Here is a 57671-nt window from a genome sequence, read left to right on the forward strand (position 1 = left end):
GGAACGACAAGGCCATCGCCGACGCCAACCCGGGCGTGGCCCTGCCGGACACCAAGATCACCCTGGTGCACCGTTCCGATGGTTCGGGCACCACCTTCAACTTCTCCAACTACCTGTCCAAGGTCAGCGGTGAGTGGAAGGACAAGGTTGGCGAAGGCACCTCGGTGCAGTGGCCGGACGGCGTCGGCGGCAAGGGCAATGAAGGCGTTGCTTCCTACGTGCAGCAGATCAAGGGCTCGGTGGGTTATGTCGAGCTGGCCTACGCGCTGCAGAACAACATGCCGTACGCCTCGATGCAGAACGCCGCTGGCAGCTGGGTGCAGCCGACCGCTGAAACCTTTGCCGCCGCCGCAGCCAGCGCCGACTGGGCGAATGCCAAGGACTTCAACCTGGTGATCACCAACGCACCGGGCGCCAATGCCTGGCCGATCACCGCCACCAACTTCATGCTGATGCACAAGCAGCCGAAGGATGCCAAACGCAGCGCCGATACCCGCGCGTTCTTCAAGTGGGCCTTCGAGAACGGCCAGGCGCAGGCCAACGAACTGCACTACGTTCCGCTGCCGGCCGAGCTGGTCACCCAGATCGAGTCGTACTGGGCTGCTGAGTTCAAGTGATGCGATGACGCGGGTGCGCCGCTGGCGCACCCGCCTTGTCATTGCCTCATCCCCGCGCAGGTGGGGATTGCTGCCGATTCCGCTGTTGCTGTTGTTCCCCCGCTGCTGCCCTTGGCGCTACACGCAAGAGGCAAGCGCGATTCCCGCCTCGGCGGGAATGACGGGTTCCCTCGTTCGAGGGACTGATTCTTCACCGCATCCTCCTGGGCCCCTGCCGCTGCCATGAATGCCATTGCACCGTCCCTCGCTTCGTCGCCCACTTCGCGCGATCTGCGCGACGCCCGCAACGACCGGCTGTTCCGCTGGTTCCTGATCGCCACGGTGATCTTCGTGCTGGTCGCGCTGGCCAGTGCCGCCCTTTCCATGCTCTGGGGTGGCCGCCATGCGCTGCAGGAACAGGGACTGAGCTTCTTCTATTCCTCCGACTGGAATCCTGTCGAGAACAAGTTCGGCGCGCTGGCACCGATCTACGGCACCATCGTCACCGCCTTGATCGCGATGTTGATCGCGGTGCCGGTGAGTTTCGGCATCGCCTTCTTCCTGACCGAAGTGGCGCCGCGCTGGCTGCGTGGCCCGGTCGGCACCGCCATCGAATTGCTGGCCGGCATCCCCTCGATCATCTACGGCATGTGGGGCCTGTTTGTGCTGGTGCCGGTGATGACCCAGTACGTCACCCCGTTCCTCAACGATCACCTTGGCCCGCTGCCTGTGATCGGCGCACTGTTCCGCGGCCCGCCACTGGGCATCGGCATGCTTACCGCCGGCTTTGTGCTGGCGATCATGGTCATTCCCTTCATCTCCTCGGTGATGCGCGAGGTCTTCCTCACCGTCCCCACCCGCCTGAAGGAGTCGGCCTATGCGCTGGGCTCGACCAAGTGGGAAGTGAGCTGGGACATCGTGCTGCCGTATACCCGCTCGGCGGTGATCGGCGGCGTGTTCCTCGGCCTGGGCCGCGCACTGGGTGAAACCATGGCGGTGGCCTTCGTGATCGGCAACAGCGTGCGCCTGACCCCCTCGCTGCTGGAGCCGGGCACCACCATTGCCGCGTTGATCGCCAACGACTTTGGTGAAGCCACCGAAACCTACCGCTCGGCCCTGCTGCTGCTCGGCTTCGTGTTGTTCATCGTCACCTTCGTGGTGCTGGCACTGGCCCGCCTGATGCTGATGCGCCTGTCCCGCAAGGAGGGCAACTGATGTCCGCTTCCGCCTCTGACGCGCTGTACCTGCGCCGCCGCATCACCAATGTCGTGGCCTTGCTACTGGGCTGCGCCACCGCACTGTTCGGCCTTTTCTTCCTCGGCTGGATTCTGTGGACGCTGCTGTCCAAGGGCCTGCCCGGCATCAACCTCAATCTGTTTACCAAGATGACGCCGCCGCCCATGCAGGAAGGCGGTCTGCTCAACGCCTTCTTCGGCAGCGCGGTGATGTGTGCACTGGCAATCGGCATCGGCACGCCGCTGGGCGTGGCTGCCGGCACCTGGCTGGCTGAGTACGGCAATGCGCGCAAGGCCGGTACGGTGGTGCGCTTCGTCAATGACATCCTGTTGTCGGCACCATCCATCGTGCTCGGCCTGTTCGTCTACACCTTGTACGTGATGCAGACCGGCGGCCAGTTCTCCGCGTTTGCCGGTGCGCTGTCGCTGGCCTTCATCGTGTTGCCGGTGGTGATCCGTACCACCGACGAAATGCTGCGACTGGTGCCGGTGCAGATGCGTGAAGCCGCGCTGGCGCTGGGCGTGCCGCAGTGGAAGGTGATCATGCAGGTGCTGTACCGCAGTGCCATGGCCGGCATCGTCACCGGCATCCTGCTCGCCCTTGCGCGCATCTCCGGCGAAACCGCACCGCTGCTGTTCACCGCCTTCGGCAACCAGTACTGGAACAGCAACGTGATGCAGCCGATGGCGTCGGTGCCGGTGGTGATGAACCAGTTCGCCGGCAGCCCGTATGAATCCTGGCAGGTGCTGGCCTGGGCCGGCGCCCTGGTGCTGACGGTGTTCGTGCTGCTGGTCAGCCTGTCCGCGCGTGGCCTGCTGCTGCGCAACCGCATTTCGAACGACTGAACTTAAACGATTGACTGCCATGGACCTCCCCATGAACGACCTCAGCAATGCCGTACCGATGCAGCGCATCGCCGTGCCCGCCGCCAACCAGTCGCTGCACACGCCGGCGCCGGTCAAGCTGGCCGCACGCGGCCTGGACTTCTACTACGACAAGTTCCATGCGCTGAAGAACATCAACCTGGAAATCCCCGAGAAGCGCGTCACCGCGCTGATCGGCCCGTCTGGTTGCGGCAAGTCCACCCTCCTGCGCATCTTCAACCGCATCTATGCGCTGTACCCCAAGCTTGAAGCCAAGGGTGAAGTGCTGCTGGATGGCGAGAACATCCTCTCGCCGAAGTACCCGATGAACCGCCTGCGTTCCAAGGTGGGCATGGTGTTCCAGAAGCCGGTGCCGTTCCCGATGACCATCTTCGAGAACGTGGCCTACGGTATCCGCCACCACGAGAAGCTGTCCAAGGCCGAGATGACCGTGCGCGTGGAGCAGGCGTTGCGCCAGGGCGCGCTGTGGGACGAGGTGAAGGACAAGCTCAACCAGAGCGCGCTGGGCCTGTCCGGTGGCCAGCAGCAGCGCCTGTGTATCGCCCGCGCCGTGGCCCTGCGCCCGGACGTGCTGCTGCTCGACGAGCCGACCTCGGCGCTGGACCCCATCTCCACCAGCCGCATCGAGCAGCTGGTTGAAGAACTGAAGAGCAATTACACGATCGCCATCGTCACCCACAACATGCAGCAGGCAGCGCGTGTGTCCGACTACACCGCCTTCATGTACCTGGGCGACCTGATCGAACACGACCGCACCGAAACCATCTTCTCCAACCCCTCCAAGCAGCAGACCGAAGACTACATCACCGGTCGCTTTGGCTGAGGCTGGCGCGCGTGGGCCGGCAACTGGCCCGGCGCCCGCTGGATGCCTGGCCACGGATGGCCAGGCCGCACTGCGAAGCCACCGACCGGCCAGGGATGGCACCACAGTTTTCGAACGAATGCAGTCCCACTCCAACAGTTTCCAGCGAGCATTCCATGAACCTTCCCAACGACCACATCGTCAAGAGCTACGACGAAGAGCAGCAGCGGCTGGTAGCCGAGATCGTGCGCATGGGCGAAATGTCCGTTGCCCAGCTCGAGGCCGCGCTGGACGTGATCGAGCGCCGCGATGAAAAAGCGGCGCAGCGCATCGTCGCCAACGACGAGGCCATCGACCAGCTGGAGCAGCAGATCAGCCACGACGTGATGCGCCTGGCGCTGCGTGGGCCGATGGCCCGCGACCTGCGCGAAATCCTCGCCGGCCTGCGCATCCCCGCCGACATCGAGCGCATCGGCGACTACGCCGCCAACGTCGCCAAGCGTTCCATCGCCCTGGCCACGGTGCCGCCGCTGCCGCAGATCCAGGGTGTGCGGGCGTTGGGACGGCTGGCCGCGCAGCAGGTGCGTCGTGCCATGGAAGCCTACCGTGACAATGATGCAGAGGCCGCGCTGAAGCTGCGCGCCGACGACGCGCGTCTGGATGCGCAGTACACCGCGTTGTTCCGCGAGTTGCTGACCTACATGATGGAAGACCCGCGCAACATCACCCCGTGCACGCATCTGTTGTTCATGGCAAAGAACCTCGAACGCATTGGTGACCACGCCACCAACATTGCCGAGAACGTCTGGTTCCTGGTGCACGGGGATGCGCCGCTGCCGCCGCGCGAGAAGCGCGACGAAACCAGCACTGTCGATCACGCCTGACCCCCTGCGGCAAGGCCGCTGCGTAAACGCACAGCGACCGGGTCGATCAATGCGCCGGTCATCACTGGCCGCTGCCGTGAGCTGAATCAAACGGGCCCCCGCGGGCCCGTTGTCGTTCCAACGGTGGCAAGGTGGCGCCGTTGGCTGGAACGGCTTGCTAAGCTCCAGCCTCCCCCCGGCCCAACCACCACCGGAGTTAGCACAATGGCCATCGACATCCGCAAGCCCACCACCCTCGCCTTGGGCGTCGCCCTGTTCGGCAGCATGGCAAGCCCCGCTTTTGCCATCACCGACCTGGCCCAGGGTTACGCCCTCGGGGCCAGCGCCCAGACCCCACCGACAGCCCAAGCCCAGGCCGCCGCCGCTACCGACCAGGCCGCAGCCGACGCCAAGCAGAAGGCGGAAGGCAAGTGCGGTGAAGGCAAATGTGGCGAAGGTAAATGCGGCGCTGACAAGGACAAGCCGAAGACCGACGCCGCCAAGGCCGAAGGCGAAGCGGCGACCAGCGCCGATAAAACCAACGCCGAAGGCAAGTGCGGCGAGGGCAAGTGTGGCGGCAAGCACTAAGCCCGACGGCCAGGGCCAGCGCATGCCGGCCCAGGCCAGCGCCGGCTTGGGCCTGCGGCGCTCGCTGCTTGATACCCTGCAGCAAGCACCGGCCGGCTCCTTTGATTTTCTCGAGTGCGCACCGGACAACTGGATAGGCGTCGGCGGCGCGCTGGGCGAGGCGTTGTCGGCGCTGTCGCAGCAGCATCCGCTCAGCTGCCATGGCCTGTCGCTGTCATTGGGCGGGCCGGCTCCGCTGGATGTGGATTTCCTGGCACAGACCCGCCGTTTCCTGGACCAGCACCAGGTGGCGCTGTACAGCGAACACCTGAGCTGGTGCAGCGATGAGGGCCATCTGTACGAGCTGCTGCCGCTGCCTTTCACCAGCGAAGCGGTACGGCATGTGGCCGCGCGCATCCGCCAGGCACAGGACATCCTCGGCCGGCGTATCGCGGTGGAAAACGCCTCCTACTACGCCGTGCCCGCGGCCGACATGGACGAGGCGGAGTTCATCAATGCCGTCCTGGCCGAGGCCGATTGCGACCTGCTGCTGGACGTCAACAACGTTTACGTCAACGCCATCAACCACGGCTACGACGCACGCGCGTTTCTTGCGCGCCTGCCCTCGCGGCGTATTGCCAGCTACCACGTGGCCGGCCACCACGATGAAGCCGACGATCTGAAGATCGACACCCACGGCATGCCGGTCAAAGGCGATGTCTGGCAGCTGCTGGCCGATACCTATGCCATGCACGGAGTACGTCCCACGTTGCTGGAACGCGATTTCAACTTCCCGCCATTGCCCGAACTGCTGGCCGAGGTAAGCCGCATCCGCCAGCTGCAGGATGCCCAGGCCGGCCGCGATGACTGACTCCCTGGCCGCGCTGCAACGGGCGTTCGCCGCCCACCTGCGCGATCCGCAGCAGCACCCGGCACCAGCAGGCCTCGACGATGCACGCATGCAGGTGTACCGCGAGCTGTACTTCAACAACATCCTGAGCCTGCTGGCCGCCAATTTCCCGGTAATCGCCGAAACCGTGGGGCCGGCGCGCTGGCCGCAACTGGTGCGCGCGTTCTGCCGCGAGCGTCGCGCACACACGCCGCTGTTCCCGGAGATCGGGCAGGAATTCATCGCCTTCCTGGACCAACGCGGCGTCGACCCGGAAGCGCCCTGGCTGCTGGAACTGGCACATTACGAGTGGATCGAACTGGCGCTGAAGATCACCGATGCGCCGTTGCCCGCACATGATCCACACGGCGATCTGCTGCTCGGCAGCCCGGTGGTTTCGCCCTGCTGCCGTGCCCTCGCCTACCACTGGCCGGTGCATCGGATTGCTCCGCAATACCAGCCCAGCGATCCACCGCTGCAGCCGACCCTGCTGCTGGCCCGGCGCCAGGCTGATGGCAACATCGTGTTCTCCGAGCTGTCGCCCCTGCTGTACCGCCTGCTGGAACGGCTGGAACAGTTTCCCGCGCTCAGCGGGCGCGAACAGCTTCAGCAGTTGGCCGATGAGGCGGGCACGCAGGCGGATGAGGCATTCATCGCCAATGGCGCGGCGATGTTGCGGCAATTGCAGGACAAGGGCTGTCTGTTGGGTAGCACGGCTCCCTGACTTTGACGGAGGTTCGATTGTTCGCATTGCTTGGTTGAAGGCTTAAACCCCTTCTGTCTGCGGCAACGATGCGCCCCCTCCCTCGTTCTTGCCCGCGATAACGCGCCCCTCCCTTTGGCCAAAGGCCAAGGGGAGGGTTGGGGAGGGGTTGGCTTTGAGGACCTTCCACGCAAGCCCGGCTTCGCGGCTTACGCCGCTCCTACAGGCATCGTCTGGAAAGCTCCCGCCGCGCACGGCGCGGCACCACCGGCAAGTCTTTGCCGACACGGCCGCTTGACACGCTCTGCTACCCTATTGCGATGAACGAATCTGTTGAACCCTCGCTGCCCCGCCCTGCCCACACGCCCATGGCGCAACGCTTCCGTGGCTTTCTGCCGGTGGTGGTGGACGTGGAAACCGGCGGCTTCGACTGTAATCGTCATGCCCTGCTCGAGATCGCCGCCGTGCCGGTGGAGATGGATGAAAACGGCCGGCTATATCCCGGCCAGACCGCCAGCGCGCATGTGATCCCGGCCGAAGGCACCGAAATCGATCCCAAATCATTGGAGATCACCGGCATCGTGCTGGACCACCCGTTCCGCCTGGCCAAGCCCGAGCGCGAGGCGCTGGAGCATGTGTTCGCACCGATCCGCGCGGCAATGAAAAAATACAACTGCCAGCGCGCGATCCTGGTTGGCCACAACGCTCATTTCGACCTGAACTTCGTGAATGCCACCGTTGCCCGCAGCGGCCACAAACGCAATCCCTTCCATCCTTTCAGCGTGTTCGACACCGTGACCCTGGCCGGCGTTGCCTACGGCCAGACCGTGCTTGCACGCTCAGTGCAGGCTGCCGGTTTTGAATGGGATGCCAGTGAGGCGCACAGCGCGGTCTACGACACCGAACAGACCGCACGCCTGTTCTGCAAGATCGTCAACGCCTGGCCGACCACAACCGCTGGTTGAGCTGGACCGTACTCAGGCCGCGCAGGTCCTTGCGCGGCCCTCCCTCTTGGCCTGTGCCAGCGCATTCTTTGCGCGTTGGTAGAACAGCACCGGTGCCTGGTCGTCTTCGCGCAGCTGCACCACGCCGGCACTGAAACTGACCTTGATGTCATCGGCCTCATGTCCGCCCCACTCCGCGTACTGCGCGAACAAACGCTGCAATCGCTGGCAGGCGATCTCGGCTTCGGGCAATGCGGTGTCGGTCAACAACACCGCGAACTCCTTGTTGCCCAACCGCGCCGGCATGTCCGACGCACGCAGGCTGCGGCGCATCAACTCACCGACTTCGCACAACACCAGATCACCAACCGCGCGCGACCATTCGGTATTGATCTGCCGGAGGTGATCGATGCTCAGCACCACCAGGCTGAGCGCACGGCCGGCGCGACGCGCGACAGCCATGTCACGTGCCAGCACTTCATCAAATGCGCGCCGGTTGGGCAGGCCACTGAGATCATCTTCATTGGCCAGGCGCTCGAACGCTTCGGCCTGCTCGCGCAGCTGCAGTTCCAGCTGCGCTTTTTCCAGCAGCGCTGCCTGCAGCCGGCTGTTGTGTTGCTGCACCTCGTCCGAACGCGCCAATGCCTGCGCGGCCAGCTGCCGTGCCTGGTTGCGCTGCTGCTTCAAGCGGATTCCCAACCAGACCACCGCCACGATCAACAGCAGGCAGAGCCCGCCGAGCAGCGCCGGCAGCGGCAACGCGGCAGCCTTGGGCAACGGGCTGTCAACGCCAGCATGCCCCCACGCCGGTGACACCGCAGATCCGGCAATCGCCATCAGCGCGAAACCACCTCGAATTGCAAAGACCGCTCCCCTGCCTCCCCTCGCGCGCATCCCCATGCCCGAGCGGATAACCAGATTCTTCTCTGCTGCCATCGTTCATGCCCCAAGCTGGTCTGGCGATACTAGCAAACAGGTACGCCGGATCAGCGATGGAGATCACGTTGGCGCACGTCGAAACATTTTCGTAGGCCGGGGGACACGAGCCTGGACTGGGAGCTGGAAGACCTCAGCAAACCGAAAGCCACAGCAGTGCTGCTCAATCCCCTCTTCCGCTTGCGGGGTGCAAAAGGGGCGCTTACGAACCGCCGGTTCGTGCCCCTTTGAACGCCCTTGCGCCAGCGCAAGGGCTGGGGCGCGGAGCGGGGGTTGGGGTGAGCGGAAGCTTCTCGCAAGGAAAAATCAAAAGACCCTCATCCGTAGCTTCGCGCCACCTTCTCCCGTAAACGGGAGAAGGGACTGAGTCGGGCATTGCTTGAATCTGCAGCACTGCTAGCACCTCACTACCTCGGTGCTTTTACCCCATGCCGCTGCAGCACCTCACGCACCCGCTCCAGCGGAATCGCCTGCACGGTCTGGCCGTTGCCACTGACCGTGGTTGCCATGAACAAGGCGTTGTACACCGACTCTTCCACCGCATCCACGCTGGCCTGGAACACCGCGCTCATCTGCTCGTTTGCCAGCTCGGTGGTCTGCAGCTGCGCGGCATCAAAGCCGCGCCGCACCGAGTCGGCGGTCGAAAACGCCAGCACATAATCACCACTGCCATTGGATGCCGAACTGCCGGTACGCCCCAGCCCCATCATCCCGCGCGAAGCCAGCCGGCGCAGGTTGCGATCCGACAACGGCGCATCGGTTGCCACCACGATGATCACCGAACCATCGCCGCGATCATCGGCCAGCCCGCGTACATTGCCCTGCGCAGCCACCGCGTTCTGGAACGCATAGCGATCAAGCTCGCGGCCAACCGGCGCACCTTCCACCTGCAGCACGCCGCCAAAATTCGCCTGTACCAGCACACCTACCGTCCAGCCGCCCAGGCTCTCGGGCAGCTTGCGTGATGAAGTACCAATTCCGCCCTTCCAGCCGAACGCCACAGTGCCGGTGCCGGCGCCGACACTACCTTCCTGCACCGGGCCACTCTTTGCGGATTCCAACGCGTGGCGCACCGCCGCAGCGGTGATCGGCCGTGCACGGATATCGTTGAGGCCGCCGTCATTGGTCTCGCCGACAACCACGTTCAAGGAACGCACCTGCTGCATGTCCGGCTGTGCCAGCATCCAGTCGGCCATCGCATCGGCGGCTTTCCACACGCACAGGGTGCAGGTCAGCAGGATCGGGGTTTCCAGTTCGCCCAGCTCGTTGACCTGGGTGCTGCCGACGAATTTTCCGAAGCCATTACCCACGTGCAGCGCAGCCGGCACCCGCGAGCGGTAGGCATTGCCGGGGTGCGGCAGGATCGCGGTGACGCCGGTGCGTACGCTATCGCCCGTGCTCAAGGTCACCTGGCCGACACGTACGCCGGCTACATCGGTGATTGCGTTGTTGCTGCCCGGGCTGAAGATGCCGGGCGCGACGCCCAGATCACGCGCACGTACGCGCGGAGCGTCCTGTGCGGCGGCGCCCAGGACGCAAAGCCCCGCCAGCGCCACGGTCAATTGAAGGAAAAGACGGGACGGCGTGCGGGGCATGGTGTTCCTTACAGGCGTTGGCGGACGGCCTCGAACAATGCCACACCCGTCGCCACGGATACATTCAGGCTTTCAACGTCGCCCGGCATCGGAATGCGCACCAGCTGGTCGCAGGTTTCGCGGGTCAGGCGGCGCATGCCGTCGGCCTCGCCACCCATCACCAGCGCCACATTACCGCGCAGGTCGAGCTTGTGGATGGTGGTGTCCGATTCACCGGCCAGGCCATACACCCACACACCCAGCTTCTGCATGTCCTTGATGCAGCGGACCAGGTTGGTCACCGACACCACCGGAATGCTGTCGGCCGCACCGGCGCTGACCTTGCGCACGGTGGCGTTGACCGGAGCGCTCTTGTCCTTGGGAATAACCACCGCGGTGACACCGGCGGCGGCGGCGCTGCGCAGGCAGGCGCCGAGGTTGTGCGGGTCCTGCACTTCGTCCAGCACCAGCACCAGCGCCTTGCCTTCGGCCGCTTCGATCAGGCCCTTCAGCTCGTCCTCGTCCCACAGCTTGGGCGCGGCATAGCGCGCAACCACCCCCTGGTGGCGGACCTGGCCGGCCACGCCGCCCAGCGCTTGGGCATTGACCTTGCGCACGTCGATGCCCTTGCGCAGGGCTTCTTCCTCGATTTCGACCAGGCGCGGGTTCTTGGCACCGGCCTCGATCAGGACCTCGCGGACGTTTTCCGGGTCCTTTTCAATCGACGAAGCTACGGCATTGACGCCGACGATCCATTGGTTCTGCTTGCTCATGGGCGTCACATGGGGGAATTCGGGGGGGCAATGGTACTACTTGAGAGGCTAGGAACCAGGTCATAGGAGCCAGGAACCAGAGGAGCAGGCAAAAGCCGGCCAAGGCCAGCTTTCACTCGTTTCTCGTTCCTACCCGCCAGTTCCTGGCTTCAATGGTTGCTGGCTTCAATATTTCTGCTTGGTGCGCTTAGCCGGCTTGCCGCGTTCGGGCTGCGGGGTCGGCGCTTCGACCTTGCCGTCCTTGTCCTCGACCAGGCGGAAATCGATCTTGCGCTCCTCCATGCTGGCCTTGAGCACCAGGATGCGGACCCGGTCGCCGAGCCGGAACTCGCTGCCACGGCGGTCGCCGCTGAGCGTCTTGCGGATCGGGTCGAACTGGTAATAGTCGTGCGGCAGCTGGGTCACATGGACCAGCCCGTTGACCTTGGACTCGTACAGCTCGACGAACAGGCCGAAGCTGGTCACGCCGCTGATCACGCCGTCGAACTGGCTGCCCACGTGCTTTTCCATCCACGCCGCACGGAAACGCTCGTCCACCTCACGCTCGGCCTCATCGGCACGGCGCTCACGCTCGGAGCACTGCAGCGACAGCGCCGCCATCTCGCGCGGGGTATAGGTGTACTTGTCGAGCGGGCCACCGGTCAGCGCGTACTTGATGGCACGGTGCACCAGCAGGTCCGGGTAACGACGGATCGGCGAGGTGAAGTGCGCATAGGCCTGCAACGCCAGCCCGAAGTGGCCGTTGTTGTCCGGCGAATACACCGCCAGCGACTGGCTGCGCAGCAACACCGATTCCAGCAGCGCCGCGTCCGGGCGCTCGCGCACCTTCTTCAGCAGCTTGGTGTAATCGCCCGGCTGCACCTTGCTCCACGGCGGCAGACTCAGCTTGAATTCCTTGAGGAACTCGAGCAGGTCGGCGAACTTGGATTCCGGTGGCCGCTCGTGCACGCGGAACGGCGCCGGAACGTGCTTGGACAGCAGGTAACGCGCAGCCTCCACGTTGGCGGCGATCATGCATTCCTCGATCAGCTTGTGGGCGTCGTTGCGCACCATCATGCCGGCCTGGGTCACTTCGCCACGGTTGTCCAGTACGAAGCGGACTTCCGAGGATTCAAACTCGATCGCGCCACGGCGCTCGCGTGCCTTGGACAGGATGCGGTAGAGCTGGTGCAGGTTCTGGATCTGCGGCATCAACGGGCCGATGAAGGCCTTGGTGTCCGCATCGTCCTCGCCCACCGCGGCCCACACCTGGGTATAGGTCAGGCGCGCATGTGAGTTCATCACCGCTTCGTAGAACTTCGACTCGGTCACCTCGCCATCGCGCCCCACCTGCATGTCGCAGACGAAGCACATGCGGTCTTCCTTCGGCCGCAACGAGCAGATGCCGTTGGACAGCGTCTCCGGCAGCATCGGCACGACGAAACCCGGGAAATACACCGAGGTCGCCCGGCGCTGCGCTTCATCGTCCAGCGGCGTACCGGGACGCACGTAGTTGGAGACGTCGGCGATGGCCACCACCAGACGGAAACCGTCACGGTTCGGCTCGCAGTAGACCGCGTCGTCGAAGTCCTTGGCGTCCTCGCCGTCGATGGTGACCAGCGGCATGGAACGCAGGTCCACGCGATTGCCGATCATCGACGGCTCCACCGTCAACGGCACCGCAGTGGCTTCGTCCAGCACTTCCGGCGGGAACTCATACGGCAGCTCATGGCCATGGATGGCGGTTTCCACCACCAGCGACGGGGTCAGCTTGTCACCGAGCACGGCGATGATCTTGCCGATCGGCGGACGGCGCGAATCCGGCGCATGGGTCAGCTCGCAGACCACCAGCTGCCCGTCCTTGGCGCCGCCAGTAGCATCGCCCGGGATCTGGATGTTGCGCTGGATGCGCTTGTCGTCCGGCACCACGTAGCTGATACCCGCTTCCACACTGAAATGACCGATCAGGCGGTTGACGCCACGCTCCAGCACGCGGGCGATGCTGCCTTCGCGGCGGCCGCGGCGGTCGATGCCGGTGACATTGGCCAACGCACGGTCACCATGCATCACCTTGCGCATTTCATAAGGTGACAGGAACAGGTCGTCGCCGCCCTCGTCCGGGCGCAGGAAGCCGAAGCCTTCCGGGTTGGCGATCACCACACCGGGGATGAGGCTCAACTGGCTGACCGGAGCGAAGCCGCCACGGCGGTTCTGCACCAGTTGGCCATCACGCACCATCGCGCCCAGGCGCTTGCCCAAGGCATCGGCACGATCCGGTTCGGTCAGGCCCAGCGCGGCGCCGATTTCCTCGGCGTTCTGCGGGCCTTCGCAGCGGTCAAGCAGCTGCAGGATGGCCTCACGGCTGGCAATCGGCTGCGCGTAGCGCTCAGCCTCGCGCGATGCATAGGGATCATCGATGGCTGCAACCGGCGGACCGGACTTGCGGCGGCCGCGCACGAAACTCTGCGGCGCGGCGTTGTCATTGGGTTTGCGCTTGCCCGGCTTGGGCGCGCCGGAACGGGCGGGGCCCGCCTTGCCCGGTGGCTTGGCTGCGCCGGCCTTCGCAGGTGCGGAAAGGCTTTCCGGCATCCATGGCGGCAGCTTGGCCGATTTTGCTTTGGGGGCTTTGCCCGGCGCCTTGCCCGGCTTGCTGCCGGTGGCGGACTTTTGGGCCTTGTCGGCCCCAGTGGTCTTTTTGTTTTTCATCAGCCTCCATGGTACATGGCCGCAGGTGTACAGGGTGCGCACAGGATCACTGCGGATGAATGTGAAAAAGCGTTGACAAAGGTCCGCATCCTCTGCAAACTGCGCGGCCTGAAGTGCCCAGGTGGCGGAATTGGTAGACGCACTAGCTTCAGGTGCTAGCGGGGGCAACTCCGTGGAGGTTCGAGTCCTCTCCTGGGCACCACGTTTCAAGATCAAACCCGCGAAAGCGGGTTTTTTCGTTTCCGGGGTTTGGTCTTGCGGCAGGAGCAAGCGCCTTACCCCTCCCCAGCCCTCCCCTTGCCTGCGGCAAAGGGAGGGGGCAGAAGCAATGCCTTCGCCAACATGCGGCTGCACGGCCACGTAGGCCGGGCAAGTGCAGCGCACCCGGGATTCTCTCCGCCGGGCAGCTCTGCCGCGAATCCCCCCGGGTGCGCTTCGCTTACCCGGGCTACGGTTCTTCGCTTACGCGGGCTACGGTTCGCATGACCACGCCAGCCCACTCTTCACAAAACTGTTGACGACGCCAGAAACGTCCTACATAATCTCGCTCCTGAGTCGCCCAGGTGGCGGAATTGGTAGACGCACTAGCTTCAGGTGCTAGCGGGGGCAACTCCGTGGAGGTTCGAGTCCTCTCCTGGGCACCACGACTCAAACGAAACAACCCGCGAAAGCGGGTTTTTTTGTGCCCGCTTCTTTTGTAGTGCCGAGCCATGCTCGGCAGAGGCCTTACCGATAACGCCACATGCCGAGCATGGCTCGGCACTACATGAGCCCCTTCAGTCCTCGAGTACCTGAACGCACCCGATTCGCCATACATGCTTCATCTGCAACCTCGCTGGTGAAGCTTCTGCCGAGCATGGCTCGGCACTACATAAGCCCTTCTATTTTTTCGTGGCGCGATGCGCCCGCTTCGCCGCATTTGCTTCGCCTGCAAGCTTGCTGGTGAAGCCCCTGCCGAGCACGGCTCGGCACTACACAGCGATGTGAAATTTCTTCGCGTAAATCGTTGACAGTTTTCTTCACACTCGGCACAATTCGTCCCCTGAGTCGCCCAGGTGGCGGAATTGGTAGACGCACTAGCTTCAGGTGCTAGCGGGGGCAACTCCGTGGAGGTTCGAGTCCTCTCCTGGGCACCATGACTCACACGAAACAACCCGCGAAAGCGGGTTTTTTTGTGCCCGCTTCTTTGTAGTGCCGAGCCATGCTCGGCAGGGGCTTCACCGGTAAGGCCTCTGCCGAGCATGGCTCGGCACTACAAAAAGCGAAGCCCGCAATCTGTCGGATTGCGGGCTTCGCTGTAGTTTCATTGATATCGGCTTCGCGGCTTATGCCGCTCCTACAAGAAGCTTGATCAATGCCCGCCTGCCGATGCCGCGCCAGCGCCCGCACCAAACGGCGGCTTGGCCAGCCATACCAGGCCGATGATCAACAGGAACACCCAGCCCAGCAGCAGGAAGATGTCGTTGAAGCCCATCTGCGATGCCTGGTGGTTGATCATCTCGTTGAGCATCGCCGCGCCGTGCTGCAGGTCGCCCTGCCCCAGCGCGGTGACCTGGTCGTGCATCGATGGGTCGTACAGCGACACATGCTCAGTCAGGTCCGCATGATGCTGCTGGGTACGCCGCGCCCACAGCCAGGTGGTCAGCGAGGCGGCGAAGCTGCCGGCCAAGGTGCGCAGGAAGGTGGCCAAACCCGAGCCGGCGGCGATCTCGCGGCCGTCAAGGTCCGACAGCAATATCTGCAGCACCGGCATGAAGAACAAGGCCAGGCCCACGCCCATCAGCAGCTGCACGCCAGCCACGTGTTCAAAGTTGACCTGCAGGTTGAAGCCCGAACGCAGGAAGCTGGTCATCGACAACACGAAGAACGCGATCGTCGCCAGGTAACGCATGTCCACCTTGTGGCCGAACTTGCCCAGCACCGGTGCCACCATGATCGGCAGGATGCCCAATGGCGCCGTCGCCAGGCCGGCCCAGATCGCGGTATAGCCCATGTCGCGCTGCAACCACTGCGGGATCATCAGCGCTACCGAGAAGAACGCGGCGTAACCGACAATCATCGCCAGCGTGCCGGCGCGGAAGTTGCGGTGCCGGAGCAGCTTCAGGTCAACGATCGGGTCCTTGTCGGTCAGCTCCCAGATCACGAATACCGCCAGCATCACCGCTGCCACGCAGGCCAGCACCACGATCTTGGTCGAGCTGAACCAGTCTTCCTCGTTGCCCAGGTCCAGCATCAGCTGCAGGCAACCCACGCCGATCACCAGGGTGACCAGGCCGACGTAGTCCATCTTCGGCCGTTCGGTCTGTTCGACCCGGTGGCGAAGCTGGCCGCCGACGATGACCGCGGCAATCACGCCCAACGGCACGTTGATCAGGAAGATCCATTCCCAGCTGTAGTTGTCGGTGATCCAGCCACCGAGAATCGGCCCGGCAATCGGCGCCACCACGGTGATCATCGCCAGCAGCGCAAGCGCCTGCCCGCGTTTCTCGCGTGGATAGATGGACACCAGCAATGACTGGGTGATCGGATACATCGGACCGGCCACGAACCCCTGCAGCGCGCGCGACACCACCAGCATGCCCATGCTCTGGGCGATGCCGCACAGCAAGGAGGCAATCGAGAACGCAATCGTCGCCCAGATGAAGAGTTTCACTTCACCGAAGCGACGGCTCAGCCAGCCGGTCAGCGGCAAGGCAATAGCGGTGCTGACCGCGAACGAGGTGATCACCCACGTTGCCTGCTGCGAGCTGGCACCGAGGTTGCCGGCAATGGTGGGCAGCGAGACGTTGGCGATGGTGGTGTCGAGCACCTGCATGAACGAGGCCAGCGCCAGGCCGGCCGTGCACAAGGCTACATTGGCCGGCCCTGCGCCGACCGTTGTGGCCGGCGCCGTGGGAGCTTGAGCGGACATGATGACCTCAGCTGGCGCGCGCGGACGGCGGCAGATTGTCCTGGATGATGCTGTGGATCAGCGCGTCGGCATCATGCAGCTGCTTGGCGTAGACCTGCGTGCCGTACACCGTGCCCTTGGCCACGTCGGCCGGCAGCACCGTGCCCTTCTGGTCGTGCAGGTTGACCTCGGCCTTCATCGACAGGCCCAGGCGCAGCGGATGCTCGGCCAGCTGCTTGGCATCGATGGCGATGCGCACCGGCACGCGCTGCACGATCTTGATCCAGTTGCCGCTGGCGTTCTGCGCCGGCAGCAGCGAGAACGCCGAACCGGTACCCAGGCCGAGGTTGGTGATGCGGCCCTTGTAGGTCACGTCGCCGCCGTACAGATCCGAGCGCAGTTCCACTTCCTGGCCCAGGCGCATGTGGCGCAACTGGGTTTCCTTGAAGTTGGCGTCCACCCACATCTGCTCAGCCGGGACCACCGCCATCAAGGCGGCACCGGGCTGCACGCGCTGGCCAACCTGCACCGAACGACGCGCGACGTAACCGCTCACCGGCGCGACGATACCGGCGCGGGCGTTGTTGAGGTAGGCCTGGCGCAACTGCGCCGCAGCAGCCTGCACGTCCGGCTGGGTGGCGATGACGGTGTCATCGACCAGCGCGCGGCTGCGCTCGACGGTTTCGCGCGAACCGGCAACAGCGGCTTCGGCAGCGGCCAGTTCGTCGCGGGCATGGGCCAGCTCTTCATTGGAGATGGCACCGGTGGTGGCAAGGTCGCGGCGGCGGGCAAAGTCTTCGCGGGCGCGCTTGACGGTGACCTGGCGTGCGTTCAACTCCGCCTGCGCACCTTCCGCGCTGCGGTACAGGCCGCGCACCTGGCGCACTGTACTGGCCAGATTGGCGCGTGCCTGCTGCATGGCCACTTCGGTGTCTGCCGGGTCCAGTTGCACCAGCAGCTGGCCCTGCTCCACCTTCATGCCGTCATCGGCGGCGATGGACACCACGGTGCCGGCGATCATCGGGGTGATCTGCACCTGGTTGCCACCGACATAGGCGTCGTCGGTGTCCTCGGCCCAGCGGCCCAGCAGGAAGTACCACGCGGCAAATGCCACCAGCAGGATCACGACAACAATCAACAAGCCGCGCAGCAGCTTGCCGCGGCGGCTGGGAGCGGCTGCGGCCGCTTCGGGGGAGGAGGTCTGGCTCATGGAGGGAGGCGTCTCAGGAATTCGAATGGGCGGTAACGGCGGCAGGTTCGGCAGTGGCGTCGGGCTGGAAGCCCCCACCCAATGCCGCACTCAGGCGCACCGAGGACACCAGCTGTTGCGACTGAAGGTTGCTCAGCTGCTGCTGGCTGCGCAGCAACTGGTCCTGCGTGCTGAGCACGTCCAGGTAATTGCCGATGCCGGCTCGGTAGCGTTGCTGGGCCAGATCATTGGCGGCCTGCGCGGTGGCCTGCGCCTGTTGCTGGGCCTGCACCTGCTCGCCCAGCGAGCGCAGCGCAGCGACCTGATCGGCCACATCACGCAGTGACTCGACCACGATGTGGTTGTAGCTGGCCACGGCCAGGTCGTAGTCGGCATCGCTGCTGGCCAGGCCGGCACGCAGGCGGCCGCCGTCGAAGATCGGCAGGCTCAGCGCCGGTGCCAGCAGACCGAAGGTGGAGCCGCTCTGCAGCAGGCTGTCTAGGTTCTTCGACACCACCCCGCCCAGTGCAGTCAGGTTGAGGCTGGGATAGAAACGGGTCTTAGCGACCTTGATCTGCTTGTCGGCCGCTTCCACCCGCCAGCGGGCCGCGACGATGTCCGGGCGCCGGCCCAGCAGCTCGCTGGGCAGTACGCTCGGCAGCTGCAGGGCAAGCGGATTCAACTCAGCTGGAACGGTGATGTCCAGGCCGCGGTCCGGGCCCTGCCCCAACAGCGCAGCCAAGGCATTGCGGGCCGAATCGATCTGTTGCTGCGCGGCCAGCTGTTGCTGGTGGGCAAGGGGCAGGCGGGCCTGCGCCTGGGTCACCTGCAGGTTGCTGTCGATGCCGGCACGACGACGTTGCTGGGTCAGTTCCAATGTCTTTTCGGCACGTGCCAATTCGTCATTGGCCACCCGTTGCAACTGCCCGGCATGGGCCAGCTGCACGTAGGTCTGGACGATGGCAGCCGACAGATCCAGCCGTGCGGCCTGTGCATCCACTGCCGCGGCATGGCCGCTGTCCACCGCCGCCTCCCAGTTCGCGCGCTTGCCGCCCCACAGATCAATGCCGTAGCTGAAGTTGGCCACGGCCTGCACGCTGCCCATGTAATCGCCGCCCAGCTCACCGGCCATCGATTTGGGCAGGGTCAGGCCGGTATAGCCCGGCGACAACGCCAGGCTGGGCTTGCGCTCGGCATTGGCGCCGGCAGCCTGCGCCTGTGCCTGGCGCAGCCTGGCGTCGGCGGCTTCAAGCGATGGGCTGCTGCGCAGGCCCTCGGCGACCAGGGCATCCAGTTGCGGGGCGCCGAGCGCGCGCCACCAGTCCGCAGCCGGGAAACCGGCCGCACTGAGCGGCGCAGCGGCGAGCGCTCGGTTGCTGTGCAGACTGTCGGCATCAAGCAGATGGCCCTGCGGTTGCAGGCCGCGGCTGCTGGCACAGGCGGCAAGTGCCAGCACCAGCGCACCCGGCAACAACAGCCGCGTGCATTTCATAGGAGAAGTGTTCATGGGGGAGAAAGGGCGTCCCGTACCCGGGTCAACAGGGAAAACAATTGGTCACGTTCGACATCGCTCAGGTCGCCCAGGGCCAGATCCATGATCCGGTCGCCGCGCACCTTCAGTCGTGCCCACAAGGCCTGGCCCTCCTCGGTCACCACCAGCTGCAGTGCCCGCCGGTCCTGCGCGTGCGGTTCACGGCGCACGGCACCCAGCGACTCCAGCCGATCCAGCAAGCGGGTCACCGCGCTGGGCACCTGGTTGATGGCCTGGCCAAGCTCGGCAGCGGTACAGGGCGCCATTTTCGACAGCACCTTGAGGCCCACGTAATGGGTGAAACCGATACCGATGTCTTCTTCGGCCATGGTGGCGTCGAGCTGGCGGACCAGGCCGTCGCCAACTTGGCGCAGCAACAGCCCAAAGCTGGTCGGCGGGGAGGAGGATTCAGTCATGGGGCGGGATTTTATTTCCATTTGGAAATATTCTCAATGGTATATTTCCATCGGGAAATGAATTCAGTGTTACAGATATGTCGCCAATCACTGGCATCGGCCCCCTCCGGGCCACCGCCACGCTTGGCATCGCCGCCGCCATCCGGATAATCGATGGGTCTGGAAGCCGGCAGCCACGCCGCGGCTTCAACGTTCACAGGTAGCACCACCCGCAATGACCGATCCTGCACGCCAAGCTTTCCACGGCTTTGAACAGCAGCCGCTGCGCGAATACGCCGAACGCGCCTATCTTGATTACTCCATGTACGTGGTGTTGGACCGCGCCCTGCCTTTCATCGGCGACGGGCTCAAGCCGGTGCAGCGCCGCATCATCTATTCGATGAGCGAACTGGGCCTGGGGGCTGCCTCCAAGCCGAAGAAGTCCGCGCGTACCGTTGGTGACGTGATCGGTAAGTACCACCCGCACGGTGACAGCGCCTGCTACGAGGCGCTGGTGCTGATGGCACAGCCGTTCTCGTTCCGCTACCCGCTAATCGAGGGCCAGGGCAACTTCGGCTCCAGTGACGACCCCAAGTCGTTCGCGGCCATGCGTTACACCGAATCCAAGCTGACCCCGATCGCCGAGATGCTGCTGGGCGAATTGGGCCATGGCACCACTGATTGGACCCCGAACTTCGACGGCACCCTGGAAGAACCGACCTGGTTGCCGGCACGCCTGCCGCACCTGCTGCTCAACGGCACCACCGGCATCGCCGTGGGCATGGCCACCGACGTGCCGCCGCACAATCTCAATGAGATCGTCAGCGCGCTGGTGCGCCTGATCGATGAGCCGGACACCACCGTCGCCGAACTGTGCGAGCACGTGAAGGGCCCGGACTACCCGACCACCGCCGAGATCATCACCTCGCCCTCGGACCTGCGCAACATCTACGAAACCGGCAACGGCAGCGTGCGTGCACGTGCCACCTTCAAGAAGGAAGGCCCGAACATCGTCATCGATGCCTTGCCGCACCAGGTATCCCCATCCAAGGTGATCGAGCAGATTGCCGCGCAGATGCGCGCCAAGAAGCTGCCGTGGCTGGAAGACATCCGCGACGAGTCCGATCACGCCAACCCGGTGCGCGTGGTGTTGATGCCGCGCTCCAACCGCGTCGACGCCGAGCAGCTGATGGGCCACCTGTTCGCCATCACCGACCTTGAGCGCAGCTACCGCGTCAACCTCAATGTCATCGGTCTGGACGGCCGCCCGCAGGTCAAGAACCTGAAGATGCTGCTCAGCGAGTGGCTGCGCTTCCGCCAGGACACGGTGACGCGCCGCCTCAACCACCGCCTGCAGAAGGTGGAGCGTCGCCTGCACCTGTTGGAAGGCTTGCTGGTTGCCTTCCTCAACCTGGATGAAGTGATCCGCATCATCCGCACCGAGGACGATGCCAAGGCCGCGCTGATCGCGCGCTTCGCGTTGAGCGAGGACCAGGCCGAGTACATTCTGGAAACCAAGCTCAAGCAGCTTGCGCGCCTGGAAGAAATGAAGATCCGTGGCGAGCAGGACGAGCTGGCCAAGGAACGCGACAAGATCCTGTCCATCCTGCAGAGCAACGCCAAGCTGAAGAAACTGGTCAAGGACGAGCTGCTGGCCGATGCCAAGAAGTTCGGCGACGAGCGCCGCTCGCCGCTGGTGCAGCGCGGTGCCGCCCAGGCCATCGACGAGACCGAGCTGGTGCCCAGCGAACCGATGACGGTCGTACTGTCGGAGAAGGGCTGGGTACGTGCGGCCAAGGGCCACGATGTCGACGGCGCGACCCTGAACTACCGCGACGGTGACAGCCTGCTGGCAGTGGCTCGCACCCGCAGCACGCAGCAGGTGGCCTTCCTCGATACCGAGGGCCGCGCCTATTCCACGCCGGTGCACACCCTGCCCTCGGCACGTGGCAATGGCGAACCACTCACCGGCCGTTTCTCGCCGGCGCCGGGCAGCAGCTTCGTCACTGTGGCCAGCGGCGACAACAACACCCGCTTCGTGTTGGCGTCCACGCACGGCTACGGCTTCGTCACCCGTTTCGAGAACCTCACCGGTCGCAACAAGGCCGGCAAGGCGATGCTCAACCTGTCCACCGGCTCGGCGGTACTGACCCCGTCATTGGTTGCCAATCCGGAGACCGACCGCATCGTCGCGGTCACCAGCGCCGGCAACATGCTGGCCATCCCGGCCAGCGAGCTGCCCGAGCTGGACAAGGGCAAGGGCAACAAGATCATCGAGATCCCCAAGGCCAAGCTCTCCACCGAGCGCGTGGTGGCGGTGGTCGCGGTAGGCCCGTCCAACACCCTGCAGGTACGCAGTGGCCAGCGCACCATGAACCTGTCGTTCAAGGACCTGGAAACGTATCTGGGGACGAGAGCGACGCGCGGGCATTTGTTGCCGCGTGGTTGGCAGAAGGTTGAAGGGCTGGAAGTTCAGTAAGTACAGGAAGGCCGGGCATTGCCCGGCCTTCTGCTTTTTTTTGTTCCGGCTCTTGTAGGAGCGGCGTAAGCCGCGAAGCTACAAATCCAAACAACATCAGCAACCAAGAATCACCATTTATCCATTGTTCCCGGCTTCGCGGCTCACGCCGCTCCTACACAGCCCGCCAAGCAATCGCTATCGGAGAACCCCATGCAACCCGACTTCTGGCTGCAACGTTGGCAGAACGGTCAAATCGGCTTCCATCGCAGCGAGGTGATGCCGCTGCTGCAGAAGCACTGGTCTACGCTGGAACTCCCGCACGGCAGTCGCGTCCTGGTGCCGCTATGCGGCAAGACCCTGGACATGCATTGGCTGGCCGCGCAAGGCCACCGCGTACTCGGCATCGAGTTGTCACCGATGGCCGCCGAACAATTCTTTGCCGAGGCCGGCGTCAGCGCGCAGCGGCACAGCAGCCAGTACGGCGAGCATTACAGTGCAGGCCCGATCGAGATCATCTGCGGCGACGCCTTCGCGCTGGATGCAGGCCTGCTGGCAGACATCGCGGGCGTCTACGACCGTGCCGCCCTGATCGCCCTGCCTCCGCATCTGCGCCAGCACTACCGCGACACCCTGTACGCGCAGTTGCCAGTGGGCTGCCAAGGGATACTGATCACCCTGGAATACCCGCAGGATGAAAAACAGGGCCCACCATTCTCGGTGGAAGAGGATGAAGTGCAGCGGCTGTTTGCCACACCGTGGCATGCTGGCCTGCTGGAACGCCGCGACATTCTCGACCAGCAGCCGGATTTCCGCGCCGATGGCGTAACCGGCCTGTCCACTGCCGTCTACAGGTTGCAGCGCCTGTAGTGCCGACCCATGGTCGGCAGAGGCCTTGCCGGTAAAGCCAAATGCCGACCATGGGTCGGCACTACAGAAGGCGGCGTTTGCCGCCTTCAGGTCAATGCGCCGCAGTGCCCTTGGCGTCCATCTTGCTGGTCTGGTACAGCTCCAGGCCGATACGCTTGATCAGGCCCAGCTGCTTCTCCAGCCACCAAGCATGGTCTTCTTCGGTGTCACGCAGCTGCGCGATCAGGATGTCGCGGCTGACGTAATCACCCTGCGCTTCGCACAGCTTCACCCCAGCGGCCAGATTGGCACGCACCTGGTATTCCACCTGCAGGTCCTTCTCCAGCATCTCCATCACGGTCACGCCCGGCTCGAAGCCGTGCGGACGCATGTCCGGGTTGCCGCCGAGGAAAAGGATGCGGCGCAGCAGCGCGTCGGCGTGCTCGGTCTCCTCTTCCATCTCGTGGCCGATGCGCTCGTACAGCGCCAGCAGGCCTTGATCCTCGTAACGACGGGAATGGATGAAGTACTGGTCGCGCGCGGCAAGTTCGCCGCGCAGCAGCTCCTTCAGGCATTCAATGACTTCGGGTTTGCCCTGCATGGGGGTGCTCCTGATGATTCGATGCCGCATAGGGTGCCCCATCCGGAAACCCAATGATCTAATCGGAATCACTTTCAGTTGCGATTCCCTCTCTTTCGACTTCACAAGCTGTCTACAATCGCGACACAACCGCTACCTGGGGTAGGCCTGTGCTGCGTTGGCTGCTGCGTTCGTTCTGGATTGTAGTAGGGCTGTTGCTGGTACTGCTGTTGGTCATCTGGGGGCTGTTGCGCGGCAGCCTGCCTCAGCTGGATGGGGAGCTGGCGCTGCCCGGCTTGTCAGCCCCGGTCAGCATCCAGCGCGATGCGCTGGGGGTACTCAGCATCGAGGCCACCAACGAAACCGATATGGCGCGCGCCCTCGGCTATGTCCACGCGCAGGAGCGTTTCTTCGAAATGGACCTGATGCGGCGCTCGGCAGCCGGCGAGCTTTCCGAGCTCTTCGGCGCCAAGGCCTTGCCGCTGGACAGGCGCATGCGGGTGCACCGGCTGCGTGCGCGTACCCAGCAGAACCTGGGCGCGGCACTGGGTGGCAAACGCGATGTGGTGGAAGCCTACCGTGATGGCGTCAACGCCGGCCTTTCAGCCTTGCCGGTACGGCCGTGGCCCTATCTGCTGCTGCGTCAGCAGCCACGGCCCTGGGAACTGGAGGATTCGGTGTTGACCGGCCTGGCGATGTACGGCGACCTGCAGGACCCGGCCAATACCCGCGAGCTTGCGATGGCGCGCATCCGCAGCGTAGTGCCGCCAGCGCTGTACGCACTGCTCGGCCACGATGGCAGCGCTTGGGACGCGCCTCTGTTTGGTGCGCCCCGCGGTGATGCGGTGTTGCCGGATGCGGCAACGCTGGACCTGCGCGTTGCCGGCGGCGCGCGCGCCCTCACTCCACCGCCTGCTTCGCAAGCGGTCCCCCTCTCTCCCGCTGTGCGGGAGAGAGGCATCGGTGGGCCGCCTGCGGCGACCGATTCTTTTCCGGGCAGCAACAATTTCGCAGTAGCCGGCGCCCTGACCGCCGACGGCCGCGCCATCATTGCCGACGACATGCACCTGAACCTGCGTGCGCCCAACATCTGGTTCCGCGCGCGCCTGCGCTACGCCGACCCGACCGCGCCTGATGGCAAGGTCGATGTCAGCGGCTTCACCCTGCCGGGCCTGCCGGCGGTCATCGTCGGCAGCAATACGCGGGTAGCCTGGGCATTCACCAACAGCTATATCGATACCGCCGACTACTCGGCCCTGCCCGCCGATGCCCCACTACGCAGCTACAACGAAGCCATCGCCGTCGCCGGTGCGCGCCCGGAAATGCTGCTGGTGCGCGAAAGCGCCTGGGGCCCCGTTCTGCATGAAGAGCCCGATGGCCGCCTGCTGGCGTTGCGCTGGGTCGGCCAGCAGCCCGGCGCCGTGCGGCTGGATTTCGCCGACATGGCCAAGGCCGCCGATCTGGAGGCTGCTTTCGCAGTGGCTGATCGCTCCGGTGTGCCCGCGCAGAACCTGCTGGTGGGCGACCGCAGCGGGCGCATCGCCTGGCGCCTGATTGGTGCAAGACCGGCACGGGATCCGGCCTGCCATGCCGATGCCGCCACGCAAACCAGCTGCCCGCCCTGGCCCATCCGTACCGACCAGGCACCGGCGTTGATCGATCCACCGGATCATCGGCTGTGGACCGCCAACGGCCGCGTGCTAGATGGCGCCTCGCTGGCCGAAGCCGGCGATGGCGGCTATGACTTCGGCGCACGTGCCAAGCAGATCCGCGATGGCCTGTTCGCCCGTGATGTTTTCAGCGAACGCGATCTGCTGGCCATCCAGCTGGACGACCGCGCCCTGTTGATGGAGCGCTGGTGGAAACTGCTGCGGCAGACCATCGAACACAGCGATGATCCCGCCCTCAAACGGCTGGAGGCCGCCAGCCGCACCTGGCAGGGGCGCGCTTCCACCGATTCGGTCAGCTACCGGATGGCGCGGGGTTTCCGCGGCATCCTGACGGACAACATGGAAGGCGCACTGCTGGCACCGGCCAAGGCGCAGCTTGGCGAGCGTTACCTCGCCCCCAAACTGGCCCAGTTCGAGGGCGTGCTGTGGCCCATGCTCAGCGAACGCCCGGCCAACCTGCTGCCGCCGCCGTATGAAGGCTGGGATGCCTTGCTGGCTGACAGCGCAAGGCAGCTGGAAAAAGATCTGGCCGCCCAAGGAACGGATCTGACGCAACGCAGCTGGGGCGAGCGCAACACCGCCGCCATCTGTCATCCGGTCTCGGCAGCATTGCCGGCTTTGTTCAAACGCTGGCTGTGCATGACAGCAGAACCGCTCGCCGGTGACAGCGACATGCCACGCGTGGTCGGGCCGAAGTTTGGCGCGTCCGAACGCATGGTGGTCTCACCCGGCCACGAAGCCGACGGCATCGTGCACATGCCCGGCGGCCAGAGTGGACATCCGCTGTCGCCATTCTGGGGCGCGGGCCACGAAGACTGGGTAAACGGTCGCCCTACCCCGTTCCTGCCTGGCAAGGCGACACACAGCATGAAATTGAGTCCGCGCTGAAAAACCAGCACAGGTCTGCATGCAGACCCAGGTAGCCCCAGCTTTCGTCTGACTGTGGGAGTGGCGTAAGCCACGAAGCTGGATTTGCTGAAACACCGGAGGCATGTGCAATCTGATGGTGTTCCAGCTTCGCGGCTTACGCCGCTCCCACAAGTGGCGGAGCTGCATGGCATCTGTAGCCCCAGCTGGCCTCTGCCTGTGGGAGTGGCGTGAGCCACGAAGCTGGATTTGCTGAAACACCGGAGGCATGTGCAAGCTGATGGTGTTCCGGCTTCGCGGCTTACGCCGCTCCCACAATTGGCGGGGCTGCATGGCATCTGTGGCCCCAGCTGGCCTCTACCTGTGGGAGTGGCGTGAGCCACGAAGCTGGATTTGCTGAAACACCGGAGGCATGTGCAAGCTGATGGTGTTCCGGCTTCGCGGCTTACGCCGCTCCTACAACTGGCGAGGCTGCTTGGTATCTGTAGCCCGGGTAAGCGCAGCGCACCCGGGAAGCAGGCAAGACATCCGCGCACGAAGACCGAATCGCTCCTGCCATCGATGCGGAACTTTTGACCTTGGTTAGGCGCCAAAAGCCCCGGGTGCGCTGCGCTTACCCGGGCTACGCCTACGCATCACGCCTACTTCAAGCGCACCGTCCACTCCACTTCGAGCTTGGCTTCGGCGTCGAACAGGCGGCTGATCTGCACCCAGCTCGCGGCCGGATACTTGCCATCGGCAAAGAACGTCTTGCGCTCGGGAATGGCCTTGATCAAGCCATCCATATCGGTGGTGAACACTGTTTCCTTGACCACCTGGCTGCTGTCCGCATCAAACTGCTGCAGGATCTTGGTCAGCTTGCCGTAGCAGTCACGCACTGCGGCCTGCATGTCCGCGCCCCTGCACGGCACGCCGGACACATGCAGCGTGTCGCCATCGCGTACCACCCCGGTGTAACCGATATCCGTCTCCCAACTGCCCAGTTGATGACGCTCCAGCGGCACCTCGCCTGCTGCGGCAGTCAACGGACTGCCCAACAACCCCAGTATCAACAGCGGCAATGCACGCATCCAAAACTCCTTTCAGCAAGAGGACAACACCACGAATGGAACTCAGCCCGGTTTGGCTTGAGCTCGCTCACTCCAGCGCAGCAGCGGCCCGGTCATGGCCGTTGTCACCAAGGCCATGATCACCAGCACCGCGAACAACCGGTCGCCCAGAAACCCCAGCTCATACCCCAGGTTGAGCACGATCAACTCCATCAGCCCGCGTGTGTTCATCAACACACCCAGCCGCAGCGCATCCGGCGTCTGCATGCCCGCGCTGCGCGCTGCGGCGAAGGTGCCAAGCAGCTTGCCGACGATGGCAACGGCGATCACCAGCACACAAAGCCACAGATCACTTGCCTGCAACGCGTCGGCACGCAGGCGCAAACCGGTCATGGCAAAAAACAGCGGCAGCAGCAGGGCCGCCGCCAGCGGCTCCACCTTGCCGACGATGAGCTCGCGCAGCTGTGCGTTGGAAGACGCCGCGACACCGGCGGCGAACGCGCCGAACAGGGCGTGGATGCCCAGGTACTCGGTCAACAGCGCGCTGGCCAGGGTCAGCAGCAACATGCCCAGCAGCCACGCCCCTTCGCGCCCGGCAACAATGACCTGCCGTGCAATCCAGGGGCGCACCAGGCACAGCATCACGCCGATGAACACCACCACGCAGACCAGATTGAAACCGGCCGCGCCCCAACCCGCAGCCTGGGTTGCGCTGACAATCAGCGCCAGCATGCACCAGGCGGTGGCATCGCCCAGCGCCGCGCAGGCAATGGCGGTCTGCCCGAGCGGGCTGTGGGTCATGCGGTGATCCGCAAGAATGCGCAACAGCACCGGGAACGCAGTGATGCTCAACGAGATGCCGATGAACAGCGCGAACGGGGTAAACCCCACGCCTGCCGGCCCATGCTGCGGATACAGATGGATTGCCAGCAACACGCCACACAGGAACGGCACTGCGATGCCTGCATGACTGACGGCGATCGCAAATCTTCGTCGCCCGCGCAGCCTGCCCAGGTCCAACTCCGCGCCGGCCACCAGCAGGAACATCAGCACACCCAACTGGCTGATCAGCGCCAGCGGCGCCAACGAGGCGGGGGGAAACAAGGCGGCCTGTGCGTGTGGAAGCACCGTACCGAACAACAACGGGCCCATCATCAGACCAGCGGCCATCTCACCGATGACCGCTGGCTGGCCGAACCAGCGCACCAGCCAGCCCATGCCCTTGGCGACCAGCAGCAGCACCAGCAGCTGCAGCAGAAAAAGGCCCAGCGCCGAATTGGAATGCAAGGCGCCTGAAGCCGCACTGGCGACCTGTTGCACCGGCGCCGTTACCGCCATGCCGGCATGGCGGGCGAGCAGCAAGGCCACCAGCATCGGCACCCCTGCCCAACCCAGATAGAGCAACCCCCAACGCAACCGTGAAGCGGGACGATGCGTGTCTGCGTCCATGAACTCCCCCTTGCTTTAGCCGGGGATGATAAGCCCCGGGCGCCGTCTCGGCAGCGCCCGGGCGTACAGCCCGCATCACCCGGGCCGTGGCTGCTCAATCAACCGGCCAGGGCCTGCTCGTGGACGCCGGCAACCGCGCGGCCGGAAGGGTCGGCCATGCTGGCGAAGCTGGCATCCCAGGCAATCGCCGCCGGCGACGAGCAGGCAATCGACTTGCCGCCCGGCACGGTTTCCGAGGCCGCATGGCTGGGGAAGAACTGCTCGAACACGTGGCGGTAGTAATAGGCTTCCTTGGTCTGTGGCGGGTTGTGCGGGAAGCGCTTGTCGGCTGCTGCCAGCACGCGGTCACTGACCTGCTCCTCGGCATGCGCCTTCAAGCCATCGATCCAGCCATAGCCGACGCCGTCACTGAACTGCTCCTTCTGCCGCCACAGAATCTCCTTCGGCAGATAGCCCTCGAAGGCTTCGCGCAGCACGGCTTTCTCGATGCGGCCACTGGCCTTGTCGACCATCTTGTGGCGCGCATCCATCTTCATCGCCACATCAAGGAACTCGCGGTCCAGGAACGGAACGCGTGGCTCCACGCCCCAGGCCATCATCGACTTGTTGGCACGCAGGCAATCGTAGTTGTTCAGTGCATCGAGCTTGCGCACCAGCTCTTCGTGGAACTCGCGTGCGTTCGGTGCCTTGTGGAAGTACAGATAGCCACCGAAGATTTCATCACTGCCTTCGCCGGACAGCACCATCTTCACCCCCATCGCCTTGATGCGCCGCGCCAGCAGGAACATCGGCGTCGATGCGCGGATGGTGGTGACGTCATAGGTCTCGACGTGGCGGATCACTTCCGGCAAGGCGTCCAGGCCTTCCTCGAAGGTGTATTCAAAACCGTGATGGACGGTGCCCAGCATTTCCGCGGCCACCTTGGCCGCAGCCAGATCCGGTGAGCCCTTCAGGCCGATGGCGAAGCTGTGCAGGCGCGGCCACCAGGCCTCGCTCTTGCCGTCATCCTCGATGCGGTGGCGCGCATAGCGTGCGGCAACCGCCGCCACCAGTGACGAATCCAGGCCGCCGGACAGCAGTACGCCATAAGGCACATCGGTCATCAGCTGGCGGTGCACGGCGCGCTCGAAGGCCTCACGCAGCTCGGCCAGCGACACATCCACACCGTCAACCGCTTCGTAGTCGCGCCACGGGCGCTCGTAGTACTTGCTCAGCGTATCGGTGCTGCTGTCATACCAGTGACCTGGCGGGAACTGCGCCACGTCGGCACAGGTATCGGACAGCGATTTCATCTCGGAGGCCACGCACAGCCGGCCCTGCTTGTCATGGCCCCAGTACAGCGGCACCACACCGATCGGGTCGCGGGCAATGATCACGCGCTGCTTGGCGCGGTCCCACAGGGCAAACGCGAAAATGCCGTTGAGCCTGTTCAAGTACGAGGCCGGTTCGTCTTCCCGGTACAGCGCATTGATCACTTCACAGTCCGAACCGGTCTGGAAAGCATAGGGCTGGGTCAGCTCCTTCTTCAGCTCCTGATGGTTGTAGATCTCGCCGTTGACTGCCAGTGCCAACTGGCCGTCGTCCGAAAGCAGCGGCTGCGAGCCGCCGGCCGGGTCGACGATGGCCAGGCGCTCGTGCACCAGGATGGCGCCGTCGTCGACGTAGACGCCGCTCCAGTCCGGGCCGCGATGGCGCTGGCGCTGTGATTGTTCGAGCGCCTGCCGACGCAGCGCCTGCAGGTCGTCACCGGGTTGCAGGCCAAAAATGCCGAAGATGGAACACATGGGAAAGCTCCTGGGTTGTGTGGGGCAAACAGTCGAAGCAACGGCTTGGAGACCTGCAGCCGCTTGGTGTTCCCGCCCGGCCATAAAAAAACCCGCATCAGCCGATGCGGGTTTTCTGGTGTCCTGAGCGTGTTGCCTGTTCTAGCTCTGGTCGCAGTCCCGCAGTGGCCGCGCACGATTATTCGCGCGCAGATTATTGCGGTTGTTATTGTTGACGGCGGTGGCCAGGAACGAGGACATGGCGCTGACCGTAGCCCTGTTTCGGCGGCCGCGCAACTGTTGCTTTGGCAACCGATTCAGCAGCGGGGCCGGCGCGCTCCGCGATAATCGCCGGCCACCTGCCCCCGGACGCCCTGCCGCATGCCCCGCCTCACGCCCCGCGTGCTGTTGTACGCCCTGCCGTTGTTCACCCTGCTCGGCTGCGCGTCCATACCCGCCAGCCGTCCGCCCAGCGACACCGAGCGCGAGGCGCTGTCCGCCGCCGCCGATGGCCAGTTCGATTCGGCCATGCAGGTCGCCAGGATGTACCAGGCCTGGAACGACGTGCGGGCGCTGGACTGGTACGCACGCGCAGCCGCGATACCGCCGCGGACGCACCGCAGCACCGCCGCCGAACGCCAACTGGGTTCGATCCTGGAGCGTGGCCGCCTCGACAGTGGCGACGAACCTCAGAAGCCGGAGGACGTGCGCTTCAAACCCTCGCCTCGCAAGGCATTGCGTTGGTACCACAGCGCCGCCTACCACGGCTCGCCGTATGCCATGGACGATCTGGCACGCTGGTACGAACGCCAGGGCGACATGGCCGGCGCATTGCGCTGGCGGCTACGCTCGGCGGTGTACATGCGCGAGTTGTACAAGCTGGACGCGCTGCGCGGGGCCACCCGCGCCTCCACCGAAGCGGCACGTCTTGCCGGCGATCGGCCGTCCACCAACGCCGCCATCGCTCGCATCCAGCGCCTCGCCGCACGCGGCGATGCCGAGGCCCAGGTCGACCTCGGCGCCCTGCATGAAGCCGGCATCGGCATGCCCCAGGACATGAGCGAGGCGCTGCGCTGGTACCAGCGCGCTGGCGAACAAGGCAATGTCTACGGCCAGTACTTCAGCGGGCTGGCGCTGGGTCGGGGCAGCAAGGGCCTGCAGAAGGATGAGGCTGCAGCAGCGGCATGGTTTGCACGTGCCAATGCGCAGGAGTTCTATATGGCCGAGGAATCCTACTGGCGCAAAGCCATCGCGCCACCGTTCTTCATCTTCGAATAGCGCATACCAGCCGGTACACATAAGCCGCGCGGCGACAAGACTGCTCCGGCCCGGCAATGTCGCGCAGAATTACGCGCTTGCACCCGCAGAGTTGAACATGACCGACACCGCTACTTTTCGCGAAGAAACCATCGACCGCACACGCATGCAGCAGATCATCCGCGCGCATCCACGTGCGGCGGTGTTCGAGTCCTGCATCTTGGACGAGGGCGATTTCTCGCGGCTGGACATGGACGGCTACCAGTTCAACCAGTGCTCGTTGACCCGCGCAAACTGGCTGGCGGCCTCGCTGGAAGAAAGCCGATGGCAGAAGTGCCGGGGCAGCCACTGCGATTTCAGCTCGGCTCAACTCAGTGATTCGCGTTTCGATCACTGCGACCTCAACAACAGCTTCTGGCGGCGCGCCACGCTGTCGTCGGTGCAGTTCAAGGACTGCAAGCTCACCGGCGCACACCTGCAGGAAGTCAGCGGTTGGGCGCTGGAGTTCCGCGACTGCCTGCTGGTCAGCGCTGACCTGCGCGGGCTGTCATTCCGCAAGGCGCAGCTGGAGGGCATGGACTTTTCCGATGCCGACCTGTCCGGCTGCGACTTCCGCGACGCGGTTTTCAGCGGCGGCAGCCTGCGCAACGCGCAGACCAAGCTGACCCGCTTTGAAGGCGCCGACCTGCGCGATACCGATATCAGCGGGCTCAATGTGATGGACGCGAAGTACTTCAAGAAAGCGGTGATCTCGCAGCGGCAGGCTGCGGCGGTGCTGGCTTCATTCGGCTTGATTGTTGCCTAGGCATTCACGCCTGTGCCGTGGCCCACCGACCTTGTTGGCCACGCGATGACGCATTGGCTGTTGCTGATTGGCTGTTGACTGGCGGCAACGCTGGGCCGCAGCGTCGCCGCATACCTGAGGGACTACGCCGCGCACCGCTCAACGTTGCGATGCCGAGCGCTTTTCCGTGCTGCCCTGCGTCGCCGCGCGGCTTTTCGCGAACTCTGGAAAGGTATCTGCCAGCGACGCGGTGTCGGGCAGGATGTAGAACACGCCGCCGCGTTCGAATGTCGGCTGGATGATGTGTTCGTAGAACTCGGGCGACAGGTTGATGCAGCCGTGCGTGACGCGGTTGTCGTCCGGCGTGGGCGAGGCCAGCCGTTCGACGCGGCGCTCGGCGGGCACGCCGGTGGCAGTCGGGTGGATGGAGACTGCAGATTCGTAGTCCACCCACAAGACACGGCCGGCGTCGATGGACGGGCCGTAGCCGCCAATGAAACGGCCGGCAGGTGTGGTGCGATCACGGCCGGGAATTTCGCGAAGCGCGAGGCCTGCGACACCGGGCGCGGTATGGTCGCCAGCGGCCGAGCCAAAAAGCGCCGGCGCGGCGCCACGAAGCCGGCCGTCGCCGCTGAACACCAGTACCTGTGCTGCCGCCTTGTCCATGACCGCAAACGGATAACCTTGGTTGTCCTTGCTTGCGACAACCCAGCCTGCAAGTTCGATCACCGTGTCGGAGACTTCCTGGCCGGGCGGTAGCTCATCGACCGCCGCTGCAGGCTGTGCGGTGCCCTCCTGCGCGACGGCCACGCCAACGCTGGCGAACGCCAGCGCGACGGCCAGTGCACCGTGGATGGCCCGGACTGCGAGGTGTGTGTGCGTACGGATGGGACGCTTCCTTCAAGTTGGAATCAAGATGAAACAAAGGCCATCTGGCCGAAGGAGTCCAGTGGCCAGCAACGGCCACCGGGTCCCGGATGTCAGTTCGACATCACCATTGCTGGAAGGCGATCAACCGCGCGGCGTACGACGCGGTGCCCGTTCAAGCTGCTGGACGCGACCTTCGATTTGATCCAGCCGTTGGTTGGCCTGCTGTGCGGATTGATTGGCCGATTCGGCGCTCTGTGCGGCGCCCTGCACCTTGGTGTCGAGTTGATCGAGGCGTGAGTTGATGCCCGCAAACTCTTCTTTGTAGGTTGCGCAAGAAGCAAGACTTGCGGTGACGACAACAGCCATGCCGAGCGAACGTGCCATTACCCAATGTTGTTTGGTCATAATCATTCCACTCCCTCCTTCGTCTGGGGAGACTGGAATATAGCGGCCTTTCGCGAAGGCGGCGTCATCCGCTTTCAGCTGAGGTTTGACTACGTAGAGGGAGGGTGAAGATGCGGCGCAGCATGATATTTCCGCGTGAAATCATCACTTTTCAGTGCAGCGTGCAGCCTTTGATTGACTGTTTTCGCGCCCACGTCCGGAACCAAACTGAACTGTACACATTGTGCCGAAGAGTCCAATTCCGGCCTGCGGATTTCCGAACGCGAACAGGTCATTACACGGATGCTGCCCACAGATCTGGGTCACAGAAAGCGGACCAGACCAATGCTTCAGCACGGCCCTATCAGACCGGCAATCTCCACCCGGTTACGACCTTCGCGTTTGCTCCGGTAGAGCGCCTGGTCGGCGCAGCGCACCAGCGCCATCGGGTCTTCCTCCAGCACCGGCACCGCAATCGCGATACCGATGCTGATCGTCACCCGCTGACCCGCAGCACCACTGACCTGCTCCACCGCACTGCGTAGCCGCTCACCGCGCGCCTGCGCTGCCTGCTGGTCACAGCCTGGCAGTATCAACACGAATTCCTCACCGCCGTAACGTGCCACCAGCGCATCGGCCTCCTGCACCTGCGCGGCCAGCGTCTGCGCGACGCGCCGCAATTGCAGGTCGCCGATATGGTGGCCGTGGGTGTCGTTGAACTGCTTGAAGTGATCCACATCGATCATCATCACCGCCAACGGTTGCTGCCGCTGCGCGCAGCGTTGCCATGCATGCGCCAGGGCATTGTCCATCGCGTGCCGGTTGGCGATACCGGTGAGGCCGTCGGTTGCCGCCAGCGCGGAAAGGCGGAGATTGGCGCGTTGCAGCTCGGCCGTGCGCTCGTTGATCCTGTGCTCCAACAGCCGGTTCCGCGCGTTGATGCCGCGGGTGCGCAGTCGCACCACGATCAGCAGGAACAGAACCCCTGCCACGCCAAAGGCCGCGCGTACCCAGCCACGCTGGTACCAGAACGGTGCCACCTGCAGCCGATAATCCATTGTCTCGGTCGGCGTACCGCCCAGCACCCGTGCCTGCAACTGGAAGGTATAGGCACCGGCCGGCAAACGCTGGTAGGTCAGCTCACGGCCAGCGGCCCACAGCGACCAGTCATCGTGGTAGCCGGGCATGCGGTAGCGGAATTCGACTTCGGGCTCCATGCTCTGCACGCCAAAACGCAAGGCCAGGCCAGCGCCGGCCGGCAAGCGCTGCACGGCGTGTGGCAACAGCGGCAGCAACACCGGCGGATGGTTCGGCCCCTGCAGTTCAATGCGGTCCAACCGCGCCTGCGGTGATGCGGTGGCGGCTTCTGCGGCGACGGGATCCAACTGCAATACGCTGTCACGGGTGACCACCCGCAGTTGTCCGTCAGCGTGCGAGGCAACGCTCATGAAGCCGGGCACTCGACTGTCGCTGACCTGCTGCAGCCGGAACGCGCTGGCACCAGGCTTACGCCACCACAGCTGGCGTGCCGTCCACGCAAAGCTGCCCTGCGGCGTGTCCCGCCCCTCCAACTCCGAGGGCGCAAGCAGCCCCGCCAGCGGTGGCAACGTGGCGGCCACAAACCGCTCGCCCTGCAGCTGCCGCACCTGCCCGCCGGAGATCGCATACAGCACGCCGGCGCTGCGGAACAAATGGGTGCCTTGCCCAGCGGCAACGGGCAGGCCCTGTTCGCTGCCATGGCGTTGGTTGCCGAGCAGTTCGCCGCTGGCCGGATTGAAACGCCAGCGATGCGCGCCGCCGTTGGCATCACCGGCCCACACCTCGCCCGGCGCAACTTCGTACAGGCCGTCAGCCGCGTGCATGCCGGTTTTCCATTGCGCCAGCACCTGCCAACGTTGATGTCGCTGGCCGAGCACGATGATTCTGTCTTTGGCCATGGCGAACACCCGGCCGGCGTCGAATGCCGAAGGCAGCAGCGTGCTGATGCTGTCGCCCAATACCGCAGGCAGCAGCCGCCGTGGCTGCACCTGTCCCGGGCCGAGCACCGCAAGCCCATAGCGGTCACCGATCAGCAACCCGGCCTCCGTCCCTTCCAGCGCAAAGGTTTCCAGGTCCCGTCGCGGCCATTGCAGCTGCGCGAACAGCGGCGTACCCGCCACAGATGGCCGTGCACTCCATACGCCCATGCTCGCCACCCACAGGCGGCCGTCATACCAGGTGCTGTCGAAGATACGGCCGCTCAGGCCGTGCAGGCGTCCGTAGCGCGTCCAGGGCAATGACCAGCGCAGGCGGGCGACCCCGTTTTCACCGGACACCCACACCGCGCCATCGGCGTCCTCCACCAGGTCATGCATCTCGCCGGCACAGGCGGCGAAGCTGTCGAGCAGGCGCAGGCCGGGCGAGAAGCGCATGAGGGTGCCGTCGAAGCTGCCCACCGCAAAACCCCCATCGGCCAAGGCAATGCCGGTGTAGGGCTCGTGCAGGCGAAAGACCGCATCCGCGTCCGTATCGAGCTTGCGCACGCGCTTGCCATCACTGAAATGGAAACCATCGGCAGCCGCGAACAGCAGGCCGCCGCGATACGGCCAGGCCGCCGGCACGCGCAGCGCTGCCAATGACTGGGTGCCTTCGACCAGCACCGTACCGGCCGCCTCGACGCGGTACAGGCCCTGCCCGGCAACCCGGAAATAAACGTGGTCACCGGCCACCAGCGGACGTGAGCCGGCGCCGGTGGGCAGTGGCTGGCGGCTGGTGTTGCCGTCCTTGTCGAGCACGTACAGGGCGCCTGCGCTCACTGCATGCACGCCACGCGAGGTTTCGCCCAGCGAATAGACCTCCACCGGCGCCTGCACCAGGCCCGCGCTGGCCAGCCGGGGCAGCAGATCGACAAAGACATGGGTGCCATCGGCGCGCCGCCGCAGCTGGCCGAATACACCGGCACCGCCGACATACAGGCTGCCATCGCGCGCCAGCATGATCGAGTACACCGGCGCCTCGCCGGCTGCTTCCAGCAGCTCCCATACGCCACTGCGGAAGAGCATTACCCCTTCGCCACTGGCGGCATACAGGCTGCCATCGCGGGCGACCACTACGCTTGGGTAGGTCGGCGAGGCCGGCAGCTGGCTGGCACCAAACTGGCGCAGCAAGGGCAAGCCATGCATCGCGGTGGTGGCGTGCGCGAATGGCATCACGCACAGCAACACGAAGGCCATCAGCCCATTACGGAACCCCATTTGAAGCCTGTCCATCTCGCCCCCCCCGGCAAGATTGTGCGCCTGCACCGTAACAGCTCAGTCCAGAAGTTTTTCGATCAGCTTCCGATAAAGGTCTGGTAGCACCTGCAGATCAGCCACGCGCACATTCTCATCGACCTGGTGGATGCTGGCATTCACCGGCCCCACCTCGATGCACTGCGCACCCAACGGGGCGATGAAGCGGGCATCTGAGGTGCCACCACCGGTGCTTTCCTCGGGCGCGGCGCCGGCAAACCCGGCCAGCACCTCACGGGCCACGCTGCGCAGGCGGCCTTCCGGGGTGTAGAACGGCTCGCCACTGCGGTGCCAATCCAGCGTGTAATCCAGGCCGTGACGGTCGAGCAGTGCGCCGATCTCGGCTTCCAGCTTTTCCGCATTCCAGTGCGGGTTGTAGCGCAGGTTGAACATCACCTGCAGCTCGCCCGGGATCACATTGTTGGCACCGGTACCGCCATTGATGTTGGAAATCTGCAGGCTGGTGGACGGGAAGCTTTCGTAGCTATCATCCCAATGCCGGGCGGTGAGCTCAGCCAGGGCCGGCGCGGCCAGGTGAATGGGATTCCTCGCCTTTTCCGGATAGGCGACATGGCCTTGCACACCCTTGATGCGCAGCTTGGCCGACAGGCTGCCGCGACGGCCAACGCGCAGCAGGTCGCCGAGCGTGGCGGTCGACGAGGGCTCGCCGGTAATGCACCAGTCGATGCCCTGCCCGCGCTCGACAAAGAGTTTGGCAACATGGCGTACGCCATCGATGGCATCGCCCTCCTCGTCGCTGGTCAGCAGCACCGCCAGCGTACCGGGGTGGTTGGGGTGGGCGGCAACAAACTGCTCGGCGGCGACCACGAAGGCGGCGACGCTGCCTTTCATGTCGGCGGCACCACGCCCGTACAGCACGCCATCGCGCACTTCCGGCTTGAACGGATCACTGCTCCAGGCCTCGACCGGGCCGGTCGGCACCACGTCGGTGTGGCCGAGCAGCACCAGCACCGGCGCGCCGCTGCCATGGGTCGCCCAGAGATTGTCGACCTCGCCCAGGCGCAGGTGCTCGCAGTTGAAGCCGGCGGCGTTGAGGCGTTCGGCGATCAGCTGCTGGCAGCCGGCGTCTTCGGGGGTTACCGAGGGGCGGGCGATCAGATCGCAGGTCAGGGCGAGTACGTCGTTCATGGCGGCCTTATGGATCGGTGGCTTCGCGGCTCAGGCCGCTCCCACGTTTACTGGAGGGCGGATCAGGCGATGTTGAAGCGGGCCTTGAAGCCGTTGTCGCTGAAACCCTGGCTCAACGTACCGTCATCGGTGATGACCAGCGGGCGCTTGATCAGCTGCGGGTATTCGCGCAGCAGCAGCTTCCACTCGGCATCGGACGCGGGCGACTTGCGGCTGTCCGGCAGCTGCCGCCAGGTGGTCGACGACTTGTTGACCATCGCCGCGAAACCGCCGGCCTTGTCGGCCCACTCCAGCAGCGTTTCCGGGCTGGGCTTGTTGTCGCGGTAATCGACAAAGGTGTAGGCGACATTGAAGCGGTCCAGCCACTTGCTGGCTTTCTTGCAGGTGTCGCAGTTTTTCAATCCGTAGAGTGTGGTCATGGTTCAAAGCTCGCGGTGATCTGCTCCCCTCTCCCGCTTGCGGGGCGAACCCGAGTCGTTTGCGAACCAATGGTTCGCGACTCGGAGAGCGCCTTCGCGTCAACGCGAGGGCCGGGGCACAGAGTGGGGGCTGGGGGTGAGGGAAGCTTCCAGCTCGTATTGCCAACCGAAGCTTCTACCAAGCCAGGCAAGAGCGAAGCAAGAACTCCCCTCATCCGCCCTTCGGGCACCTTCTCCCGCACGCGGGAGAAGGGAACAGCCTGGCTATCGGCTTTGTTTAGTCCGCCAACCCGCGCAGCAGATCATTGACGCTGGTCTTGCTGCGGGTCCTGGCGTCCACCTGCTTGACGATCACCGCGCAGTACAGCGAATGCGTGCCGTCCTTGGACGGCAGCGAGCCGCTGACCACCACGCTGTAAGGCGGCACATAGCCATAGGTCACTTCGCCGGTGGCGCGGTTGTAGATGCGGGTGCTCTGGCTCAGGAATACGCCCATGCCGATCACGCTGTGGTGGCCGACAACCACGCCTTCCACCACTTCCGAACGGGCACCGATGAAGCAATGGTCCTCGATGATGGTCGGGCTGGCCTGCAGCGGCTCGAGCACGCCACCGATGCCGGCACCGCCGGACAGGTGGCAGTGCTTGCCGATCTGCGCGCAGGAACCAACGGTGGCCCAGGTATCAACCATGGTGCCCTCGCCCACGTGCGCGCCGATGTTGGTGAAGCTCGGCATCAGCACCACGTCCTTGCCGAAGTGCGTGCCGCGGCGCGCGATCGCACCCGGAACCACGCGCACGCCGGCCTGGCGGAACGCGGCTTCGTCATAACCTTCAAAGCGCGACTCGACCTTGTCCCAGAACGGCGCCGGGCTGCCATCCATCACCGCCATGTCGTTGACACGGAAGTACAGCAGCACCGCCTTCTTCAGCCATTCGTTGACCTTCCAGCCACCGTTGCCATCCGGCTCGGCAACACGGAATTCGCCCGATTCCAGCCCGTCGATCACGCGGTTGACCAGCGCGCGGGTCGAGCCTTCGATCTCGTCCATGGTCAGCATGCTGCGGCGCTCGAAGGCGCTTTCAATGCTGAACTTGAGCTCGGCCACACCCGGTGCCGGCGGCTTGCGCAGGCTGCGCGGGCCGACCGACGGCGTCGCCGGCTTGACCGGCTTGGATTTGGCAGCTGCAACCTTCTTGGCCGCTGCCTTGACCGCCTTTGCAACGGGCTTGGCGGCCGGCTTGGTCAGCGCTGCCGCCGTCTTCTTCGGCGCAGCCTTGGCCTTGCTGGCGGTCTTGCTGGTAACGGTCTTCTTGGTTGCGGGCTTGCTTGCCATCAGTGGGGGTCTCCTGGCGTGTTGTCGGGATCCAGGCAGGCCAGCAATGCGTCACGCAAAGCCTGCATGGAGATTTCGGTAAGGGGGGTGTCGTGACGGTCGGTGAGCTGGAACTGATCCTCGGCGCGCTCGCCGAAGGTGGCAATGCGCGCATCCTGCACACGCAGCCGCTGGTCACGCAGCACATGTGCCACGTCGGCCAGCAGCCCGGGGCGGTCCGGGGCCACCAGGTTCAGCACGGTGCGGCCTTGATGGCTGGCGTCCAGGAACTCGATGCGCGGAGCGAAACGGAAATGCTTGAGCTGGCGTGGCATCACCCGCCGCGAAGGCCGCAGCGCCAGAATGTTGCCGGACAGCGCTTTGCGCAGCACCGCTTCCAATCGTGCGGCGTTGCCATCGGCGAAGCTGCCTGCAGGCGTCACTTCGAAGGTATCGAAAATGGTGTCGTCCGGGCCATCGAGCACCCGCGCACGGTGGATGCCGTAGCCGGCGCGGTCCAGCGTCATCACGATGGCGGCAAACATGCCGTCGCGGTCCGGCGAGTGCACGAACACTTCCAGCGCATCGCTCTCCGGCGTGATCCGCCGCACCTTGACCAGAGTGCCGCCCTTGTGGATCTCCACCAGCGAGGCGGCCTGCCACACCAGTTGCTCGGGGCGGAAGCGCACGAAGCTCTCGTCGGGCATAGCCGCGAACTGGCGGTCGATCACCGCATCGGCATGGCCGAGCAGGCGCATCTGTTCGCGCACGTTGTCGCGCGCTTCCTGCACCCGCTCCGCCTCCGGCAACGGATGCTCCAGGCCCTCGCGCAGCGCGCGGCGGGTGGCGAAATACAGGTCGGCCAGCAGCCGGTCCTTCCATGCGTTCCACATCTTGGGACTGGTGCCGGCAATATCGGCGCAGGTCAGCAGATAGAGATAATCGAGCCGATCACGGTCACCGACCAAGCCGGCAAATCGATGAATCACGTCCGGGTCGGTGATGTCCTGCTTCTGCGCGGTGATCGACATGCGCAGGTGCTGTTCCACCAGCCAGGCCACCAGCTCGGTATCCGATGTGCTCAGGCCATGTGCGCTGCAGAATTCCCGCGCGTCCACCGCACCCAGTTCGGAATGGTCACCGCCACGGCCCTTCGCGATGTCGTGGAACAGACCGGCCAGCAGCAGCAGTTCCGGCTTGCGCAGGCGTGGCCACACTTCATGGGCGATGGAGAAACGTTCATCGGCGCGGCCACTGGCGAACAAGGCCATGTTCCGCAGCACCATCAAGGTGTGCTGATCCACCGTGTAGACGTGGAACAGGTCGAACTGCATGCGCCCGGAAACCGCCGCGAATGCGGGTATCCACTGCCCCAGCACGCCCAACCGGGCCATGCGCGCCAGCGTATCCACCGCACGCGGGCCACGCAGCAAGGCCATGAACTGCTCGCGGACACTGTCGTCAACGGCCGAATAGGCGGGAATTTCGTCCAGCATCTCAGCCAGGCCGCGCGCGGTCATCGAATGCAGGCCGCGCACATCGGGGGTGCGCGCCCAGCACGCGAACAACGCGAAGATGCTGCTGATGTCGCCATGCGGCCACATCGGGTCGTCGGCGGAGAGATAGCCGCGCCGCAGCGAGAAACCCGCATCCACCGGCAGCGGCGTTGCTTCACCGTCGAACTGCTCTTCAAAGCGCTGCAGCAGGCGGTCGCTGATGCGGCGGATCACCGTCGCACTGCGATAGAAGCCCTGCATCATCTTTTCCACGCCCAGGCTTTCGGCGTCATCGCCAAAGCCCATGCGTGCTGCCAGCGCTTTCTGGTAGTCGAAGCGCAGCCGTTCTTCCGGCCGTTGTGCCACCAGGTGCAGGCCGAAGCGCAGCTGCGCCAGCACCAGCCGTTCACGCTTGAGCGCAGCGGCTTCATCCAGGCCCAGATGGCCCAGCCCGACCAGTGCATCGATGTTGCTGACGCCAAAGGCGCGTAGTGCCATCCAGCCCAGCGTATTGAGATCGCGCAGACCGCCCGGGCCATCCTTGATGTCCGGCTCGAGGTTGTCGGCGGTGTCACCAAAGCGCTGGTGACGGGCCAGCAGCTCTTCGCGCTTGGCCAGGAAATATTCTCGCGGCGGCCATACCAGGCTCGGCGCGATCGCCCGCGCCAGCCCGTGCTGGGCGGTTGCGTCCGCCACCAGCGGGCGCGCTTCGATCAAGGCGGTCAATACCGTCTGGTCGGCGGCGGCGTGCACACATTGCGCGGCCGAACGCACCGCGTGGCTGGCCGGCAGGCCTGCGTCCCACAGCAGCGCGAACAGGCGCGCCAGCGTGGCTTCGTGGCGTTGCTGTACGTCATTTTCGGCCAGCACCAGCAGGTCGATGTCCGAGCGCGGGAACAACTCGCCACGGCCATAGCCGCCTACCGCGAACAAGGCCAGCCCGGCGCCGGCAGGAACGCAGCGTTGCCAGGCTTCAATGATCAGCTGGTCGACCGCGCGCGTGCGTAGCCCGAGCAGGCGCTCGACGTTGTCGGCCTGCTCGAAGCGCTTGCCGAGGCGCGCATCGGTATGGGCAAGCGACTGCCGTGCATCGGCAGCCCATTGCACGTCACCGGCGGAATCGGCCGGCGTGTCCAGACTCGGGCCCGCCGGCTGTGAAATCATGCCTGCGCGGTTTCAGCCGGTGACAACGTCAATACCTCAACGCCGTCTTCGGTCACTGCGATCATGTGTTCCCACTGTGCCGAGAGCTTGCGGTCCTTGGTCACCACGGTCCAGCCATCGGGCAGCACCTTGGTGTAACGGGTGCCCTCGTTGATCATCGGCTCGATGGTGAAGGTCATGCCCGGCTTCAACACCAGGCCCTGGCCCGGACGGCCGTAATGCAGCACCTGCGGCTCGTCGTGATAGACCTTGCCGATGCCGTGGCCGCAGTACTCGCGCACCACGCTGAAGCGTTCGCCTTCGGCGTATTCCTGGATCGCGTGGCCCACATCGCCCAGGGTTGCGCCCGGCTTGACCGCACGGATGCCGCGCCACATGGCTTCCTTGGTGGTTTCCACCAGGCGCTTGGCCATCACCGACGGCGTGCCGACGTAATACATGCGGCTGGTATCACCGTGCCAGCCATCCTTGATGACGGTCACGTCGATATTGATGATGTCGCCATCCTTGAGCACCTTGGCTTCACTGGGAATGCCATGGCAGATGACGTTGTTGACCGAGGTGCACACGGTCTTGGGGAATCCGCGGTAGCCCACATTGGCCGGGACGGTGCCCTGCACATTGATGATGTGGTCGTTGCAGATGCGGTCCAGCTCTTCGGTGGTGACGCCGGGCTTGACGTGCGGAGCGACGATGTCGAGCACCTCGGCCGCCAGACGGCCAGCGATGCGCATCTTCTCGATTTCTTCGGGGGTTTTCAGTTGGATTGCCATGCGTCGATTATCCCCCATTTGGGCTATTTCGCTAAGTATTTCACATTAATGAACGCGAAACCGGCTCGTTGGCCGGCCCGTTTCCCCGAAGCTGAGTTCCACTTGCATGGCCTCCGTCGATGGCGTCGATAGGCGCTTTCCATACGCATGCGAATCGTCTTAATCCGAGCCACCGAAGCCGCCAAAACCCAGTTAAAACAACGCTAATTTGGCGCACGCGCATCACAGAAAAACCCGCCTTGGGACATATCTCATACCCCTCACCGGTGGCCTGAGAACAGACTCAATCCGCACCTGCCACATCGTGTTTGCCGCAAGCCGGCCCGCACGGAACAGGACAGGCGCGCTGTCTTTTCCCCCAAGGATTCACCATGAAACTTCGCAACGTCCCCCTGTTCGCCTTCATCGCCGCCACTGCCTTTGCCGGTGCCGCCCACGCAGCGACAGACACCACGCAGTTCCAGGTCAAGATCACCATCACCGAGTCCTGCGACGTGCACACCGTCAACGCCAGCGACATCGACTTCGGCACCCACGTGCGCTCCACCGGCGCCACTCCGATCGACAACCAGGGCGCGCTGCAGCTCAACTGCAGCCGCGGCACGCCCTATCAGATCGCACTGGACCCCGGCCTCAACGCCAGCAGCCCGACCGCCGCCGCCGACAACCGGCGCATGACCAATGCCGATGGCGGGCTGGTGCCCTACGGCCTGTACCGCGACGCCGCCCGCACCCAGTTCTGGGGCCGGGTACTGGGAACCAACACCGTGGCCGGCACCGGCACCGCCGCGCAGCAGTCGATTCCGGTCTATGGCCGGGTAGCCAGCACCGATGTCCCCGCAGGTGTGTACCTGGATACGGTCACCGCGACCGTTACCTACTGATCAGGCCAGCCCCATGAACCATCGCCACCCGCGCAGTTTGCGGGTGGCGAGCCTGGCCCGGCTCGCCACCGTATTAGCTGCACTGTTACCTGCACTATTACTTGCACTCCCTTTGCTGACGTCCTTCCCCAGCAACGCCGGCAACCTGCAGGTCGCCCCCATCCTGCTTGAGTTTGCCAATACCCAGCCTTCGCAGACCCTGTGGCTGACCAATTCCGGAACCGAAGCCCTGCGCGCCCAGGTGCGGGTACAGCACTGGACCCAGCAAGACGGACAGGAGCACCTGCAGACCAGTGATGGCCTGCTCGCCAGCCCGCCCTTGGTGGACATCGCCCCCGGCCAATCGCAATTGGTACGCATCGTCCAGCCACAGCCGGGCAAGCACGCCGGCGAACAGGCGTTCCGGCTGACGATAGACGAGGTACCAACCGCTACCAGCAGCGCGAGCTCAAGTCTGCGCTTCCTGCTGCGCTACTCCATCCCGGTGTTCGTGTTGCCAACCGGGGCGACGCCGCAGCTGGAACGCAGCGGCAAACGCCAGCGCACCGATGCCACCCAGCTGCAGGGTCACTGGCAGGCAAGCAACGATCACGCCGCCCTGGTCCTGCACAACCACGGCAGGCAGCGCATCCGCATCAGCCAGCTGAGCTGGATCCCCACGTCCGGCCCGCCCATCGAAATCACCCCTGGCCTGCTTGGCTACGTGCTGGCAGGCCAGCAGATGCGCTGGACGCTCCCCTTGCCCGGGCCCTTGCCCGCCGACGGCTTACTCCACGCCAGGCTCAATGACGATGTCGACCCACAAGCCCTGCCGCAGGTCGCTGCTGAGCATTAGCCTCGGGCTTGCCGCTGCCGGGTTTGCCTGCTCACCGGCCCCAGCCGGAGAGCGCACGGCAGTACCCGCAACGGCGACCGAGGACTACACCCTGCTGCTGCAAACCAGCATCAATCAGGCCGATACAGGCCAGTTGACGCCCTTCGTGGTCCGCCAGCAAACCCTGCTCGCGAGCCCGCGGAGCCTGCGCCAGCTCGGGCTCAGGCTGCCGCCCGAACTCGACGAGCCGGCATTGATCCCGCTGCCGGCGCTGGCTGGGGTCAGCAGTGACTACGACGCGGCCCGGCAACGCATCAACCTGCAGGTGCCGCTGTCGATGCTGGACCGCCCGCCCACCCACAGGGATCTGCGCCGCATGGACTCGCCACGTCCCGATCCGCTTCAACGCAGCGCCGGTGGCGTGCTCAATTACGACCTTCATGCCCGCCACGATGGCAGTGACACCAGCCTGAGCAGCTTCAGCGAACTGCGCCTGTTCGGCCTGGGCAGCGGCACCGGCAGCACCGCGCTTGCCCACGTCTTCAGCAACGGCCGCACCCACAGCACCCGCCTGGACAGCAGCTGGCAGCTGGACTGGCGCGATGCCATGGTCAGCCTCAGCGTGGGCGACAGCATCAGCGCAGCGCACGAATGGACGCGTGCCTTGCGCTTGGGCGGTGTGCGGGTGTCGCGCAACTTTTCCCTGCAGCCGTATCGCCTGACCACACCGCCTGCGTCCTTTGCCGGTGAAGCCATCCTGCCTTCGACCGTGGATCTGTATATCGACGGCATCCGCCAATCCAGCCAGCAGTTGCCGCCCGGCCGTTTCCAGCTGGACAGCAACCCCTCGCTCAATGGCGCTGGCCAGGCCAGGCTGGTTGTCACCGACATCACCGGGCAAAGCCAGACCCTGGACTTCGCCCTGTACGGCACGCCGCACCTGCTGCAGGCCGGGCTGGCGGACTGGTCATTGGAGCTGGGCGCCATCCGCCGCGATTACGGCCTGCATTCTTTTGTCTACGGCAATCATCCGGTTGCCAGCGCCAGCCTGCGTTACGGGCTGTATGACAGCCTGACCCTGCAGGCGCATGCCGAAGGCAGCCGCGGCATCCAGCAAGCCGGCGCAGGCACGGTGCTGCTGCTCGGACGCCGCGGCGGAGTGCTCAGCGGCTCACTGGCCGGTAGCCGCGCGGGCAAGCTGGGCGGCCACCAATACGGGCTGGGTTATCAATGGAGCGCTCGCCAGTTCAGTATCTCCGCCAGCAGCCTGCGCCGCAGTGCGGGCTACCGCGATGTGGCCGCAGTGCATGAGCAGGCCACCCTGCCACGCCGCAGCGAGCAGGCATTTGCCGGCTTCGGCACTGCGGCTGGCCAGTTCAGCCTCAGCTATGTTGTCCAAGACCATCCCGAGCTGCCGCGCAGCCGCTATGCCGGTGTGAACTGGTCACACGCGCTCAGCAACAATGCGCACCTGAGCGTCAGCGTGAATCGCGATCTCAGCGATAAACGCGGCGATAGCGCGTTCGCCTACTGGTCGCAGCCACTGGCCCGCCATACCAGCAGAAGCGCTTCTCTCCGCCATGGCCGCAACGGCAATCAGCTGTCGCTGGAAGCCAATCACACCGCCAGCGCGCCTGCTGCAATCGGTTGGCGTGCGCAGATCAGCAGTGGCGAACAGCAGCATGGCCTGCGCGCGGAAATCAACCAGCGCGGCTTGCGCGGGCAATGGTCGGCAGGCCTCGAGCATGACCGCGCCGAAACCCGCCACACCCAGACCTATGCCAGCGGCAGCGGCGCCCTGGCCTGGATAGGCGGGCGGTTGCACACACTGCCACGTGTGGATGATGCGTTCGTGCTGGTCTCCACCGCGGGCGTTGCCGAGGTGCCGGTGCTGCTCGACAACCGCAGCATTGGCAGCACCAACAAGCACGGTCAGCTGGTGGTATCCCAGCTCAGCGCCTGGCAGCGCAACCAACTGTCCATTGATCCACAGCATCTACCGGCCGACATGCAGCTGGACCGCACCAGCGCGGAGGTGGTGCCGGAAACCCGCCGCGGCGTGCAGGTGGTCTTTCCGATGCGACGCACGCTTGCGCTGCATTTCGGTGTGCGCGACCGCGATGGCCAATGGCTGCCAGCGGGCAGCCGCATCAGCGTGCAAGCCCCCGGCCATCTACCCACAAGCAGCGTCGTCGGCCACGAAGGCAAGCTGTATCTGCTTGATCCACCACCGCAGTCGCGCCTGCACTTTGCGGACGGTCAATGCAGCGCCCACTTGCCCGTTGCCCCTGCAAGCGAAGGCAGGATCAACCTCGAGGACGTGATATGCGAATAGTTGGCGAAACCAGGCCTGGGACACCCGGCAGGCAGTCTCCAAAGCGCAGCAGACCCTACCGGCTGCTGATGCTCGGGCTGCCCTTGTTGCTGCCGCTGTCGCAGGCCGATGCCGCACCGTACTGCAGCACCTCCAGCGCACCCAGCCTCAATTTCGGCGCAGTCCCCGCCACCACTTACCAGGACGCGCAAACCGCCATCGTGCTCAATTGCAATGGCGGTATCGGCACGCTCGTCACCCCGGCGATCTTCCGGGTCTGTCTGTTCGTTGGCACCGGCACATCAAGCGCGGTAGCACCGCGCCTGATGTCGAACGGCAACGGCGACTTCATGCGCTACGACCTGTATGCCGACGCCGCCCGCAGCCAACTCATCGGCCCGCAGTGGAGCGGCTATCCGGTGTACAGCCTCACGTTCCGGCTGGCCCCGCGCGAAAACCTGAGCTTCAGAATCCCCATCCATGGCCGCGTACACGCCGGTCAGAACCTGTCGGGCAAGTCTCCCTATCGCGACGTGCCGTACAACTCGTTCATTCGCTACAGCTATGGCTATATCCATACGCCGACGGAAAATGATTGTCGCGAGCGCTACCCAGGCCATCTCGGCGCCGCAGGCGACATCGATTTCAATTGGAGCGGCGTGCAGGCAACGGTGCCGCGCAGCTGTCGCATCAGCACCCTGGCGCAGATGAACTTCGGCGCCGCCAATGCATTCGCCGGCAGCCACGAACAGACTGCCTCGGTGCAATTGAAATGCACCCGCGATGTCGCCTGGCAGGTGAGCCTGGACGAGGGCCTGCATGCCCAATCCGGCGACCGCTTCATGGCCTCGGGCGATGCGCGCCTGGGCTACGAACTGTATAGCGACCCAAGCCGCTCCAACCGTTGGGGCAACACCCAGGGCAGCAATGTCAATGGCGTTGGCAACGGCGATGTGCAGCGCCTGACCGTATACGGCCAGGTGCCTGCACAACCCGGCGTGCTGCCCGGCAGCTACCAGGACACCATCACCGTGACGCTGACGTATTGATGCGGCAGGACGTTGCCACCAATGACAGTCCAGCTGGCTCTGATTTTCGACCTGTGCATGCGCATCCTCAGAAGCGCGAGCAGCCTTCTGCTTGCAGCGAAACTGCCGTGCAAACGACGCTGCTGACGCCATCCATGTGCGACATCACGCGGTATCTGGACGCCACTTGACCCAAGTTAGCAGGATCGCCTGTTCAGGCGATCCAATCGAAGTAAACCCGCGCCGATCCGGCAACAGCGTGCTTAGCTTCGCATGCGCCGATGCCCTGCCTCACCGCACGACGCATTGCACCCACAACCGGGAGTAGCGACATGCGCGCACGCAGCATCCTCATCACTCCACTCAGTGTTGCCCTGGCCGCCAGCGCAGTACTTGCGTCGGCGGCAACCCAGACCGCGCAGTTCCAGGTGCGTATCGTCATCACCGAGTCCTGCGATATCCAGGCCGTTGCCGCCAGCGATATCGATTTCGGCACGCTGGCCCGCTCCACCGGTGCACCGGTCGATGCGCAGGGCACGCTGGAGGTCAACTGCAGCAATGGAACGCCGTACACCATCGGCATGAATTCCGGCGCCAACGCCACCAGCACCACGGCAGCGGCGGACAACCGGCGCATGTCCGACGGCAGCAACAATTTCGTTGCCTATGGCCTTTATCGCGATGCCGGCCGGCAGGATTTCTGGGGCGAGGTGATAGGCACCAACACCCTGGCCGGCACCGGTACCGCCAGCACCCAGACCGTGCCGGTCTATGGCCGTGTGCTTTCCACCAATGCCCCGGCGGGCAGCTATAGCGACACCGTCATCGCCACCATCACCTACTGAGCACCACCATGAGCGTGACGTCCCTGCCCTGGGCAAACTGCGCGGCACGCCGTGGCCTGGGCGTGCTGCTGTTCGCGCTGCTTGCCTGGGCCTTCAGCAGCCGCGCCGGCAACCTGCAGGTGGCCCCCATCGTGCTGGAGTTCAGCCCGGGCCAGCAGGCCACCGCGCTGTGGCTGGAAAACAACGGCGTGCAAGCCATACATGCACAGATCCGCGTGCAGCAATGGTCGCAAGACGCGGCTGCCGACCTGCTGGAACCCACCCAGGCCCTACGCGCAAGCCCGGCCATCATCCAGGTTCCGGCCGGCCAGCGGCAGTTGGTGCGCATCGTGCGCCCTGCACCCTTGCCGGTGGCCAACCCCTACGAGCGGGCCTACCGGGTGTGGGTGGATGAACTTCCCCAGGCCAACCCGCGCCAGCCCACGGGCCTGCAGTTCCTGTTGCGCTATTCCATACCGGTCTTCGTGATGCCGCACGGCGCCCTGCCCCGCGAGCAGGCGCCCAAGGCGCCACTGGATTCGCGCAGGCTGCAGGCCAACTGGCAGCTCGGTGCCGACGTGCTGATGCTGGACGTGCACAACCCAGGCACGCAACGCGTGCGCCTGAGCGACCTCGGCTGGCGCACCTCCACCGGTGCCGTCATCGCCCTGCACTCCGGCCTGCTTGGCTATGTGCTGGCCGGCCAGCACATGCAATGGCGGCTGCCGTTGGCGAGCGAACTCCCGCTTCCAGGTCAGCTGCAGGCCAGGCTGAACGATGCTCCCGCCGCGCAGCCTCTGCCTGCTGCTGGCCGCTAGCGTGGCCGTCGCCACAGCTGCTGCTGCACCGCCCGCCCCCGTGCGCCCGCCGACCTTGCCCGATGCGATCGCCGTCACCGCCCCACAAGCCCTGGAGCTGTATCTGGAGGTTCATATCAACCGCGAGCAGACCGGCACGTTGGCCAGCTTCACCCTGCAGGGGCAGACCTTGTCGGCCAGCGCATCCACCTTGCGACAGTTGGGCCTGCGACTGCCTGCCGGGTTTGCGGCGGATGCGCCAGCCATCGCACTGGATCAGCTGCCGGGCACCCAGGCCAGCTACGACCCGCGCAACCAGCGCCTGGCCCTGCAGGTACCCGTGCAGATGCTGGACCGCCCAGCCACGCGGCTGCGCGCCGGCCCGCCGGGCGATGCGGCCGAGGTCAGCGACAGCAGCCCGGGCCTGCTGCTGAATTACGACCTCTATGCGCAGCAGCTGCGCGGCGACCGCGCTATCAGCGGCTACAGGGAACTGCGCGTATTCGGGTTGGGAGCGGGCACCTGGAGCACAAGCCAGACTTCTCGCCTGAGCAGTGGCCGGGCCGGACGCAACACCGGCACCACCCGCCTGGACAGCTACTGGCAGCTGGACCTGCCTGCTCCGATGCTGAGCCTGAGCGTGGGTGACCAGCTCACCGGCGCGCTGGACTGGTCGCGCTCGGCACGGATTGGCGGCCTGCACCTGTCGCGCAATTTCAGCCTGCAGCCCTACCGGGTCACGACACCGCTGGCCTCGTTTGCCGGCGAGGCCGTGCTGCCCTCGACGGTGGACCTGTACATCAACGGCGTCCGCCAGGCCAGCCAGCGCGTCGCCCCGGGCCGCTTCCAGCTGGACAGCACACCCGCGCTCAACGGCAGCGGCCAGGCGCAGTTGCTGGTCACCGACATCAACGGCCACAGCCGCTCGCTGGAGTTCGCCCTGTACGGCGCACCCGAGCTGCTGCAGCCCGGGCTGTCGGATTGGTCGCTGGATATCGGCGTACTGCGCAACGACTACGGCCTGCGCTCGTTCGGCTATGACCACCGGCCCTTGGCCAGCGCCAGCCTGCGACGTGGCCTGAGCGAGCGTCTGACGCTGGAGACACATGCCGAAGTAGCCCGCAACGTGCGGCTGGCCGGCATCGGCGCGGTGGCCCTGCTGGGTCGCCGCGGCGGAGTGCTCGACACCTCCTTCAGCGGCAGCCAGGCCGACGGCCAACGCGGCAAGCAGCGCACCCTGGGCTATCAATGGAATGCAGCCGGCTTCAGCATTTCGGCGCGCACCCAGCGCCGCAGCCGGCAGTTCGTCGATGCCCCGGCGCATCTGACCCAGTCGCTGCAATCGCGCCGCAGCGATCAGTTGTTTGTGGGCTTCGGCAGCGCGCGCAGCGGTCAGTTCAGCCTCAACTACATCCTGCAGGACTATCCCGGCAGCCCGCGCACCCGCCTGCTTGGCGCGGGCTGGTCGCGAAGCCTGCGCGGCCATGCCTGGGTCAGTGCCCAGTTCAATCGCGACCTGGGCAGGCAGGGCATGGACAGCGCCTACTTGTATGTCTCCGTGCCGCTGGACCGCCGTACCCAGCTAAGCACTTCATTGCGCCACGGTGCCGATGGCGACGTGCTGGCGGTGGAAGCCAACCGCAGCCAACCGCTCGACAGCGGTGGCTGGGGTTGGCGGGTGCAGACCAGCATGGGCGCGCAACGCAGCCAGAGCGCCGAACTCAATCATCTGGACGAACACGGCCGCTGGCGCTTGGGTCTTGACCATGACAACAGCGTGGGCACGCTGGCCTATCTACAGGGCACCGGCAGTGTTGCCTGGTTCGGCAGCGGCCTGCATATGCTGCGTCGCGCCGACGATGCGTTCGCACTGGTCTCCACCAATGGCATGCCGGGGGTGCCGGTGCGTCTGGAGAACCGCCTGGTCGGCACCACCGACGCGCACGGCGAACTGCTGGTCGCCCCGTTGCGCGCCTGGCAGCGCAACCTGCTCAGCATCGACCCGCTGGAGCTGCCCCCGGATGTGCAGGTCGACGTGGTCCAGCAGCAGGTGGTGCCGGCTGCGCGCAGCGGCGTGCGCGCCAGGTTTCATCTGCAGCCCAGCCAGGCACTGGACCTGCGCATCCTCGGCCCGGACGGACACTGGCTGCCCGCCGGCACCGAGGCCATGGTCGAGCGTGACAGTCGCATCCTTGCCGTCACCGTGATCGGCCATGAGGGGCAGCTGTACCTGGGCAACGCGCCAAGCGGTGCGCGATTGCGCATCCGCCATGCCGACGGGGAGTGTGTCATCGCCCTTCCCGGCACCGCCACCGCGGCTCCCTCAGCGCCCATCGAGCCCTTGCAATGCCGACCTTAAGCGCTTGCGCTCAACCCCGGCAGCGCAGCCACTGCTTCCCGTTCGCGCCGCTGCTTGCCCTGCTGCTGTGGCTGCCCTTGCTGGCCGAGGCACAACAGTCGTGCCGGGTGCTCAATTCGACGTTGATGAATTTCGGTACGGTCTCCACCGCGCGCAACAACGACGCCTCGGCCAACTTGACGATCAGCTGCCAGGGCGTCCCCGGGGTGCAGGTGACGGTCTGCATCTTCGTCAATGAGGGCGTCCCGGCAGGCATGGCGCCCAGGCGCATGGGCAACAACGCCGGTGCATTCATGGCCTATGACCTGTATGCCAATGCCGCGCGCACCCAACTCATTGGCCCGGTCGGGCGCAACTACGACATCTTCTACACGTTCCTGTCCCTGTCGATCACCGGGTCCGCGCAGTTCAACCTCAGCGTCTACGGTCGCGTGCCGCCCGGCCAGAACCTGCCGGCGGCCTACAGGTACGAGAACGCAATGAGCCAAGGCTTTCTCCGTTACGTCTTTGCTGCGCCCCTTGCAGGGGCGTCCTCGGGGGAAAACTGCCGGGACGGGGTGGCATATCCCTTTGCCTCCGCCGGCCAGAGCGTGTTCGACTTCGGGGGTGCCCAGGCCCGTGTTGCCGACAACTGCGTCATCAGCCTGGCCAGCGATCTGGATTTCGGCACCGTCACCCAACTGGACGCCTCCCGCGATGCCACTGCCCTGATCAAACTGCGCTGCGCCACCGATACCGACTGGTTGGTGACCCTCAGCATAGGATTGAATCCCACCGTCAACGGCTTTCGGCAGATGGCCTACAACGGCAATTTTCTGGGGTACGCCTTGTACAAGGACCCGGCCTTTCTGTTTCCCTGGGGTGATACGCAGGTCAACGGCGTTGCCGGCTCGGGGGAAAATGAAGATGTAACCCTCACGGTCTATGGCCGGGTGTTTCCGCAGCCGGTGTCGGTGCCTGGCACCTACAGCGACACTGTGACCGTCACCCTCACCTATTGAGGGCCATTCAGACTTGCCAGCGCCGCGCTGACCGGCCAAATTGCGTCCAGATCGGGCAGCGGCTATACTTCGCCGGCTTTGTTGGGCCCTTGGCCCCTCGAAACACGCTGACACCGGGCGCCACCGGTGAATCCTCACCTGTCGCCCCCATCCGTGCCGGGGTGCCCTGTCAAACAGGGTTCGGCCACGGAGGCAACAGGGAAGCCCAACCCCGGAACTGTTTGCGCACTCTTCAGAAGTCGCGCATCGCGGCACGACCCCAACAAACCGGGCGTACGCGGTGTCAGTTCCACCATCAGGAGTTTTGCAATGCCCCAGATCACCATGCGTCAGATGTTGGAAGCCGGCGTCCACTTCGGCCACCAGACCCGTTACTGGAACCCGAAAATGGGCCAGTACATCTTTGGCGCCCGCGGCAAGATCCACATCATCAACCTGGAAAAGACCGTCCCGCTGTTCAACGATGCGATGAACTTCATCTCCTCGGTTGCCCAGAAGCGCGGCACCATCCTGTTCCTGGGCACCAAGCGCAGCGCACGCGATTCCATCAAGGAAGAAGCCGAGCGTTGCGGCATGCCGTTCATGAACCAGCGTTGGCTGGGCGGCACCCTGACCAACTTCGCCACGGTGAAGAAGTCGGTTGCCCGCCTGAAGGAACTGGAAGCCGGTGAAACCGACGGCACCTTCGACAAGCTGGTCAAGCACGAAGTGCTGGGCCTGCGCCGCGAGCGCGACAAGCTGGAAGCCTCGCTGGGCGGCATCAAGGAAATGAACCGTCTGCCGGACGCCATCTTCGTCATCGACATCGGTCACGAAGACATCGCCATCAAGGAAGCCAAGAAGCTCGGCATTCCGGTGATCGCCGTGGTTGACACCAACTACAACCCGGAACTGGTTGATTACGCCATCCCGGGCAACGACGACGCCATCCGTGCCGTGCAGCTGTACGCCCGTGCCGCTGCCGACGCCGTGCTGGAAGGCAAGGCTGCCGCTCCGAACGCCGCCACCGTGCGCGAAGAAGAGTTCAGCGAAGCCGCTGCTGGCGAAGAAGCCAAGCCGGCCCGCCGCGCTCCGGCCAAGAAGGCTCCGGCCAAGAAGGGTGACGAGGCTTCGGCCTGATCCCCTGGCGGGTGCAGCCACTGCACCCGCTCCCCTGCGCTGGCGCCCACGGCGCCGACTGCTGACAGGGCTGCGTAACAACGGCCGGCCATCATGGCCGGCCTACCCCTTTCTATTGATGAGGTAATTCCATGGAAATCACTGCTTCCCTGGTCAAGGAACTGCGCGAGCGCACTGGCGCCGGCATGATGGAGTGCAAGCGCGCTCTGTCCGAGACGAACGGCGACATCGACGCAGCGGCTGAAGCCCTGCGCAAGTCCGGCGCTGCCAAGGCCGACAAGAAGTCCGACCGCGTCACCGCTGAAGGCCGCGTTGGCGTTGCCAGCAACGGCGGCAAGGCCGTGCTGGTCGAAGTGAACTCCGAAACCGACTTCGTTGCCAACGACGTCAACTTCAAGGCGTTCGTCGACGCCGTTGCCGCTGCCGCCCTGGCATCTGGCGCCGCCGACGTTGAAGCCCTGAAGTCGGTCAAGCTGGACAGCGGCGAGACCGTTGAAGAAACCCGCGCCACCGCGATCCAGAAGCTGGGTGAAAACATCCAGATCCGTCGCCTGGTCAAGATCGACGGCGCCAACACCGTTGGCACCTACGTGCACAGCAACGGCAAGATCGGCGTGCTGGTCGAACTGGCTGGCGGCAACGCCGAGCTGGCTTCGGGCCTGGCAATGCACGTGGCCGCGATGAACCCGCCGCACAACAAGCCTGCCGACGTTCCGGCCGACTTCGTTGCCAAGGAAAAGGAAATCGAGCTGGCCAAGATGAGCGAAAAGGACAAGGCCAAGCCGGCTGACATCCTGGAGAAGATCATCAGCGGCAAGATCAACAAGATCATCAGCGAAGTGACCCTGTACGGCCAGAACTACGTGCTGGACAGCGACAAGACCGTTGAGCAGGCCGTCAAGGCCGCTGGCGCCGACGTCGTCGGTTTCCAGCGCCTGGCTGTCGGTGAAGGCATCGAGAAGGTGGTGGAAGACTACGCCGCCGAAGTTGCCAAGGCGATGCAGGTCTAAGTACCCGCTGCCTGAAGCACCTGAAAAAGCCGCGGATTCCCGCGGCTTTTTCTTTTGTGCGCGGCAGGCGCAGGCCGCGCACTGCCGGCAGCAGCGTACACCACCCCGTCTTTGCTTAAGGCATCCTGTATGCTTGAACCACTGCCGCCTGCTTCTTTGACATGTCTCCCGAGCTCACTGCAGCCCTGTCCCTCTGCCGCAACCTGCCCTCGCCACCGGCCATCGCTGTCCGTTTGATCGAGCTTGCGCAGGATCCGGAAACCGACATCGCCAGCGCTGCCGACGTCATCGCGCTGGACATGGGCTTGAGCGCACGCATGATGCGCATCGCCAATTCCCCGCTGTACGCCAGCCGCCGCCGCATCGAGAACCTCGGCCAGGCACTGACCATGCTTGGGTTAAACGCCACCTTGCAGCTGGCACTGGGTTTCAGCCTGTCGCGCGCCCTGCGCGACGACCAGAACCAGGCCGCCCTGCTGGACGCCGTCTGGCGGCGCAGCATCCTCAGCGCACTGGCTGCGCGCTATCTGGGTTTGGCGCGCAATGTGCGCCGCGTCGAAGAGCTGATGCTGGCCGGGCTGCTGCAGGACATCGGCATCCTTGCCCTGCTGCAGCTGCGCAGCGACAGCTACCCGGAACTGCTTGCCGGCGCCGCTGACAACGACGACCTGCTGGCCCGCGAACACGCCATCCTGGAGTGCAGCCATGCCGATATCGGCGCCGAGCTGTGCGAGCAATGGGGTCTGCCGCCTTACCTGGTCGATGCCATCCGCCACAGCGAAGCACCGGCCGAGCCGGCCGATGTGTTCGAGCGCTGCGTCGCCCTGTCCGGAAGCATCGCCGAGATCTGGCTCAATCAGGACACCGATCTGGCCCGCGACAAGGCCCTGCGTCTGGTGCACGCGCAGCTGCAGATGGACAGCAACCAGTTCGAGCAGGTGCTGCAGCAGGTCAGCCAGATGCTGCCTGAAATCAGCGCGTTGTTTGATGTCCCGGTGCCATCGCCGGCGCGCATCACCTACCTGCTCGACCACGCCAGCGAGCTGATGGCGCTGCGCAACCTGCGCGAGCTGCAGGACGCCAGCGCCTCCAAGCGGCGTGCCGAAGATTTTGAACAGCAGGCCCGGCGGCTGGCCGAACAGGCCCACCTGGATGCCCTGACCGGCCTGTTGAACCGGCGCCAGCTGGAAGTGGTGCTGGCGCAGGAATTCGACCGCGCCGGGCGCGTCGACCGGCCCTTGTCGGTGGCCTTCATCGACCTGGACGACTTCAAGAAGATCAACGACCAGCACGGCCATCTGGTTGGCGATCAGGTGCTGCAGGCCTTCGCCAGCCTGCTGCAGGGCCAGCTGCGCGGCAGCGACACGGTCGCCCGCTTCGGCGGCGAGGAATTCGTGGTGTTGTTCCCCGGCACCAACGAGCAGACCGCGTTGGAAGTGATCCGCCGCGTACTGGGCGCCATCACCCAGACCCCGATCGTCACCATCGCCGACATGCCCTTGCACGTGACCTTCTCGGCAGGCGTGGCCACGCATGGCGCCTACGAGCGTTTCACCGACATGCGCGACCTGCTCAAGGCCGCCGACGACGTGCTGTACCGCTCCAAGAACCTCGGCCGCAACCGGGTAATCGCCCGCGCACCGGACCCGCACCCCACCGCCTGCTGAACCGGGGAGCGATTGGGGCGCAGTTTGTCGCTGCATTGCAACAATAGATGTCACCTGAAACTGCGGCATCCGTTAGAATTCCCGCGTTTTCCAGCCATCTGAGGTCACCATGTCCAAACCCACCTACCGCCGCATCCTGTTGAAACTTTCCGGGGAGGCGCTGATGGGGGATGAGGACTACGGCATCGACCCCAAGGTGATCAACCGCCTGGCCCACGAAGTGATCGAAGCCCAGCAGGCCGGCGTCGAGATCGCGCTGGTGGTTGGCGGCGGCAACATCTTCCGCGGCGCCGGCCTGGCCGCTGGCGGCATGGACCGCGTCACCGGCGACCATATGGGCATGCTGGCCACGGTCATCAACGCCCTGGCCATGCAGGACGCGCTTGAAAAGGCCGGCGGCAAGGCCCGGGTCATGAGTGCGATCAAAATAAATGATGTGTGCGAGGACTACATCCGCCGCCGCGCCATCCGCCACCTGGAAAAGGGCCGTCTGGTCATTTTCGCCGCCGGCACCGGCAACCCCTTCTTCACCACCGACTCCGGCGCCGCGCTGCGTGCGATCGAGATCGGCGCAGACCTGCTACTCAAGGCCACCAAGGTCGACGGCGTCTACGACAAGGACCCGAACAAGCACGCCGACGCGGTCCGTTACGAGACCCTGAGCTACGACCAGGTCATCAACCAGGGCCTGGAAGTCATGGACACGGCAGCCTTCGCCTTGGCCCGTGACAGCGACCTGCCGCTGCGCGTTTTCGACATGAGCCAGCCCGGCGAACTGCTGAAAATCCTGCACGGCGAGCATATCGGCACCCTGGTCCACGGCCGCGACGCA

47 protein-coding genes and 3 tRNA genes (2 of these 50 running past the window's edge) are annotated in these 57671 nt (G+C 65.0%); 29 read left to right on the forward strand and 21 right to left on the reverse strand.

The window, feature by feature from the left end; genetic code table 11:
- From pstS to rnt, 9 genes are all read left to right on the forward strand, one after another.
- On the forward strand, positions 1 to 617 hold the 3' portion of the coding sequence (pstS, locus tag BCV67_RS03080; protein ID WP_062166422.1) for a phosphate ABC transporter substrate-binding protein PstS. 472 nt of this gene lie to the left of the window's left edge; only the last 617 of its 1089 coding nucleotides appear in the window; its start codon lies beyond the left edge, outside the window; its stop codon occupies positions 615 to 617.
- 222 nt (positions 618 to 839) lie between these two features.
- Positions 840 to 1811, forward strand: a complete 972-nt coding sequence (gene pstC, locus BCV67_RS03085; RefSeq protein ID WP_062166423.1) for a phosphate ABC transporter permease subunit PstC — start codon at positions 840 to 842, stop codon at positions 1809 to 1811.
- Positions 1808 to 2677 (forward strand): phosphate ABC transporter permease PstA, encoded by an 870-nt coding sequence (pstA, locus tag BCV67_RS03090; RefSeq protein ID WP_172837767.1) that lies wholly within the window; start codon positions 1808 to 1810, stop codon positions 2675 to 2677. The genes pstC and pstA overlap by 4 nt, the downstream gene beginning before the upstream one ends.
- Positions 2678 to 2708: 31 nt before the next feature.
- A complete protein-coding gene (pstB, locus tag BCV67_RS03095) occupies positions 2709 to 3539 on the forward strand; it encodes a phosphate ABC transporter ATP-binding protein PstB (protein WP_062166424.1) in 831 nt (276 codons plus the stop codon).
- A gap of 155 nt (positions 3540 to 3694) precedes the next feature.
- Positions 3695 to 4402, forward strand: coding sequence for a phosphate signaling complex protein PhoU (gene phoU, locus BCV67_RS03100; RefSeq protein ID WP_062166425.1), 708 nt, complete (start codon positions 3695 to 3697; stop codon positions 4400 to 4402).
- Between the two features lie 204 nt (positions 4403 to 4606).
- Complete coding sequence (locus tag BCV67_RS03105; protein WP_062166426.1) at positions 4607 to 4969, forward strand: HvfA family oxazolone/thioamide-modified RiPP metallophore; 363 nt, start codon at positions 4607 to 4609, stop codon at positions 4967 to 4969.
- A 22-nt stretch (positions 4970 to 4991) separates the two neighbouring features.
- Positions 4992 to 5819 (forward strand): HvfB family MNIO-type RiPP peptide maturase, encoded by an 828-nt coding sequence (locus BCV67_RS03110; protein ID WP_062166427.1) that lies wholly within the window; start codon positions 4992 to 4994, stop codon positions 5817 to 5819.
- Positions 5812 to 6561: an HvfC family RiPP maturation protein gene (locus BCV67_RS03115; protein ID WP_062166428.1), complete on the forward strand. Its 750-nt coding sequence runs from the start codon at positions 5812 to 5814 to the stop codon at positions 6559 to 6561. The genes BCV67_RS03110 and BCV67_RS03115 overlap by 8 nt, the downstream gene beginning before the upstream one ends.
- Before the next feature lie 299 nt (positions 6562 to 6860).
- A complete protein-coding gene (gene rnt / locus BCV67_RS03120; protein ID WP_062166429.1) occupies positions 6861 to 7505 on the forward strand; it encodes a ribonuclease T in 645 nt (214 codons plus the stop codon).
- 12 nt (positions 7506 to 7517) lie between these two features.
- Here the strand turns inward: rnt and BCV67_RS03125 are convergent, their stop codons facing one another.
- The 4 genes from BCV67_RS03125 to rnr all read right to left on the reverse strand — a co-directional run bounded on the left by BCV67_RS03125 (position 7518) and on the right by rnr (position 13452).
- Entirely contained in the window at positions 7518 to 8321 is an 804-nt protein-coding gene (locus tag BCV67_RS03125) for a GGDEF domain-containing protein (RefSeq protein ID WP_062166430.1), read from the reverse strand.
- A gap of 506 nt (positions 8322 to 8827) precedes the next feature.
- On the reverse strand, positions 8828 to 10015 hold the full coding sequence (locus BCV67_RS03130) for a P1 family peptidase (protein ID WP_062166431.1): 1188 nt from the start codon (positions 10013 to 10015) through the stop codon (positions 8828 to 8830).
- An 8-nt stretch (positions 10016 to 10023) separates the two neighbouring features.
- A complete protein-coding gene (gene rlmB, locus BCV67_RS03135; protein ID WP_062166432.1) occupies positions 10024 to 10767 on the reverse strand; it encodes a 23S rRNA (guanosine(2251)-2'-O)-methyltransferase RlmB in 744 nt (247 codons plus the stop codon).
- 165 nt (positions 10768 to 10932) lie between these two features.
- On the reverse strand, positions 10933 to 13452 hold the full coding sequence (gene rnr, locus BCV67_RS03140) for a ribonuclease R (protein ID WP_062166433.1): 2520 nt from the start codon (positions 13450 to 13452) through the stop codon (positions 10933 to 10935).
- Between the two features lie 115 nt (positions 13453 to 13567).
- Between rnr and BCV67_RS03145 the strand changes: the two genes are divergently transcribed.
- From BCV67_RS03145 to BCV67_RS03155, 3 genes are all read left to right on the forward strand, one after another.
- Positions 13568 to 13654: transfer RNA gene (locus BCV67_RS03145), tRNA-Leu, on the forward strand.
- A 355-nt stretch (positions 13655 to 14009) separates the two neighbouring features.
- Positions 14010 to 14096: transfer RNA gene (locus BCV67_RS03150), tRNA-Leu, on the forward strand.
- Between the two features lie 405 nt (positions 14097 to 14501).
- A tRNA-Leu gene (locus BCV67_RS03155) sits at positions 14502 to 14588 on the forward strand.
- A gap of 215 nt (positions 14589 to 14803) precedes the next feature.
- On the opposite strand, the gene BCV67_RS03160 is transcribed toward BCV67_RS03155, so the two are convergent.
- From BCV67_RS03160 to BCV67_RS19925, 5 genes are read right to left on the reverse strand one after another with little or no spacing between them, the layout of a single operon-like run.
- Positions 14804 to 16363, reverse strand: a complete 1560-nt coding sequence (locus BCV67_RS03160; RefSeq protein WP_062166434.1) for a DHA2 family efflux MFS transporter permease subunit — start codon at positions 16361 to 16363, stop codon at positions 14804 to 14806.
- 7 nt (positions 16364 to 16370) lie between these two features.
- Positions 16371 to 17552 carry an efflux RND transporter periplasmic adaptor subunit gene (locus BCV67_RS03165; RefSeq protein ID WP_062166435.1) on the reverse strand — a complete coding sequence of 394 codons (1182 nt, stop codon included), beginning with the start codon at positions 17550 to 17552 and terminating at the stop codon, positions 16371 to 16373.
- Positions 17553 to 17565: 13 nt separating this feature from the next.
- A complete protein-coding gene (locus tag BCV67_RS03170) occupies positions 17566 to 19038 on the reverse strand; it encodes an efflux transporter outer membrane subunit (RefSeq protein WP_062166436.1) in 1473 nt (490 codons plus the stop codon).
- On the reverse strand, positions 19035 to 19478 hold the full coding sequence (locus BCV67_RS03175; RefSeq protein WP_062166437.1) for a MarR family winged helix-turn-helix transcriptional regulator: 444 nt from the start codon (positions 19476 to 19478) through the stop codon (positions 19035 to 19037). Before BCV67_RS03175 ends, BCV67_RS03170 begins: the two co-directional genes overlap by 4 nt.
- 11 nt (positions 19479 to 19489) lie before the next feature.
- Entirely contained in the window at positions 19490 to 19675 is a 186-nt protein-coding gene (locus BCV67_RS19925; protein ID WP_156455744.1) for a hypothetical protein, read from the reverse strand.
- A 17-nt stretch (positions 19676 to 19692) separates the two neighbouring features.
- Here BCV67_RS19925 and parC point away from each other — a divergent pair, with 17 nt between their 5' ends.
- Positions 19693 to 21936: a DNA topoisomerase IV subunit A gene (parC, locus tag BCV67_RS03180; RefSeq protein WP_062166438.1), complete on the forward strand. Its 2244-nt coding sequence runs from the start codon at positions 19693 to 19695 to the stop codon at positions 21934 to 21936.
- 192 nt (positions 21937 to 22128) lie between these two features.
- Positions 22129 to 22785 (forward strand): thiopurine S-methyltransferase, encoded by a 657-nt coding sequence (locus tag BCV67_RS03185; RefSeq protein ID WP_062166439.1) that lies wholly within the window; start codon positions 22129 to 22131, stop codon positions 22783 to 22785.
- Between the two features lie 91 nt (positions 22786 to 22876).
- Here BCV67_RS03185 and bfr read toward each other — a convergent pair whose 3' ends face one another.
- Positions 22877 to 23365 carry a bacterioferritin gene (gene bfr / locus BCV67_RS03190; RefSeq protein WP_057628465.1) on the reverse strand — a complete coding sequence of 163 codons (489 nt, stop codon included), beginning with the start codon at positions 23363 to 23365 and terminating at the stop codon, positions 22877 to 22879.
- 149 nt (positions 23366 to 23514) lie between these two features.
- Between bfr and BCV67_RS03195 the strand changes: the two genes are divergently transcribed.
- Positions 23515 to 25902, forward strand: a complete 2388-nt coding sequence (locus BCV67_RS03195; protein WP_062166440.1) for a penicillin acylase family protein — start codon at positions 23515 to 23517, stop codon at positions 25900 to 25902.
- A 620-nt stretch (positions 25903 to 26522) separates the two neighbouring features.
- Here BCV67_RS03195 and BCV67_RS03200 read toward each other — a convergent pair.
- The 3 genes from BCV67_RS03200 to asnB all read right to left on the reverse strand — a co-directional run bounded on the left by BCV67_RS03200 (position 26523) and on the right by asnB (position 30163).
- A complete protein-coding gene (locus tag BCV67_RS03200) occupies positions 26523 to 26951 on the reverse strand; it encodes a RidA family protein (protein WP_062166441.1) in 429 nt (142 codons plus the stop codon).
- Between the two features lie 42 nt (positions 26952 to 26993).
- The gene (locus BCV67_RS03205) at positions 26994 to 28379 is read right to left on the reverse strand and encodes a cation:proton antiporter (protein WP_062166442.1); all 1386 of its coding nucleotides are present in this window, start codon (positions 28377 to 28379) and stop codon (positions 26994 to 26996) included.
- Between the two features lie 98 nt (positions 28380 to 28477).
- The gene (gene asnB, locus BCV67_RS03210; protein WP_062166443.1) at positions 28478 to 30163 is read right to left on the reverse strand and encodes an asparagine synthase B; all 1686 of its coding nucleotides are present in this window, start codon (positions 30161 to 30163) and stop codon (positions 28478 to 28480) included.
- A gap of 360 nt (positions 30164 to 30523) precedes the next feature.
- Between asnB and BCV67_RS03215 the strand changes: the two genes are divergently transcribed.
- Complete coding sequence (locus BCV67_RS03215) at positions 30524 to 31420, forward strand: tetratricopeptide repeat protein (protein ID WP_065868023.1); 897 nt, start codon at positions 30524 to 30526, stop codon at positions 31418 to 31420.
- 97 nt (positions 31421 to 31517) lie between these two features.
- Complete coding sequence (locus BCV67_RS03220; protein WP_062166445.1) at positions 31518 to 32204, forward strand: pentapeptide repeat-containing protein; 687 nt, start codon at positions 31518 to 31520, stop codon at positions 32202 to 32204.
- 138 nt (positions 32205 to 32342) lie between these two features.
- Here BCV67_RS03220 and BCV67_RS03225 read toward each other — a convergent pair whose 3' ends face one another.
- The 8 genes from BCV67_RS03225 to map form a co-directional block, all read right to left on the reverse strand.
- On the reverse strand, positions 32343 to 33038 hold the full coding sequence (locus BCV67_RS03225; RefSeq protein ID WP_062166446.1) for a L,D-transpeptidase: 696 nt from the start codon (positions 33036 to 33038) through the stop codon (positions 32343 to 32345).
- Positions 33039 to 33194: 156 nt separating this feature from the next.
- Positions 33195 to 33464 carry a hypothetical protein gene (locus tag BCV67_RS03230; protein WP_062166447.1) on the reverse strand — a complete coding sequence of 90 codons (270 nt, stop codon included), beginning with the start codon at positions 33462 to 33464 and terminating at the stop codon, positions 33195 to 33197.
- Between the two features lie 323 nt (positions 33465 to 33787).
- Entirely contained in the window at positions 33788 to 36670 is a 2883-nt protein-coding gene (locus BCV67_RS03235; RefSeq protein WP_172837719.1) for a diguanylate cyclase domain-containing protein, read from the reverse strand.
- Between the two features lie 57 nt (positions 36671 to 36727).
- On the reverse strand, positions 36728 to 37855 hold the full coding sequence (gene dapE / locus BCV67_RS03240; RefSeq protein WP_062166449.1) for a succinyl-diaminopimelate desuccinylase: 1128 nt from the start codon (positions 37853 to 37855) through the stop codon (positions 36728 to 36730).
- 62 nt (positions 37856 to 37917) lie between these two features.
- Positions 37918 to 38274: a Spx/MgsR family RNA polymerase-binding regulatory protein gene (locus tag BCV67_RS03245; protein ID WP_062166450.1), complete on the reverse strand. Its 357-nt coding sequence runs from the start codon at positions 38272 to 38274 to the stop codon at positions 37918 to 37920.
- Between the two features lie 277 nt (positions 38275 to 38551).
- Positions 38552 to 39610 (reverse strand): 2,3,4,5-tetrahydropyridine-2,6-dicarboxylate N-succinyltransferase, encoded by a 1059-nt coding sequence (dapD, locus tag BCV67_RS03250; RefSeq protein ID WP_062166451.1) that lies wholly within the window; start codon positions 39608 to 39610, stop codon positions 38552 to 38554.
- On the reverse strand, positions 39610 to 42249 hold the full coding sequence (locus BCV67_RS03255) for a [protein-PII] uridylyltransferase (RefSeq protein ID WP_062166452.1): 2640 nt from the start codon (positions 42247 to 42249) through the stop codon (positions 39610 to 39612). The genes dapD and BCV67_RS03255 overlap by 1 nt, the downstream gene beginning before the upstream one ends.
- Positions 42246 to 43022 (reverse strand): type I methionyl aminopeptidase, encoded by a 777-nt coding sequence (map, locus tag BCV67_RS03260; protein WP_062166453.1) that lies wholly within the window; start codon positions 43020 to 43022, stop codon positions 42246 to 42248. Before map ends, BCV67_RS03255 begins: the two co-directional genes overlap by 4 nt.
- A 371-nt stretch (positions 43023 to 43393) precedes the next feature.
- Between map and BCV67_RS03265 the strand changes: the two genes are divergently transcribed.
- The 12 genes from BCV67_RS03265 to pyrH form a co-directional block, all read left to right on the forward strand.
- A complete protein-coding gene (locus BCV67_RS03265; protein WP_062166454.1) occupies positions 43394 to 43906 on the forward strand; it encodes a Csu type fimbrial protein in 513 nt (170 codons plus the stop codon).
- Positions 43907 to 43919: 13 nt separating this feature from the next.
- Positions 43920 to 44741: a fimbrial biogenesis chaperone gene (locus BCV67_RS03270; protein ID WP_172837720.1), complete on the forward strand. Its 822-nt coding sequence runs from the start codon at positions 43920 to 43922 to the stop codon at positions 44739 to 44741.
- Positions 44698 to 47055, forward strand: a complete 2358-nt coding sequence (locus BCV67_RS03275) for a fimbria/pilus outer membrane usher protein (RefSeq protein ID WP_062166456.1) — start codon at positions 44698 to 44700, stop codon at positions 47053 to 47055. The genes BCV67_RS03270 and BCV67_RS03275 overlap by 44 nt, the downstream gene beginning before the upstream one ends.
- A gap of 68 nt (positions 47056 to 47123) precedes the next feature.
- Positions 47124 to 48083 (forward strand): Csu type fimbrial protein, encoded by a 960-nt coding sequence (locus tag BCV67_RS19930; RefSeq protein WP_062166457.1) that lies wholly within the window; start codon positions 47124 to 47126, stop codon positions 48081 to 48083.
- 311 nt (positions 48084 to 48394) lie between these two features.
- Positions 48395 to 48907, forward strand: a complete 513-nt coding sequence (locus BCV67_RS03285) for a Csu type fimbrial protein (RefSeq protein ID WP_062166458.1) — start codon at positions 48395 to 48397, stop codon at positions 48905 to 48907.
- An 8-nt stretch (positions 48908 to 48915) separates the two neighbouring features.
- Positions 48916 to 49704 carry a fimbrial biogenesis chaperone gene (locus BCV67_RS03290; RefSeq protein ID WP_062166459.1) on the forward strand — a complete coding sequence of 263 codons (789 nt, stop codon included), beginning with the start codon at positions 48916 to 48918 and terminating at the stop codon, positions 49702 to 49704.
- Positions 49664 to 52042, forward strand: coding sequence for a fimbria/pilus outer membrane usher protein (locus tag BCV67_RS03295; protein WP_065868025.1), 2379 nt, complete (start codon positions 49664 to 49666; stop codon positions 52040 to 52042). The genes BCV67_RS03290 and BCV67_RS03295 overlap by 41 nt, the downstream gene beginning before the upstream one ends.
- Positions 52030 to 53043, forward strand: a complete 1014-nt coding sequence (locus BCV67_RS03300; protein WP_065868026.1) for a Csu type fimbrial protein — start codon at positions 52030 to 52032, stop codon at positions 53041 to 53043. Before BCV67_RS03295 ends, BCV67_RS03300 begins: the two co-directional genes overlap by 13 nt.
- A 309-nt stretch (positions 53044 to 53352) precedes the next feature.
- Positions 53353 to 54162 carry a 30S ribosomal protein S2 gene (gene rpsB, locus BCV67_RS03305; protein ID WP_062166462.1) on the forward strand — a complete coding sequence of 270 codons (810 nt, stop codon included), beginning with the start codon at positions 53353 to 53355 and terminating at the stop codon, positions 54160 to 54162.
- 131 nt (positions 54163 to 54293) lie between these two features.
- Positions 54294 to 55172 carry a translation elongation factor Ts gene (gene tsf / locus BCV67_RS03310; protein WP_062166463.1) on the forward strand — a complete coding sequence of 293 codons (879 nt, stop codon included), beginning with the start codon at positions 54294 to 54296 and terminating at the stop codon, positions 55170 to 55172.
- A 161-nt stretch (positions 55173 to 55333) separates the two neighbouring features.
- On the forward strand, positions 55334 to 56839 hold the full coding sequence (locus BCV67_RS03315) for a GGDEF domain-containing protein (RefSeq protein ID WP_062166464.1): 1506 nt from the start codon (positions 55334 to 55336) through the stop codon (positions 56837 to 56839).
- A 109-nt stretch (positions 56840 to 56948) separates the two neighbouring features.
- A protein-coding gene (gene pyrH / locus BCV67_RS03320; RefSeq protein WP_062166465.1) for a UMP kinase crosses the window boundary here: on the forward strand, positions 56949 to 57671 show its 5' portion. Its footprint extends 6 nt past the window's final position; 723 of the gene's 729 nt are visible here — the first part of the coding sequence; the start codon lies at positions 56949 to 56951; the stop codon falls past the right edge of the window.

Origin of the sequence: Stenotrophomonas nitritireducens, from assembly GCF_001700965.1 — a bacterium.
GTDB classification, from domain to species: Bacteria; Pseudomonadota; Gammaproteobacteria; order Xanthomonadales; family Xanthomonadaceae; genus Stenotrophomonas; species Stenotrophomonas nitritireducens_A.

Bases quoted from the DNA above. Each gene is read 5' to 3' on its own strand.
- BCV67_RS03290 (WP_062166459.1), top strand. From the start codon at position 48,916: ATGAGCGTGACGTCCCTGCCCTGGGCAAACTGCGCGGCACGCCGTGGC.
- dapE (WP_062166449.1), bottom strand. From the start codon at position 37,855: ATGAACGACGTACTCGCCCTGACCTGCGATCTGATCGCCCGCCCCTCG.
- BCV67_RS03105 (WP_062166426.1), top strand. From the start codon at position 4,607: ATGGCCATCGACATCCGCAAGCCCACCACCCTCGCCTTGGGCGTCGCC.
- pstB (WP_062166424.1), top strand. From the start codon at position 2,709: ATGAACGACCTCAGCAATGCCGTACCGATGCAGCGCATCGCCGTGCCC.
- BCV67_RS03275 (WP_062166456.1), top strand. From the start codon at position 44,698: ATGTCGACCCACAAGCCCTGCCGCAGGTCGCTGCTGAGCATTAGCCTC.
- rnt (WP_062166429.1), top strand. From the start codon at position 6,861: ATGAACGAATCTGTTGAACCCTCGCTGCCCCGCCCTGCCCACACGCCC.
- BCV67_RS03265 (WP_062166454.1), top strand. From the start codon at position 43,394: ATGAAACTTCGCAACGTCCCCCTGTTCGCCTTCATCGCCGCCACTGCC.
- BCV67_RS03170 (WP_062166436.1), bottom strand. From the start codon at position 19,038: ATGAACACTTCTCCTATGAAATGCACGCGGCTGTTGTTGCCGGGTGCG.
- tsf (WP_062166463.1), top strand. From the start codon at position 54,294: ATGGAAATCACTGCTTCCCTGGTCAAGGAACTGCGCGAGCGCACTGGC.
- BCV67_RS03315 (WP_062166464.1), top strand. From the start codon at position 55,334: ATGTCTCCCGAGCTCACTGCAGCCCTGTCCCTCTGCCGCAACCTGCCC.
- BCV67_RS03185 (WP_062166439.1), top strand. From the start codon at position 22,129: ATGCAACCCGACTTCTGGCTGCAACGTTGGCAGAACGGTCAAATCGGC.
- parC (WP_062166438.1), top strand. From the start codon at position 19,693: ATGACCGATCCTGCACGCCAAGCTTTCCACGGCTTTGAACAGCAGCCG.
- BCV67_RS03160 (WP_062166434.1), bottom strand. From the start codon at position 16,363: ATGTCCGCTCAAGCTCCCACGGCGCCGGCCACAACGGTCGGCGCAGGG.
- BCV67_RS03110 (WP_062166427.1), top strand. From the start codon at position 4,992: ATGCCGGCCCAGGCCAGCGCCGGCTTGGGCCTGCGGCGCTCGCTGCTT.
- BCV67_RS03205 (WP_062166442.1), bottom strand. From the start codon at position 28,379: ATGGACGCAGACACGCATCGTCCCGCTTCACGGTTGCGTTGGGGGTTG.
- BCV67_RS03295 (WP_065868025.1), top strand. From the start codon at position 49,664: ATGCTCCCGCCGCGCAGCCTCTGCCTGCTGCTGGCCGCTAGCGTGGCC.
- BCV67_RS03230 (WP_062166447.1), bottom strand. From the start codon at position 33,464: ATGATTATGACCAAACAACATTGGGTAATGGCACGTTCGCTCGGCATG.
- rnr (WP_062166433.1), bottom strand. From the start codon at position 13,452: ATGAAAAACAAAAAGACCACTGGGGCCGACAAGGCCCAAAAGTCCGCC.
- BCV67_RS03285 (WP_062166458.1), top strand. From the start codon at position 48,395: ATGCGCGCACGCAGCATCCTCATCACTCCACTCAGTGTTGCCCTGGCC.
- phoU (WP_062166425.1), top strand. From the start codon at position 3,695: ATGAACCTTCCCAACGACCACATCGTCAAGAGCTACGACGAAGAGCAG.
- BCV67_RS03220 (WP_062166445.1), top strand. From the start codon at position 31,518: ATGACCGACACCGCTACTTTTCGCGAAGAAACCATCGACCGCACACGC.
- rlmB (WP_062166432.1), bottom strand. From the start codon at position 10,767: ATGAGCAAGCAGAACCAATGGATCGTCGGCGTCAATGCCGTAGCTTCG.
- BCV67_RS03235 (WP_172837719.1), bottom strand. From the start codon at position 36,670: ATGGGGTTCCGTAATGGGCTGATGGCCTTCGTGTTGCTGTGCGTGATG.
- BCV67_RS19930 (WP_062166457.1), top strand. From the start codon at position 47,124: ATGCTCGGGCTGCCCTTGTTGCTGCCGCTGTCGCAGGCCGATGCCGCA.
- rpsB (WP_062166462.1), top strand. From the start codon at position 53,353: ATGCCCCAGATCACCATGCGTCAGATGTTGGAAGCCGGCGTCCACTTC.
- BCV67_RS03200 (WP_062166441.1), bottom strand. From the start codon at position 26,951: ATGCGTGCATTGCCGCTGTTGATACTGGGGTTGTTGGGCAGTCCGTTG.
- bfr (WP_057628465.1), bottom strand. From the start codon at position 23,365: ATGCAGGGCAAACCCGAAGTCATTGAATGCCTGAAGGAGCTGCTGCGC.
- pstC (WP_062166423.1), top strand. From the start codon at position 840: ATGAATGCCATTGCACCGTCCCTCGCTTCGTCGCCCACTTCGCGCGAT.
- BCV67_RS03115 (WP_062166428.1), top strand. From the start codon at position 5,812: ATGACTGACTCCCTGGCCGCGCTGCAACGGGCGTTCGCCGCCCACCTG.
- BCV67_RS03130 (WP_062166431.1), bottom strand. From the start codon at position 10,015: ATGCCCCGCACGCCGTCCCGTCTTTTCCTTCAATTGACCGTGGCGCTG.
- map (WP_062166453.1), bottom strand. From the start codon at position 43,022: ATGGCAATCCAACTGAAAACCCCCGAAGAAATCGAGAAGATGCGCATC.
- BCV67_RS03215 (WP_065868023.1), top strand. From the start codon at position 30,524: ATGCCCCGCCTCACGCCCCGCGTGCTGTTGTACGCCCTGCCGTTGTTC.
- BCV67_RS03125 (WP_062166430.1), bottom strand. From the start codon at position 8,321: ATGGCGATTGCCGGATCTGCGGTGTCACCGGCGTGGGGGCATGCTGGC.
- BCV67_RS03255 (WP_062166452.1), bottom strand. From the start codon at position 42,249: ATGATTTCACAGCCGGCGGGCCCGAGTCTGGACACGCCGGCCGATTCC.
- BCV67_RS03300 (WP_065868026.1), top strand. From the start codon at position 52,030: ATGCCGACCTTAAGCGCTTGCGCTCAACCCCGGCAGCGCAGCCACTGC.
- BCV67_RS03270 (WP_172837720.1), top strand. From the start codon at position 43,920: ATGAACCATCGCCACCCGCGCAGTTTGCGGGTGGCGAGCCTGGCCCGG.
- BCV67_RS03245 (WP_062166450.1), bottom strand. From the start codon at position 38,274: ATGACCACACTCTACGGATTGAAAAACTGCGACACCTGCAAGAAAGCC.
- BCV67_RS03165 (WP_062166435.1), bottom strand. From the start codon at position 17,552: ATGAGCCAGACCTCCTCCCCCGAAGCGGCCGCAGCCGCTCCCAGCCGC.
- dapD (WP_062166451.1), bottom strand. From the start codon at position 39,610: ATGGCAAGCAAGCCCGCAACCAAGAAGACCGTTACCAGCAAGACCGCC.
- BCV67_RS03175 (WP_062166437.1), bottom strand. From the start codon at position 19,478: ATGACTGAATCCTCCTCCCCGCCGACCAGCTTTGGGCTGTTGCTGCGC.
- asnB (WP_062166443.1), bottom strand. From the start codon at position 30,163: ATGTGTTCCATCTTCGGCATTTTTGGCCTGCAACCCGGTGACGACCTG.